We start from the raw sequence: 57,671 nt of genomic DNA, 5'->3' as shown, positions 1-57,671 counted from the left end.
GGCGGAAGCCGACGACCGGACTGTCGATCAGGCCGCCGCCGCGGCGCTGCGCATCGAGGTCAGCGAATTGCGCTCGATCCTTGAGACTGCCACCGACGGCGTCGTGGTCGTCGGCCAGGACGGCGACATCCGCTCGATGAACGGATCGGCAAGCGCCCTCTTCAACTATGACGAGGACGAGACGCGCGGCCGGCCCTTCGCCATGCTGTTTGCCCATGAAAGCCAGAAGGCGGTGCTCGACTATCTCGGCGGCCTGGCCAACCATGCCGTCGCAAGCGTGCTCAACGACGGCCGCGAGGTCATCGGCCGCGAGGCATCCGGCGGCTTCATCCCGCTGTTCATGACGATGGGACGTCTTTCCTCCTCGTCCGGCTACTGCGCCGTCATCCGCGACATTACCCAGTGGAAGCGCACCGAAGAGGAACTGCGCAGCGCCAAGCGGGCCGCCGAGACAGCCAATGCCCACAAGAGCGATTTCCTCGCCCGCGTCAGCCACGAGATCCGCACGCCGCTCAATGCCATCATCGGCTTTTCCGACATGATGGCGACGGAGCGCTTCGGCCCCATCGGCCATCCGCGCTATATCGAATATGCCAACGACATCGGCCGCTCCGGCCGCCATGTCCTCGACATCGTCAACGACCTGCTCGACATTTCCAAGATCGAGGCTGGCGAGATGGAGATGGAATTCACGGCGGTAGGCCTCAACGAGACGATCTCGGAGGCCGTATCGCTGGTGCAGCCGCAGGCCAATGTCCAGCGCGTCATCATCCGCACCTCGCTTTCGGCGAACGTGCCGCAGATCGTCGCGGACCTGCGCTCGATCAAGCAGATCGCGCTCAACATCCTGTCGAATGCCATCCGCTTCACGCCGTCCGGCGGGCAGATCGTCGTGTCCACCGCCTATGAGGCGAATGGCAGCGTGGTGCTGCGCATCCGCGACACCGGCCTCGGCATGACGCGCAGCGAACTGGAACAGGCGATGAAGCCTTTCCGGCAGGTGACGACCGGCGCGCGCAAGCGCGGCGACGGCACCGGCCTCGGCCTGCCGCTGACCAAGGCGATGGTCGATGCCAACCGGGCGAACTTCACGATCACCTCCACGCCGAACGAAGGCACGCTGGTCGAAGTGATCTTTCCCTCGCCGCGCGTGTTGGCAGATTGATCGTATTGGTCTAGATCGGGCGAAACGCTTTTCGGCGATGCCGGCTTCGGTCGCAGTCGCCGCGTCGTCGAGGTAACGCCTTGCAGCTCCACTCTGAAAGCGCACCGGCGCGCACCCAGCGCCGCCGGTCCGGTGCCGCCCGCCACCCGCTCCTTTCCGCCTCCGCCGTTCTGGCAGCGGCCATCGTTCTGATGCCGGCCATCGCCATCGTCGTCATCGCCGCCACCGGCGGGACGGACAACTGGCCGCACCTGATGAGCAATGTCATTCCGCGCGCGACGCTGCGCACGCTGATCCTGCTGGCCGGCGTCGGCACGATCACGACGATCGTCGGCGTCGTGACGGCCTGGCTGGTGGCAGGCTGCGATTTTCCCGGACGCCGGGTGCTGTCCGGTCTGCTCGTCCTGCCGCTGGCCATCCCCGCCTATCTCGGCGCCTATGCCTTTGCGGAGTTCTTTTCCTTCACCGGACCGGTCCAGACCGGCTATCGCCTGCTGTTCGGCTTCCAGACGAGCCGCGACTACTGGTTTCCGGAAGTACGCACCACCGGCGGAGCCATGCTGGTGCTGTCCAGCGTGCTCTATCCCTATATCTACCTGTCCGCCCGCTCGATGTTCCTGATGCAGGGGCGCGCCGCAGCGGATGTGGCCCGTACGCTCGGCGCCGGGCCGCTGAAGGTTTTCGCACGCATCCAGATCCCGATGGCCCGGCCGGCGATCATGGTGGGGCTGACGCTTGTCGCCATGGAAACGCTGAACGATATCGGCGCGGTCGAGTATCTCGGCGTGCAGACCCTCACCTTCTCGATCTTCGACACCTGGCTCAACCGCGGCAGCCTGGCGGGCGCGGCGCAGATCGCCTGCGTCATGCTCGTCTTCGTCATCTGCCTGATGATGGTGGAGCGCGCCGCCCGCCACCGGCAGCGCTTCACCAGCCAGAAGACGACAGCGGCGGTTCACGATTCCGTGCGTCTCCAGCTCACGGGCTGGAAGAAATGGGCGGCAAGCATCGCGTGCCTGCTTCCCCCGGCGCTCGGCTTTGCCATTCCCGTCTTCGTGCTTGGCGGCTATGCCGTGCGCCGGCTGGAGCAATTCGCCTCGACACGGCTCCTTTCCGCGCTCTGGAACAGCGTGCTCGTTTCCGGCGCGACAGCGCTGCTCGCCGTCCTGCTCGCCTTCCTGCTCGCCTATGCCGCACGCACGACGCGCTCACGGCTCAATGCCGCCGCCGAGCGCTTCGCCTCCTTCGGCTATGGCGTGCCGGGCACGGTGCTGGCCATGGGCGTGCTGATCCCGCTCGCCAATTTCGACAATGCGCTCGATGCGTTCCTGCGCGCGCAATTCGGCATCTCCACCGGACTTCTTCTGTCGGGCACCGGCTTTGCCATCATCTATGCCTGCACGGTGCGGTTCCTGATGATGGCGGAAGGCACGATCGATGCGGGCTTCAACAAGCTCTCGCCGCATCTCGACATGGCGGCACGCACATTGGGGCGCACGAACAGCCAGACGCTGTGGAGCGTGCTGCTGCCCATGATGCGGCCGGCGACGCTGACGGCCGCGCTGCTCGTCTTCATCGAGACGATGAAGGAACTGTCGGCGACGATCATGCTGCGCCCGTTCAACTTCAACACGCTGGCAACGCTTGTCTACGAGGATGCCTCACGGGCGAAGGTGGAGGATGCCGGCGTGCCGGCGATCATCATCGTCGCGGTCGGGCTCATTCCCGTCTTCCTCGTCTCGCGCTCGCTCGACAGGAAGAACAGCTAAAAAAATTGGGCGGCAAAAGCCGCCCTGATAGTTGAATGCTGTCCAACGAAAGCGAAGGTGACCGGCTTCATGCCATCGGGTCGGGTGGGACCGGAACACCCATCATCGGGCGCGCTCAAGTTGGCACGACCTTGCGTCATTGCGGATTAACAAATCCTTACCTGACCGGTTCCGGCACAAACCTTTTGTTCATAACTTCGTAGAAGTGGTTAACGCGGGCAGCCCGAAATCGTTAATGCCGACGGCATTCACGATTTCAGCGCCTCCAGATTTGCAAAGAGTTCCAGCGCCTCCGGATTGGCCAGCGCTTCCTTGTTCTTGACGGGGCGGCCATGCACGACCTCGCGCACGGCCAGCTCGACGATCTTGCCGGATTTGGTGCGCGGAATATCGGCGACCGCGATGATCTTGGCAGGCACATGGCGCGGCGAGGCCCCGGTGCGGATCTTCGTCCTGATCGTCTTTTCCAGCGCCTCGTCCAGCACCACCCCGGGCGCAAGGCGCACGAAGAGCACGACGCGCACGTCGTCGTCCCAGTCCTGGCCGATGCACAGCGCCTCGGCGACCTCCTCGAGCTGCTCGACCTGATTGTAGATTTCCGCCGTGCCGATGCGCACCCCGCCCGGGTTCAGCGTCGCATCCGAGCGGCCATGAATGATGATGCCGTCATGGCTGGTCCATTCGGCAAAATCGCCGTGGCACCAGATATTGTCGAAACGCTCGAAATAGGCCGCGCGGTATTTTGCGCCGTCGGGATCGTTCCAGAACATCACCGGCATGGAGGGGAAGGCTTTTGTGCAGACCAGCTCGCCCTTCTCGCCGCGCACCGGATGGCCGTCCTCGTTCCAGACGTCCATGGCAAGGCCAAGGCCCGGCCCCTGGATCTCGCCGCGCCAGACCGGCTTCAGCGGAACGCCCAGCACGAAGCAGGACACGATGTCCGTGCCGCCGGAGATCGAGGCCAGCTGCACGTCTGGCTTGATGCCCTCATAGACGAAGGAGAACCCCTCCGGCGAGAGCGGCGAGCCGGTGGAGGTCAGGAGGCGCAGGCTGGAAAGGTCGTGCGTCGTGCGCGGCGTGAAGCCGCCCTTGCGCACGGCGTCGATATATTTGGCCGATGTGCCGAAGACGGCGAACTTTTCCGCCTCGGCATAGTCGAACAGCACATTGCCGTCCGGGTGGAAGGGCGAACCGTCGAACAGGCAGAGCGTCGCGCCGACCGCAAGACCCGAGACCAGCCAGTTCCACATCATCCAGCCGCAGGTGGTGAAATAGAACAATCGCTCGCCGTCGACGAGGCCGCAATGCAGGCTGTGCTCCTTGAGGTGCTGGAGCAGCGTGCCGCCGGCCGAATGCACAATGCATTTCGGCACGCCCGTCGTGCCGGAGGAGAAGAGAATGTAGAGCGGATGGCTGAACGGCAGCTGCGCAAAGGTGAGCGGCCTGGCCTCGTAGGGCGCCGTCAACGCAGCGAGCGTCCGCCCGTCCGGCAGGGTCGCGGCAAGCGCCGCCGCATCCCCGGCATAGTGCACCACGAGGACGGGAGCATCGAGCTTGGCCGCGACGGCCTTCACCTTCCCGGACACGTCCTGCAGCTTGCCGGCGTACCAGTAGGCATCGCAGGCGATGAAGAGTTTCGGCTCGATCTGGCCGAACCGATCGAGCACGCCCTGCTCGCCGAAATCGGGCGAACAGGAGGACCAGATGGCGCCGAGCGACGCGGCGGCAAGCATGCAGACGATGGTTTCCGGCATGTTCGGCATCATCGCCGCGACCCGGTCCCCCTCACCAATTCCCATCGCGGCAAAGGCCTGCTGGAGCCTCGAGACGCGGGCACGCAGTTCATCCCAGGACCAGCGGTACGACACCTTGTCCTCGCCGCGGAAGATGATCGCATCGTCCGGCCCGGTCTTCCTCAAAAGGTTTTCGGCAAAGTTCAGCCGCCCTTCGGGAAAGAAGCGGGCCTCCAGCATGCGCTCGCCGTTTTCGAGCGCCGTTGTCCCCTTCCCGCCGATGACGCCACACCCATCCCAGATCGCCGTCCAGAAAGCCGCCCGGTCCTCAACGGACCACGCGTGCAACTCCTCGTAGGATTTCAGGTCTCGCCCGGCGCTGCGGCCAGCCGCCTTCATGAACACAGCCATCGGGCTCCTTGCCAGGATGTCTGCCGAGGGTTCCCACAGGGGCATTTCTGACGTCATGCTAGCCTCCACTTCATGGCATTCATATAGCATGTTGCGACGCGGCATAAAGCGGCGGACGCCGGATCGCGCCGTTGCCGGACGCGATTCCGCCATGACGGCATTTGATTTCTGTCGCACGAGCGCCTATCCCCGTTTTTCCTGAGATATGAACACCGGCGGCAGAGGAGCCGTGCCCCGCATGACCCTTTCCCGCTTTCTCCGATCGAAGCTGCTGGTGCGGGGAATCCTCTGCGCCCTCATCGTCGTCGCGGCGATACGCATCACGTTTCCCTTCCTGGTGCAGACGGAGACCGTGGCGCGGGGCATCGAGCGGACACTGGAGAACTGGACGGGCGCCACGGTGCATGTCGGAAGGGATGCCGAATTCGTTTTCTGGCCCTATCCGCGCGTGACGCTGGGCGATGTCCGCATTGTCGGCGGCAAGGACGGCGTGAACACCGAACTTGCCTCCATCGACGCCATAGCGGCGACCTTCGATCTGCTCGGCGCGGTGCGTGGCGAGCCGGGCTTCAGCGATTTCGAACTTGTCCGCCCGATCATCCATGTCGGCTGGAACGCCGAAGGCGTGTTCAACTGGCGCCACAGTGGCTGGATGATGCAGGCAATCGACGCAACCGCCTCCGCGCCCGCAGGCCAGGCGACGGGCATGACCGACGAGCGTATCGGCACGATTTCCATCCGCGACGGCATCCTCGATATTGCGCACGCGGACGGCGGTCCCCACCGCATCGCCGACATCAATGGCAGCCTGACCTGGCCGACCTTGCGGCAACGGCTCGAACTCTCCCTCTCCGGCGTCCTCAACGGCGAGATGACGCACTGGTCCTTCAGCAGCGGCCAGCCGCTTGCCTTGCTCGCCGGGCGCGACGCCACGGTGCGCACCAGCCTTTCGGCCAAGCCGACCACGGTCAATTTCGAGGGCACCGCGAACCTTTCCAGCAGGGCCTTCGTTACCGGCGCCCTGGAGCTTGCCACCCCGTCGCTCAGCCGCCTGCTCGCCTGGCAGGGCAAGGATATCCCGGCGGTCGGCAATATCGGGCAGGTGAACATCGAGGCGAACGTGGCGACAGCCGGCTATGCCGCCAAGCTCGAAAACGTCAAGCTCACGCTCGACAATGCGCAGGCAACCGGCGTGCTCGACATCGCCATGCCGCCGGAAGGCGTGCCGCTGGTCGGCGGCACACTGGCCTTTGACCGGATCGATCTGCGCGCCTTCCTGACGGCCTTTTCGCCACTGCCCGATACCGATCCGGATACGCCGACAATCGACACGGCCTTCATCCACCAGTTCGGCATGGACCTGCGCCTTTCCGCCAAGACGGCTGATTTTTCGCCCTTCTCGCTGCGGGACCTTGCCGCCGGAATGCGCATCGAGAACGGCCGCGCCTCCTTCGACATCGGCGACAGCACGTTGCTCGACGGTCGCCTGACCGGACGCATCGCGCTTGCAGAGAACGGCTTCCGCGGCGGCGGCCAATTGCAGATGTCGGCAAGCAATGTGGACATCGGCGGCATCGTCAGCGCGCTCGCCCTGCCCGGCCCGCTGCCATCAGGCATCGGCTCGGTCGATTTCGAGCTGTCGACGGACCAGCCGCTCTGGGCGACGACGATCTCCGACATGTCCGGCCGGTTCCGGCTGCGCATGGGCACCGGCACGCTCACCCATTTCAACCTGAAGGCGTTCGAGGAGCGTGCGGTGCGCAATGCCTTTTTCAACGTCTCCGAAACCGCCGACGGCTCCTTCAATTTTACGCGCGCCGACGTGGAAGCCCGGCTGGACCGCGGTCTTGCCGAACTCACCAAGGCGGAAATCGAAAGCAATGAAAAGCTGCTGTCGCTGTCGGGCATGATCCCCTATCGCACCGGCAGCGTGGCGCTGGCCGGCACGCTCGCTGACCGCACGCAGCCGGGGACGGCGATGGCCGTCACGCCGCCCATCAGCTTCTTTGTCGGCGGCTCCTGGCCAGAACCCGTGATCTCGCCGATTTCCATCCTGACGGGGCAGAAACCCCGCCAGTGATCTTGCCGGGCCTCAGCGACCGGCGAAAGCCGCCTGCTCGTCGCGCAGGCGCTGCACTTCGCGCCGTTTCGTCATGAGCGACGCGATGACGACACCGATGGCGACGAGGCCGATCAGCAGCGAGCAGGCCGCGTTGATTTCCGGCGTCACGCCGAGGCGCACCTGGCTGTAGATCTTCATCGGCAGGGTCGTGGCGCCCGGCCCCGACGTGAAGCTTGCGATGACGAGGTCGTCGAGCGAGAGCGTCAGCGCCAGCATCCAGCCGGAGAGCACCGCAGGCAGTATGATCGGAAGCGTCACCTCGAAGAAGGTCCTGACCGGTGTCGCCCCGAGATCGAGCGCCGCCTCCTCGATCGAGCGATCGAAGGAAAGCAGCCGCGACTGCACCACCACGGTCACGAAGCACATCGAGAAGGTGATGTGCGCCAGCGTCACCGTAACGAAGCCGCGATCGAAGCCGATGGCGACGAAGAGCAGGAGCAGCGACAGGCCGGTGATGACCTCCGGCATGACGAGCGGCGCATAGACCATGCCGGAAAACAGCAGCCGCCCACGGAACCGTGTGTAGCGCGTGAGCGCCAGCGCCGCCATGGTTCCGAGCGCGGTCGCGACAGTTGCCGAAAGCAGCGCGACACGGATCGTCACCCATGCAGCGTCCATGAGCCCCTGATTGTTGAAGAGCGAGACGTACCAGCGCGTCGAAAAGCCGGCCCACACCGTCACGAGCTTGGACTCGTTGAACGAGAAGACGACCAGCAGAACGATCGGCAGATAAAGGAAGGCGAAGCCGAGAACGATGGAGACGATGTTGAAACGGGACCAGGTGTTCATGGTCTACCTCCCCTGCTCTTCGGCCTTGGCCTGCGCATTCTGGAAGAACACGATGGGCACGACCAGGATGAGGAGCAGGATGGTGGCGACGGCAGCCGAAACGGGCCAGTCCCGATTCGCGTTGAATTCGTTCCAGAGCGTCTTGCCGATCATCAGCGTCTGCGACCCGCCGAGAAGGTCCGGGATCACGAACTCGCCCACGGCAGGAATGAAGACGAGCATGCAGCCGGCAACGACACCGGGAATGGAGAGCGGGAACGTTATCTTCCAGAAGGCTGTAATCTGCGGGCAACCGAGATCCTGCGCCGCCTCGATCAGCGTATTGTCCATCTTTTCCAGCGCCGAGTAGAGCGGCAGCACCATGAAGGGAAGATAGGAATAGACGATGCCGATATAGATCGCCCAGTTGGTGTTCATGATGATCAGCGGCTGGTCGATGATGCCGATGCCCATCAGGAACTGATTGAGCAGGCCTTCAGGCTTGAGGATGGCGATCCACGCATAGACGCGGATCAGAAAGCTCGTCCAGAACGGCAGGATGACCAGCATCAGGAGCGTCGGCCGCAGCGAGCGCGGCGCCTGCGCCATGCCATAGGCGATGGGATAGCCGATGAGCAGCGTGATCAGCGTCGAGACGCCGGCGATCCACAGGCTCGACAGGTACGCGTTGATATAGAGGGCGTCCTCGGTGAGCCAGACGAAATTGTCGAAGCTGAACTCACCGATCTTTTGCCATATGCCGGAAAGGCCGTCCGTCAGCGCGAAGACCGGCACATAGGGCGGCTGGGCGATGGCGGTGGTCGAAAGCGAGATACGGAAGACGATGAAAAAGGGAATGAGGAAGAAGAACAGCAGCCACGCATAGGGAATGATGATGACAAGGCGGCTGAAGAGGGCGGAGCCGAGCTTGTTCATCGGTCAATCCTTCAACACGACGCCGGCCGTTTCCCCAAAGGAGATCCAGACCTTTTCGTCATAGGAAATCGGATTGTCCACCTCGCGCTGGGCATTCAGCATGGAGGCCTTCACGACCTTGCCGCTGTCAAGCTTGACATGGAAGACGGTCATGTCGCCGAGATAGCCGATATCCCAGATTTCGCCCGTGGCCGCGTTGACGGTGGCATCCGCCGGCGCCGCGCGCGTCACCTTCATCTTCTCCGGGCGGATGGCGAAGCCCGCGGAACTGCCCGGTGCGGGATCGTTGCCGGTCGCCGTGCGAACCGTGAAGCCATCGTTCGTGACAAGTTCGATCCTGCCGTTGCCGCTGGCCGATACCTTGCCGTCGAGGATATTCACGTCGCCGATGAAGTCGGCGACGAAGCGCGAATTCGGCGCTTCGTAGATTTCGGCGGGCGTCGCAACCTGGATGACCTTGCCGTGGCTCATCACCGCGATGCGGTCGGCCATGGTCATCGCCTCCTCCTGGTCGTGGGTCACCACGACGAAAGTGAGGCCGAGCTCCTGCTGCAGGTCCATCAGCTCGAACTGGGTTTCCTCGCGCAGCTTCTTGTCGAGCGCGCCGAGCGGTTCATCGAGCAGCAGCACCTTGGGGCGCTTGGCGAGCGAACGGGCCAGCGCCACGCGCTGCCGCTGGCCGCCGGAGAGCTGGTGCGGCTTGCGCTTTGCAAATTTTTCGAGCTTCACCAGCTTCAGCATCTGGGTGACGCGCTCGGCTATCTCGTTCTTCGGCATGCCGTCCTGGCGCAGGCCAAAGCCGATATTGCTCTCCACCGTCATGTGGGGGAACAGCGCGTAGGACTGGAACATCATGTTGACAGGCCGCCTGTAGGGCGGGATGGCGGCGATGTCCTGACCATCGAGGATGATTTCTCCGGAGGTCGGGCGCTCGAAACCCGCCAGCATGCGCAGGAGCGTGGACTTTCCGCAGCCGGATGCGCCCAGAAGCGCGAAGAATTCGCGGTGATAGATGTTGAGGGTAAGATCATCGACGGCGGTGAAATCGCCGAACCTCTTCGTGACATTGCGGAACGTGATGAATGGCTTTGCGTCCGGATCCGTCCATGGCGCGAAGGAGCGACGGATATTGCCGAGAGATTTCATTGCGTTTCCCCAACTCTCTTTTTCTGGCAGTTCTAATGAAATTGCCCGGAAACAGGTTCCGGGCAATTCGCGTCGAACCGGTTACTGGCCGGTCACGACCCTGGTCCAGGTTCGCGTGAAGATGCGCTGCGTCTTGGAATCCAGCGTCGTGTTGGTGAAGAGCTTCTTCAGGGTCGCGTCGTCCGGATAGATCGTCGGGTCCTTCATGATGTCTTCCGGCAGAAGGGCCTGCGAGGCCTTGTTGCCGTTGGCGTAGTGGACATACTCCGTCGACTTGGCGATGACTTCCGGCCGCATGATATAGTTGAGGAAGGCGTGCGCCTCATCGACATGCGGCGCGTCTGCGGGAATGGCCATCTGGTCGAACCACATCTGCGTGCCTTCCTTGGGAATGGCGTAGCCGACTTCCACGCCGTTGCCGGCCTCTTCCGCGCGATCACGCGCCTGGAAGATATCGCCGGACCACCCGACGGCCGCGCAGATGTCACCATTGGCAAGGCCGTTGATGAATTCGGACGAATGGAACTTGCGCACGAAGGGCCGTACTTTCAGCAGGGCCTCTTCCGCCTTGGCGACATCCGCCGGATCGTGGCTGTCGGGATTGAGGCCGAGATAGGCGAGCACGACGGGGATCATGTCGGTCGGCGAATCGAGGAAGTTGATGCCGCAATCCTTGAGCTTGGCGGCATATTCCGGATCGAAGACCACCTTCCAGCCATCGATCTCGTCGGTGCCGAGAGCTTCCTTGAGCTTGGCCTTGTTGTAGCCGATGCCGATCGTGCCCCACATGTAGTTGATCGAGTATTCATTGCCCGGATCGAACGGCTGCATGCGTTCGCTCACCATGTCCCACATGTTCGAAAGATTGGGCAGCTTGGACTTGTCGAGCTTCTGGTAGACGCCCGCCGCGATCTGGCGCTGGAGGAAGGTGTTGGTCGGAACCACGACGTCGTAGCCCGTGCCGCCTGCAAGAAGCTTCGTCTCCAGAATCTCGTTGGAATCGTAGACGTCGTAGACGACCTTGATGCCCGTTTCCTTCGTGAAATCGTCAATGATCGACGCGTCGATATAATCTGACCAGTTATAAACGTGAACGACTTTTTCCTGTGCGAGGGCGCTGCCCGCGCCAAACAGCGCAACAGCGGCGACGGTCGCCAGAAGAGTATGTCTTGTCATTGATTTTTCTCCCAGTTTCTTTCACGGACCTATGAGTTCGTATGAAGAACTGTCACCGATTATGGATGTTTTTCAAGAGGCGACAAGCTGCATTCTACGCAAACAACGGACGATTTTTTATATCACATTATCCTTATTCCTATCATATTTGAAGCTTTAACGCTGATGGAAAGCAAGCGGAAATTTACTGGAAGTCGAAAAGGCTCAACCCCGCGACCATTTCATCAAGACCGAGCGGTCGCGTGACGGGCGGCTCGGCCCGCGCCAGGCAACCCTGCCGCTCGCAAAGCCGGCAGGCCTTGCCGACGGCAATTGCCCCTGCATGGCGCACCGCCTCTCCATAGACCGTATCCTCCGCATGGGCGGCATCGCAGCCGATAAGAAGCGCCGTACGGCGCACTCGCTCCGCAAAGACGGCCTGCGGGCCTTCCAGCGTACGGGAGATCGTCAGGAAGGCGGCGCCGTCCGGCATTTCCACGCGGTCGACCAGGATCTGCCCCGGCTGGGAAAAGGCGGAATGCACGTCGAGCTTGGGACAGCCGCCGCCGAAACGGGCCTGCGGAAAACCCTGCGCGCCGGCGCGACGGAAGCGATTGCCGGCATTGTCCATCTCGAGAATGAAGAAGGGCAGGCCCGTCCTGCCCGGCCGCTGCAACATGGTAAGCCGGTTCGCCGCCTGCTCGTAGGAAACGCCGAAGCGCGAGCGCAGCACGTCGACATCGTAGCGCGCGCGCTGCGCGGCGGAATGAAACGCCTCGTAGGGCATCATCAGCGCATGGGCGGCGTAACGCGCCAGCTCAAAACGGGCGATGCGCTTTGCCTCCGCGCTCGAGAAGGCAAGCAGGTCCAGTTCCGCGAAGATTTCATCCTGAAGCGCGAGCTGCACCGTTTCCATGGCGATCTCGCGCAACTGGTCGAACGGCGACAGGCGTTCGGACAGGAAGAGACGCATGGAATGCCGGTCGAAACGGCGCCTGAGGTTCGGCATCGTATGGACCGGCAGCAGGCGCACGACGACCCCGTGTTCCTTGCGCAGCCAGCCCTTGAGCGCTGCCGCAAGGTCGTCGCCGGGCGTCAGCGCCGCGTGAAACCGCTCGGCCGCCTCGTCGATGGCGCCGAAATAGTTGGGACGGTTTTCCAGCTTGTCGCGCACCTCGTCCATCGGCAGCAATGCGCCTGAAAGCATGGTCGCATGCCCTTCCCGGGCGAGCACTTCGGCCAGATCGGTGAGGCGTGCGGCCTGTTCGCGATAGGCACGGTAGAGCTTCAGGATGCCGCTCGCGACATTCGGCGCCGCATCGGCGATCTCCACCAGCTCGTGATCGCCCGGTAGCTCGCCGGAGAGCAGCGGATCGGCAAAGACCTCGCGCAGCTGGCGCGCGTTGCCGGCGCTTTCGCCCTGGAGCTCTTCGAGGTCCACCTTGTAGACGGAGGCGAGCCGCAGCAGCAGCTGCACCGTCAGCGGCCTCTGGTTGCGCTCGATGAGATTCAGATAGGAGGGCGAGATCGACAGGCCTTCGGCCATCGCCGTCTGGGTGAGGCCGAGCGTGTTGCGGATGCGCCGGACTTTCGGGCCGGCAAAAATCTTATTCTCCGCCATATGTCAAATCCTTTACACGATCGCGCCACCAACATCTTTTACAAGATTTACTTTTTTACAGCGCTACTTTGTCAAAGGCAACACATCATTACCCGAATGCGACGGCGTTTTTGCGGTTTTTCCTCGCCTATTGTGCACCGCGATGTAAATATAGTCACATGAAATCGGGCAACGCGCTGCCCCATAATCTGATCCCAAGACATACACCGGAGGACAATATGACTGATTTTTACAACATCGTTCCGAGCGCACCGAAGGGCCGCTTTGACGGGATCGAGCGTCCCTATACGGCCGAAACGGTCGAGCGGCTGCGCGGCTCGGTCCAGATCCGGCATACGCTTGCCGAAAACGGCGCGAACCGGTTGTGGAAGCTCATCCACGAGGAAGACTTCGTCAATGCACTCGGCGCGCTGTCCGGCAACCAGGCCATGCAGATGGTCCGCGCCGGTCTGAAGGCGATCTATCTCTCCGGCTGGCAGGTCGCCGCCGACGCCAACACGGCCTCGGCCATGTATCCCGACCAGTCGCTCTATCCGGCAAATGCCGCACCGGAGCTTGCCAAGCGCATCAACCGCACGCTCCAGCGCGCCGACCAGATCGAGACGGCGGAGGGCAACGGCCTGTCGGTCGACACCTGGTTCGCGCCGATCGTCGCCGATGCGGAAGCCGGCTTCGGCGGCCCGCTCAACGCATTCGAGATCATGAAAGCCTTCATCGAGGCGGGCGTCGCCGGCGTTCACTTCGAGGACCAGCTGGCCTCGGAAAAGAAGTGCGGCCATCTCGGCGGCAAGGTCCTGATCCCGACCGCCGCGCATATCCGCAACCTTGACGCCGCACGCCTTGCCGCCGACGTCATGGGTACATCGACGCTGATCGTCGCGCGCACCGACGCCGAGGCCGCCAAGCTTCTGACCTCCGACATCGACGAGCGCGACCAGCCCTTCGTCGACAGGGACAAGGGCCGCACGGTCGAAGGGTTCTACCAGGTCAAGAACGGCATCGAGCCGTGCATTGCCCGCGCCATCGCCTACGCGCCGCATTGCGACCTGATCTGGATGGAGACCGGCAAGCCGGATCTCGAGCAGGCCCGCAAGTTTGCCGAAGCGGTGCACAAGGCGCATCCGGGCAAGCTGCTCGCCTACAATTGCTCGCCCTCGTTCAACTGGAAGAAGAACCTGGACGACGCGACGATCGCCAAGTTCCAGCGCGAGCTGGGTGCGATGGGCTACAAGTTCCAGTTCATCACGCTCGCCGGCTTCCACCAGCTGAACTACGGCATGTTCGAGCTTGCCCGCGGCTACAAGGATCGCCAGATGGCAGCCTATTCCGAGCTGCAGGAAGCGGAATTCGCCGCGGAGATCAACGGCTACACCGCGACCAAGCACCAGCGCGAAGTCGGCACCGGCTATTTCGATGCCGTTTCCATGGCGATCACCGGCGGACAGTCCTCGACCACCGCCATGCATGAATCGACCGAGCACGAACAGTTCCGCCCGGCCGCCGAGTAACCCGACCCGTCAACCATTCATGAACCCCGATAGAGCCGCATTTCCTACCCGGAAAATGCTCGAATAAGAGGAGAAATGCCATGACAGTCCAGACCCGCGTCAAGGAACGAGCCGAAGAACAGGCTTCCGCCATGACCGCCGACCAGCAGGCCATGATCCGCATGGTCGCCAATGACCTGCACCGCCTCAACCAGTCCGTCATGAAGGCGGTCGAGGCCGGCGTGTCGGTCGAGCTCGTCCGCTCCGCCCGCCACCACGGCGGAGAGGGAAACTGGGGTGACCTCCTGATCCCCGTCATCGTGACGCAGGGTCGCGGCTGACACGGCATATCCAGTCAAAAAGGAAATCCCCGGCGTTCCCTGCGCCGGGGATTTTTGTCTTGCGCGCCGCCGGCCTATGTCAGCGCTCTCGGCACGTCTCCCGCCTGGTAGAAGGAAACGATCTGGCCGTCGGGATCACGAAAGTCGGCAAACCAGCCGCCGGGCGCCTCCGACACCGGCGTGACGATCTCCACGCCTGCCGCCGCCAGCCGCTCGATCAGCGTGTCGATGCCGCCGTCGGCAAGGCCGAAGACCACGTTCGGCGTGTTGCCGGGTTTTGGATCTCCCTCGAAGACCATCAGGTCGACTTCCCGACCGATCTTCGTCATCAGAAAGGCGCTTCCGTCCTCCTCATCGTATCGCTCGAACGCGATACCGAGATGTTCATGGTAGAACGCTCTCGTGCGCTCGATATCGGCGACATTGAAAATGATCGTCACGCCGTTGAAATTCAGGCTCATGGAATTCTCCTTCTGTTGCGCATCCTAGTTGCCGCCGCCGGGCGAAACGTGATCGCGCCTCGAAAAGAAAATCGGAATCCCATCCGGATCGCGAATGGCGAAGACACGCGCCGCATGAGGGCGGAGGGCCGACTTCAGGCGGCGGCGTGCAAGACCGTCGGCGGCCAGCGGAGGGGCGCTGCCGAAAACCGTGGCGTCATCGCCAAAGGCATGAAAGGCTTTGCGCAATCCGCCGAGGCGCTGGCGGAAGGCCGTGTCGCTCAGTCCCAGCAGGTACGCAATCTCCACCCGGTTGAGATCAAGATTGACGAGAAGCGCCACGATGCGCTGTGCCGGCGGAAGTGACGACGTGAACGCCTGAGAAAAACGGGGCGGCGTTGCAGGCACGGCGACCGTCGCCTCCCAGGCGGTCTCGCGTGCCCGCCGCCGCGCCGCCGTCCGCGCGGTAAAGCGCGCATGGTTGCGGATCGCACCCTTTGCCCAGGCCACGAATCCCGGATCGCTGATCTTGCGTCCCCTGGCGACCGCCAGCAGGAGCACGTCCTGAACCAGATCGTCGGCTTCATGACCGGCGCGGCTGTGCCGACCCGCGCATTGTCGCAACGCCGCCAGGATCGTGTTGTGCGTCATCTCCACCACCGGATCGAAAAGACATATCGACAGCGCCGCGCCTGAAACACATCGAGGGGCGGATATCCGCCCCTCGATGATCTTATCACGGCGTGGCAGCCATAGTCCTATGCGGTAAAACCGGCGGGATTTCCAATACCGGCCTGCCCGCGCGGCCGATCAGGCCGCGCGATAGACCGCCGGCTCGTCGGCCTCCAGGCGGAACTGCTCGACCAGCATCATCAGCGTATCGGCATCGCCCGCCAGCTTGCGGCTGGCGGTCGTGGTGAGGTCGACCATCGAGGCGTTCTGCTGGGTCATCTGGTCCATCTGGTTGACGGAACCGTTGACCTCCTGCAGCGCCGCCGCCTGGTCGCGGCTCGCCGTCGCCATCATGTCCACATGCTGGCTGACGGTGACGATCTGCTGGCTGATCGAGGCGAGCACTGCGCCCGTCTCCTGCACCAGGTGCGAACCGGCGCTGACTTCGCTCGTCGATTTCTCGATGAGGCCCTTGATCTCCTTGGCCGCCTGGGCGGACCGCTGGGCAAGTTCGCGCACTTCCTGCGCCACGACGGCAAAGCCCTTGCCGGCCTCACCCGCGCGGGCGGCTTCGATACCGGCATTGAGGGCGAGCAGGTTGGTCTGGAAGGCGATATCGTCGATGACCTCGATGATCTGCTCGATCTGGCGCGAAGCCCCCTCGATGCGGCCCATCGCGGCGATCGCATTGCTGACCACCGAGGCGGAGCTGTCGGCGCTGCGCTTGGTCGTGCCGACGACAAGGTTCGCCTCATGCGCCCGCTCGGCGGAGGAGCGCACGGTCGCCGTGATCTGTTCGACGGCGGCGGCCGTTTCCTCCAGCGAGGAGGCCTGCGATTCGGTGCGCTTTGACAGCGCATCGGCCGAATGGAGCATGTCCGAGCCGCTGCGCTGGATCGACAGCGCGTTGGTACGGATCTGGCCGAGCGTATCCTGCAGGCGGACGAGCGAGACGTTGAAATCCTGGCGAAGCTGTTCGAGGCGGCCGGTGAAGGGCGTCTCGATCTGGCTCGACAGGTCGCCCTGCGCAAGGCGGCCGAGACCGGCGGCAAGCGCATCGACGGCAAAGTTGATCTCGCGGTCGAGGGACTGCTTTTCGGCGTCGTTGCGGGCACGATCGGCTTCCGCCGCGGCGCGCTGCTGCTCGCTTTCCTCCTCGATGCGGATCTTCGACAGGGCGTTCTCCTTGAAGACGCCCAGCGCGCGGGCCATGTCGCCGATCTCGTCGGCGCGGTTTTCGCCCGAAATGCCCGTATCGAGGAAGCCATCCGCCAGGCGGCGCATCGCGCCGGTGATCTGGCCGATCGGCCCCTTCAGCGTCAGCACCAGCGCGATGCCGGCAAGGACGGCGATCGCGGCACCGGCGACGGTCGCAAAGACCGAAACCTGGTTTGCCTTCTCGCGTTCGGTGCCTGCGCTGGTCTTCTGCTCTTCGGCGAACTGGCTGAGCAAATTCCAGATGGTGTCGATCGACTGGCCGGCGGCCTCGAAATCGGCAGCGCGCTCGGTGCTGATCTTCACAAGCGCGGCGCTATCGGCCTCGATCCGTTCAAGCAACGGCTTCAATGTTCCATCCACCTTCTCGAAGAAGGGAAGATCGCTTGCCGCACCGCGCAGACCGTTCATGTCGATGCGCAGGATCGTCAGGTTGCCGAGCAGCTTGACGCGGTTGTTCTCTGACGTCTGGCCGAGGAAACGCGCGGCGGCGACTTCGATCTCGTCGATCGAGGACACCAGCTTGCGCGTGGCTCCGAGGATCGCTTCCGACTTGATGATCGGCGTGTCGAGTTCGTTGAAGGTGCGGGTCGCTTCACGCATTTTCTCGGCAGCGGCGCCCTGAAGCTGGATGGTAACCTGACGGAAGCGGTTCACCCGGCGCCCGATATCCGGCACCGTGACGCTCGCCGGATCCTTCGAGGCCAGGAAGCCGCTCAGTTCCTCAATCGTGTTGCGGATGGTGATCAGGACCACCTTCTGGTTCTTCGGCAGGATCGTCGAAATCGAGCGTTCGGTCTTGGAAAGGAGCGGGTAGCGCTCCTTGACGATCTTGAGCTGGTCGTCCGGCGTTGCACCGCGGCTGAATTCGGACAGGAAATCGCCGAAGAACTTGCTGGCATTGGTCAGGCGTTCGGCTTCGCGCAGCATGCTCTTGGCGGAATTCTCGTTCTGCCGCACCGTGCGCTGGAGCTTCGTCGCCTCGTCGAGAATCTTCACCTGCTCGCTGGAGAGGGTGCTCAGATTCTTCGTCATCGTCTCATGCAGGCCGATCTCGCTCTGATAGAGCGACCAGAGACCATCCATACGGGCCTGAATGCCCTTGGTCTGTTCTTCGGCATCCATCAGCTTGGACTTGTCGGCATCGGGAGCCAGACCATCCATTGTGGCCTGAAGGACCCCGACCTGCGCGGTCAGGCGCTCCTGAACAGCATTGCGGCTTTCCTCGCTGGTATTCTGCAGAAAGCGGTTCATGCCTGCATAGACATCCTTGAAGCCGCTGAGCGACTGGAGAACGCTATTGGAAATTTCCATGCGGCCTTGCAGGAGGCCAGAGGCGTAGAGCCCCGTGAAGCCCACGGCGCAGATGCTGAGCACGAAGGGCAGAATGAAGACCAGAACCTTCGTCTGGATCTTGAAGCGGGCAAGAATCTTGTCAATGAACATGGCGGAACATCCGTTGTCGGCGTGCTCCCCCCTGCCCTTTTCGGGCCTCCCCAGGATTTGGACGCCGGATTACCGACTTTCATGCGGCTGCAATGCCGCTAATCCGGGGGAGCAATCATTGCCACCGCGTCAGCATCCTCATGGCGACGCGGCGTCCGGAACCCAATCCGGCGATCATCGACGGCAATCTTTAAGATTTTCTCACCGTTGAACCGATTTATGACAACCGGGCGACGCTAGAAAAGGAGGGCGGCAACCAGCGCGACAAGGCCCGCGGCAAGCGTGCAGTTGATGCCGACGGCAAGGAGGCGCCGGCGGCTCTCCTGGGCGGCTGCGATGGCGATGGCGCGAGCCGGGCGATTTCTGGAAGACATGCGGCATACTCCCTACGCGATACAGGTAACCGGACGACCCGGCGCGCCGGCCCCCATCATCTGTCTCTTTCTGCGGGAAGTGGACAGATATTGCCGACATTTCGGAAGCATCCGCCCCAAGGCCTTAAAGGATGGTAAAGACCGGGGCGATCTCAGGCGTCCTGACCTGCCGCGTGGCCTGAAGCCCAGGCCCACTGGAAATTGTAGCCGCCGAGCCAGCCGGTCACGTCCACCGCCTCGCCGATGAAATAGAGGCCCGGCACCGTCTTCGTCGCCATGCTGCGGGAATCGAGCCCGGCCGTATCGACGCCACCGAGGGTGACTTCCGCCGTCCGATAGCCCTCCGAGCCCGGTGGGCGCAGACGCCAGTCGCGCAGCCGCTGGACAAGCGCCTCGATGCGGCGGCCCGGCTGTTCGGCAAGCGGCCCGTCGATGCCGAGTTCGGTGACGAGAAGTTGCGCCAGCTTCTTCGGCATGTGCTCGGCCAGCACGGTCTGCATTGCCTGCCGGCCATTCTGGCGCCGCGCGGCGGCGATCACGGCTGCAAAATCGACATCCGGGCGGATGGACAGGGATATCTCCTCGCCCTCGCGCCAATAGGAAGAGATCTGCAGGATGGCGGGGCCGCTGAGGCCCCGATGGGTGAAAAGCGCCGCTTCGCGGAATTCCGTCTTGCCGTGCCGGACGACGACATCGGTCGACACGCCCGGCAATCCCTCATGGGCCGCCAGCGTCGCAGGATCGAGCATCAAGGGCACAAGCCCGGCGCGGGTCTCGACGACGGAAAGACCGAACTGCTCGGCAATGTGATAGGCAAGGCCGGTCGCGCCCATTTTCGGGATCGACTTGCCGCCGGTCGCGATGACAAGCGACGCGGCCTCGACGGTGCCGCTGTCCGTGACGATGCGGAAGCCATTGCCGTCATGAGCGACCGTATTCATCGACGTCGAAAGCCGCAACTCCGCGCCCACCGCCTTCATCTCGGCAAGCAGCATGGCGATGATGTCCTTCGCCGAATTGTCGCAGAAGAGCTGCCCCAGCGTCTTTTCATGCCAGGCGATGCGGTGCCGCTCGACCATGTCGAGGAAATCGCGCGGCGTATAGCGGGCGAGCGCCGACTTGCAGAAATGCGGATTGGTCGAGAGGAAATTCTTCGGCCCGGCATGGATGTTGGTGAAGTTGCAGCGGCCGCCGCCGGAAATGCGGATCTTTTCGCCGGGCGCGCGGGCATGGTCGATGACGAGCACGCGACGCCCGCGCCTGCCGGCCTCGATGGCGCACATCATGCCTGCCGCGCCTGCCCCGATGATGACGACGTCCCGCCGCTCTGCCACGTATCCTGCCCCTGTTCGATGCCTTCCTTTCGGCCATCCCGGCCGAATGTCAACCGACGCCTTGCGCACAAATTCCTGAAAAATCGCGATTTCCACCCCCGGGGGGGAGCTAGTAAAGGGCTTAACTCAGGCTATGATGGCTCCATCGTCAACAAAAACGGTGCCTCATGCCGCCCAAGAAGAGAGTCGCTACCCCCACCATCGAGAAAGCCGCACGCTCCGCCAAAATCCCTCCCGCTATCAGCGTGCCGCGCGGGGTAAAGACCTGGAAGGACGCCGCAGACTGGTTGAGAGCCCGCGGCATTGAGGATATCGAATGCATCACGCCCGACCTTGCCGGCGTGCCGCGCGGCAAGATGATGCCGTCCTCGAAGTTCACCTCGAACACGTCGCTGGCGCTGCCCTCCGCGCTCTACCGCCATACGATCTCCGGCGACTATCCGGAAGAAACCGGCAATTTCCGCTATGAGCCGCGCGACAGCGACCTGAAGCTCGTGCCAGACCTTTCCACGCTTTGCGTCGTGCCGTGGGAGAGCGATCCGACCGCGCAGGTCATCTGCGATATCGTCGGCTCGACGGGCGAGAACGTGGCCTATACGCCGCGCAACGTGCTGAAGAACGTCGTCAAAATGTACACCGATCGCGGCTGGAAGCCGGTCGTCGCGCCCGAGATCGAATTCTATCTCGTCGCCATGAACGACGACCCGGACTATCCGCTACATCCGCCGAAGGGCCGTTCCGGCCGTTCCATCCAGGGTGGCCAGGGCTACTCCATCGCCGGGATCAACGAATTCGACGAACTGATCGACGACATCTATCATTTCTCCGAAAAGCAGGGTCTCGAGATCGATACCCTGATCCACGAGGAAGGACCGGCGCAGCTCGAGATCAACCTTCGCCACGGCGATCCGATCGAGCTGGCCGACCAGGTGTTCCTGTTCAAGCGCACGATCCGCGAGGCGGCGCTGAAGCACGGCATCTACGCCACCTTCATGGCCAAGCCCATGCAGGGTCAGGCGGGCTCGGCGATGCACATCCACCAGTCGGTGGTCGATATCGCGACCGGCAAGAACGTGTTCTCCAATCCGGACGGCTCGGCCTCCAGGGAGTTCTTCCACTTCATCGGCGGCATGCAGGCCTATGTGCCGAAGACGCTGGTGATGATGGCGCCCTATGTGAATTCCTATCGCCGCCTGACACCCGACATGTCCGCCCCGGTGAACAATGCCTGGGGCTACGACAATCGGACGACCGCCTTCCGCGTGCCGGTATCGGATTCCGCCTCACGGCGCATCGAGAACCGCCTGCCGGGATCGGACGCCAATCCGTATCTTGCGCTTGCTGCCTCGCTCGGCTGCGGCCTGCTCGGCATCATCAACCAGGTCGAGCCGAGTGCACCGACGGAGGATACCGCCAACGAGGGCACGATCGACCTGCCGCGCGGCCTGCTGGAGGCCGTGTCGCTGCTCGAATCGGATCCGGCGCTTGCGGATGTGCTCAGCGCGGAGTTCATCGGCCTCTATGCCGGCGTGAAGCGCGGCGAGTTCGAGACCTTCATGCAGGTGATCAGTCCCTGGGAGCGCGAGTTCCTGCTGCTCAACGTCTGAGCGGCCCGGCGGTCCGGGTCGCCGTAGAGATCAGACAATGAGAGCGGCCGGCGCCCCGGCGCGCCGCCGCACCCTCTTGAACACGAGTGTGTGCAATGCCCTGGCAAAGCCCGATTTCCCCCGGCATCTCCTGGTATGAGGCAAGCGCCGGAGAACGCCCCGAATATGCCCCCTTCGACGGCTCCGTCGATACGGATGTCGCCATTGTCGGCGGCGGCTTCACCGGCCTGCAGGCCGCCTACAACCTCGCGAAGAAGGGCGTGCGCGTCACGCTCATCGAGGCGCATCGCTTCGGCGACGGCGCGTCCGGGCGCAATGGCGGCCAGCTCGGCACCGGCCAGCGCGCCGAGGCGGAGGAACTGGAGGCCGAACTCGGCTACGAGCGCGCACGCGCCCTGTTCGACCTTGCGGAAAACGCCAAGCGCCACATCCACGATTTCGCCAGTGCCCGGAACCTCGACATCGACTATGTTCCCGGCCAGCTCAACGTGAGCCACAAGGCGAGCTACGAAAAGGGTTTTCGCGATCATGTCGAGATCGCCGCAACCCGCTACGGCTATCCGCACATGCACTACATGGGCCGGGCGGAGACGGAAGAGCGGGTCGGCTCCAAGCGCTTTCATTTCGGCATCCGCGACACCGGCACCGGGCACATCCACCCGATGAAGCTGATCATCGGCATCGCCCGCGCGGCACAGGCGGCAGGCGCGAGCCTGCACGAAAGGACCCCTGCCCTGAAGATCGAGCGGACGGGCGGCAAGGCGGTGATCACGACCGCGAAAGGCACCATTCGCGCCGACAGGGCCCTGATCGCCTGCAACGCCCATATCGGCAACCTGGAACCGAAGACGGCGGCCCATGTCATGCCGATCCGCTCCTTCATCGGCGCGACGGTGCCACTCGACAGTTTCCCGTCGATCATTCCCGGCGGCGAGGCGATCGCCGACACGCGATTCGTCGTGCGCTATTTCCGCAAGACGCGCGACGGCCGGCTGCTGTTCGGCGGGCGCGAGGCCTATTCCGAAAATCTCGATGACATGACCCCGCCCATCCGCCGGCAGATCGAAGAGGTCTATCCGGAATTGAAGGGCATCGAGCTTACGCATGCCTGGGGCGGCTCGGTCGGCATCACCATGCCGCGCAAGCCCTATGTGCGCGAGGTCATGCCCGGCATCACGACGATCGGCGGCTATTCCGGCCACGGCGTCATGCTGTCGAACTATTGCGGCAAGCTCTATGCCGAGGACGTGACGGGCGGCAGCGCCGAACTCGACCAGTTGAAGGCCTTCAAAATTCCCGCTTTCCCTGGTGGAGCACGCTTCCGTTCGCCGCTTCTGTTGCTCGCCATGACGTGGTACGCGCTGCGCGACAAGCTCTGAGCAGTCGCAAACGTCGATTTTGTTGTGTTGCACACTGGCATTTTTAAATCGATTAGATTATAACACCCGGCAACAGAACTAGATCGAGATATATCCGATGAGCAGCCAGATCATTCCCGTTGACCCCTTCGACTATGTCGTTTTCGGCGGAACCGGCGATCTTGCGGAACGCAAGCTCCTTCCCGCCCTCTATCACCGACAGCTCGCCGGACAACTCTCCGACCCGACGCGCATCATCGGTGCGTCGCGAACGGCCTATACGGATGCGGAATACCGCAAGTTCGCCGTCGATGCGCTGAAGGAGCACCTGAAGGCGGACGAATTCGACGAGGCGGAGGTCAAGGCCTTCTGTGACCGGCTGTTCTACGTCGCCGTCGACGCCAAGTCCGATCAGGGCTGGGACAAGCTGAAAGACCTTCTCGATGAGGGCAAGGAGCGCGTGCGCGCCTTCTATCTCGCCGTGGCTCCCGGCATTTTCGGCGACATTTCGGAAAAGATCCGCGACCACAAGCTCATCACCAAGCACACCCGCATCGTCGTCGAAAAGCCGATCGGCCGGGACCTTGCCTCTGCCGACGAGCTCAACAACACGATCGGCAAGGTCTTCCGCGAAGAACAGATCTTCCGCATCGACCACTATCTCGGCAAGGAGACGGTGCAGAACCTGATGGCGCTGCGCTTTGCCAATGCGCTCTACGAGCCGCTGTGGAACTCCGCCCATATCGACCATGTGCAGATCACGGTGGCCGAATCCGTCGGTCTGGAAAGCCGTGCCGGCTACTACGACAAGGCCGGCGCGCTGCGCGACATGGTGCAGAACCACATTCTCCAGCTGCTCTGCCTTGTCGCCATGGAAGTTCCGACATCCATGGATGCCGAAGCGGTGCGTGACGAAAAGCTCAAGGTGCTGCGCGCGCTGAAGCCGATCGACCAGTACAATGTCGAGCGCCTCACGGTGCGCGGCCAGTACCGCGCCGGCGCCTCGGCGGGCGGCCCGGTCAAGGGCTATCTCGAAGAGCTGGAAGGCGGCGTCTCCAACACCGAGACCTTCGTCGCCATCAAGGCCGAGATCGGCAACTGGCGCTGGGCGGGCGTGCCCTTCTACATCCGTACGGGCAAGCGTCTTGCCACGCGCATGTCGGAAATCGTCATCACCTTCAAGCCGATCGCGCATTCGATCTTCGATGCTTCGGCCGGCCGCATCGAGCAGAACCAGCTCATCATCCGCCTGCAGCCCGACGAAGGCGTCAAGCAGTCGCTGATGATCAAGGATCCCGGCCCGGGCGGCATGCGCCTGCGCAACGTCTCGCTCGACATGAGCTTTGCCGAGGCCTTCGACGCGCGCAATGCCGACGCCTACGAGCGCCTGCTGCTCGACGTCATCCGCGCCAACCAGACGCTCTTCATGCGCCGCGACGAAGTCGAGGCCGCATGGCGCTGGATCGACCCGATCCTGAAGGCCTGGGAAGCGACCGGCCAGCAGGCGCAGGGTTATACCGCCGGCACCTGGGGGCCGAGCCAGGCCATCGCTCTCATCGAGCGCGACGGCCGCACATGGCATGAAACGTAAGGAAGGCCGATGAGCGCGAGACTGCATGAATTCACGGACGGCGCGGCGCTGGCCGAAGGGCTGGCGGACCGGGTTGCCGTCCAGCTTGCGGAAGCCGTTGCCGCCCGCGGCAAGGCCACGATCGCGGTGTCGGGCGGCTCCACGCCGAAGGCATTCTTCAAGGCGCTGTGCACCCGCGACATCGACTGGGCCAAGGTGACGATCACGCTCGTTGACGAACGGTTCGTGCCGGCGGACAATCCGCGCTCGAACCACCTTCTCGTCGCCGACAACCTGCTTCAGGGCAATGCGAAGGCCGCGAACTTCCTGCCGCTCTACCGGAATGCCGGCAGCGCGGAAGAAGCCGCGACCATCGTGTCCAGGGATGCGGGCGCGCTCGGCCACCCGTTTGACGTCGTCATCCTCGGCATGGGAACGGATGGCCATACGGCCTCGTTCTTCCCCGGCGGTAGCAAGTTGGCCGAGGCCATTTCGGCGCAAACGCCGCGCGGCCTCATCACCATGGAAGCGGAAGGCGCAGGCGAAACCCGCCTCACCTTCACCTTCGCCAGCCTTCAGGATGCGCGTCTTCTGGTGCTGCATATCGAGGGCCAGGGCAAGAAGGACGTTCTTGCTGCGGCCACGAACGACGGCCCGGAGGAAGACATGCCGATCCGCGCCATCCTGCGCCGTGCGGCTACGCCGCTCGATATCTACTGGGCGCCCTAGAGCGCCCAGCCGGCTGAAGCCGAACATGACTGGCGTCGCAAGGGCGCCGTTTCCCCGCGGATGGCGCAGCTCTTTCGCTCGCCTTGCCGTGAAAGAACGCAATCGAGAGAGTCAGGATAGTCCCATGTCCGCCGACAAACGCATCGAAGCCATCACAGCCCGCATCGTCGAACGCTCGAAGCCATCGCGCGAAGCCTATCTCGGCCGGGTGCGCGCCGCCGCCGCCAAGGGCGTGCACCGCGCCGTGCTCTCCTGCGGCAACCTTGCGCATGGATTTGCAGTCTGTTCCCCCGCCGAAAAGGACGCACTCGCCGGCGACCGCGTTCCGAACCTCGGCATCATTACCTCCTACAACGATATGCTCTCGGCCCATCAACCCTTCGAGACCTATCCGGCGCTCATCCGCAAGGCGGCGCACGAGGCGGGTGGTGTGGCGCAGGTTGCCGGCGGCGTGCCGGCCATGTGCGACGGCGTCACCCAGGGGCAGCCGGGCATGGAGCTTTCGCTGTTCTCGCGCGACCTGATCGCGATGGCGGCGGGCATCGGCCTGTCGCACAACATGTTCGATTCGGTCGTCTATCTCGGCGTCTGCGACAAGATCGTGCCGGGCCTCACCATCGCCGCGCTCACCTTCGGCCACCTGCCCGCCGTCTTCATTCCGGCCGGGCCCATGACCTCCGGCCTGCCGAACGACGAGAAGGCCCGCGTGCGCCAGCTCTTCGCCGAGGGCAAGGCGGGCCGCGCCGAACTGCTCGAAGCCGAATCCAAGTCCTATCACGGCCCCGGCACCTGCACCTTCTACGGCACCGCCAATTCCAACCAGATGCTTATGGAAATCATGGGCTTCCACATGCCCGGCGCCTCCTTCATCAATCCGGGCACGCCGCTGCGCGACGCGCTGACGCGGGAAGCAACCAAGCGGGCTCTTGCCATCACCGCGCAGGGCAACGAGTTCACCCCGGCCGGCGAGATGATCGACGAACGCTCGATCGTCAACGGCGTCGTGGGCCTGCATGCCACCGGCGGCTCGACCAACCACACGCTGCACCTTCTCGCCATGGCGCGCGCTGCCGGTATCGTGCTGACCTGGAAGGATATTTCCGATCTGTCCGACGTGGTGCCGCTGCTTGCCCGCGTCTACCCGAACGGGCTGGCCGACGTGAACCATTTCCACGCGGCAGGCGGCATGGGATTCCTCATTCAGGAACTGCTGAAGACGGGCATGCTGCATGACGATGTGCGCACCGTCTACGGTCAGGGCCTCAGTGCCTATACGATCGATCCGAGGCTCGGCGAGAACGGTACCGTGCACCGCGAGCCCGCGCCGAAGGTCAGCCACGACCCGAAGGTGCTCGCCAGTATCGAAACCCCCTTCCAGCCGACCGGCGGCCTCAAGATGCTGACGGGCAATATCGGCAGCGCCGTCATCAAGACCTCCGCCGTGAAGGCGGAGCGCCATGTCATCGAGGCACCGGCAAAGGTCTTCCACGACCAGCAGGAACTCAACATCGCCTTCAAGAACGGGGAACTGACGGGGGACTTCATCGCCGTCGTGCGTTTCCAGGGTCCGAAGGCCAACGGCATGCCGGAACTGCACAAGCTCACCACAGTGCTCGGCATCCTGCAGGATCGCGGCCAGCGCGTGGCGCTGCTCACGGACGGGCGCATGTCCGGCGCTTCCGGCAAGGTGCCCGCCGCCATCCACGTAACACCGGAAGCGGTCGACAACGGGCCGATCGGCCGCATCCGCAATGGCGACATCATCCGACTGGACGCCACCCACGGCACGGTGGAGGTTCTGGTGGACGCCGCCGAATTTGCCGCCCGCCCGCAGGCCGCGGTCGATCTCTCCGGCAACGAATTCGGCATGGGCCGCGAACTCTTCGCCCCCTTCCGCGCGATTGCGGGACCGGCGGATCACGGGGCCAGCGTGCTGTTCGCTTGAGAGCGGAGGGGCGTTTCGCCCCTCTTTTCGTCTCAGCTATAGATATCCAGCGTCCGGTTCTGGTGGTTGCGGTGCGTCGAGTAGACGAAGATGCGCTGCAGGTCCTTGTCGGAGAGCAGGCGCAGGAAGCGGGCCTCCACCACATCATTCGTATAGACGCGCTGCGTCAGGCAGCCGATCATCGGGATGCGGGCGCTGACAATGTCGAGATAGAAGTTTCTCGGCAGCTCGAACTTCGTCGTCATGGAGATGACCGCGCCGCTCCGTGACAATTTGACGATCACGCCGCGACGGGAGACGAGGTTGACGATGCCGCCGCTCTCGGTGAATTCGAGGCGGGCCTCGTTGCAGGTATCCTCCATCGGGAAGCTTTTCTCCCGATCGTACATGAAGGACTCTTCCTTGCTCAGGTAGCTGTTTCGCCCTCTATCCTGAATACTCATCCGCCTGCTATCCTCGGCACCGCCATTTTCCGCGAAAAGCCTAGGCAGGAACGCTTAACATCGGGTTGAGCGGCAGGGCTAATTCCTGCCGCCCGGGGCCGGTTTACCCGGCCCGATAGCTCTTGCCAGCGGTATCGAAGAGATGCAGCTTCGCCTTGTCCGCCGTGAAGCGGACCTTGTCGCCGCGCTTGACATCGAGGATGCCCGGAATCTTGGCGATGATCGGCTCGCCCTCCACCAGACCGTCTATATAGAGGAGCGTCACCTCGCCGAGCGCCTCGACGATCGACACTGTCCCCTCGAAGAGGAAGTCCTCGCCCGATATGATCTGCAGGTCTTCCGGCCGCACGCCGAAGCTCGCGACCTTGCCGATTTCCGAGGCAGCCGTCGGGATATCGACGCTGCAGGCGCGCCCGCCGGTCAGTTCCAGCGAGGTCGCTTCACCGGCGGCGGTGATCTTTGCCGGAATGATGTTCATGGCCGGCGAGCCGATGAAGCGGGCGACGAAGAGGTTTGCCGGACGCTCGTAGAGTTCCAGCGGCGGGCCGACCTGCTCGATATGGCCGGCAGAGAGCACGACGATACGGTCGGCGAGCGTCATCGCCTCCACCTGGTCATGCGTCACATAGATCATCGTCGTATCGGCCATCTGCTCGTTGAGTTTGGCGATCTCGATGCGGGTCGCCACCCGCAGCGCCGCGTCGAGGTTGGACAACGGCTCGTCGAAGAGGAAAACCTTCGGGTCGCGGCAGATGGCGCGGCCGATGGCGACGCGCTGACGCTGGCCACCCGACAGCGCCTTGGGCAGGCGGTCGAGATAGCTGGTGAGTTGGAGGATGTCGGCGGCAGCGCGCACGCGCCGGTCGATCTCCTCCTTGCTCTCTCCGGCAATCCGCATGCCGAAAGCCATGTTGTCATAGACGGTCATGTGAGGGTAGAGCGCATAGGACTGGAACACCATGGCGATGCCGCGCTTCGAGGGCGGCACGTCGTTGACGCGCTCGCCATCGATCAGCATATCGCCGCCGGTGATTGCCTCAAGGCCCGCGATCATCCGCAGGAGGGTCGACTTACCGCAGCCGGAGGGGCCGACGAAGACGATGAACTCGCCCTGCTTGATATCGAGATCGATGCCGTGGATCACATCCACCGCACCATAGGATTTTCGGATATCCTTGAGCACCAGCCCTGTCATGTTCCTGTCTCCCCTTAGTCCTTGTTGACGCAATTCCGAGTGTAAGCCGCTTCACGCGTTGACGGGAACTGCTGCGTTACGCGAAGCGGGCGAAAAATCCGCTCCAGGCCGGAAGTTCGATGTTTTCCTCATGCATCAGGCTTTCGAAACCGTGGCCCTCCAGCACTTCCAGCGTACCCGCCGGAAGGTCGGCAAGGCGCGCGACCGGGCTCATGTTGAAGGCGCAGAAGATCTTCTCGTTGCCGTGCGTGCGCACGAAGGAAAGAATCGCGCCCTCGGCCGAATGGAATTCGATCTCGCCCTTGGCGAGCGCCGCATGCCCCTTGCGGAAGGCGAGAAAGCGCCGGTAATGCGCAAGTACCGAAGTCGTGTCGCCATCCTGCACGTCGACGGCGCGTTCCAGATGGGCGGCGGGCACCGGCAGCCACGGCTTGCCGGCGCTGAAGCCACCCGATGGCTCGCGGCTATCCCAGACCATCGGCGTGCGGCAGCCGTCGCGGCCCTTGAAATCCGGCCAGAACTGGATGCCGTAGGGGTCCTGAAGGTCCTCATAGGCAAGTTCGGCTTCCGGCAGGGCAAGCTCCTCACCCTGATAGAGGCAGACCGAGCCGCGCAGCGACATCAGCAGGCTCGCGAGCAGCCTGGCATGGGCGTCGTGGTCGGTGACGGCATTGCCCCAGCGGCTGACATGGCGCATCACGTCGTGGTTTGAGAAGGCCCAGCAGACCCAGCCCTCGGGCGCAGCCTTTTCCAGCGCATGCTGGGTCTCGGCGACGAAGGCCGGTGTCAGTGGCTCGGGCGCAAGGAACTCGAAGGCATAGCACATATGCATCTTGTCGCCGCCGGACGTGTATTCGCCGGCGATCTCGAGGCCCCGCTGGCTGTCGCCCACCTCGCCCACGGCGGCGATGGCCGGAAACTCTTCCATGACGGCGCGAAAACGCTTCAGGAACTCCAGATTCTCCGGCTGGTTCTTGTCGTAGAGATGTTCCTGGTAATTGTAGGGGTTCACGGCCGGCGCGGTCTGCGCATTGCGGCGCTCGGGCGCGAGCGACGGGTTGTCGCGCAATTCCTTGTCGTGGAAGTAGAAGTTGATCGTGTCGAGGCGGAAGCCGTCGACGCCGCGCTCGAGCCAGAAGCGGGCAACCGAGAGCAGCGCGTCCTGAACCTCCGGATTGTGCAGATTGAGGTCCGGCTGCGAGGTCAGGAAGTTGTGCATGTAATATTGCAGGCGTGTCGGATCCCATTGCCAGGCCGAACCGCCGAAGATCGACAGCCAGTTGTTGGGCGGCGTGCCGTCGGGCCGGGAATCCGCCCAGACGTACCAGTCCGCCCGCGGGTTCGTTCGCCGGGAGCGGCTTTCGACGAACCAGGGGTGCTTGTCGGATGTGTGCGACAGGACGAGATCGATCATGACGCGGATATCGAGGCGGTGGGCTTCGGCGATCAGCGCGTCGAAATCGGCCAGCGCGCCGAAGATCGGATCGACATCCTGATAGTCCGACACGTCATAGCCGAAGTCCTTCATCGGCGAGGTGAAGAAGGGCGAGATCCAGATCGCATCCACCCCGAGGGAGGCGACATGGGAAAGGCGCTCGGTGATGCCCTTCAGGTCGCCAATCCCGTCGCCATTGGTGTCCTGGTAGGAGCGCGGATAGATCTGGTAGATCACCGCGCCGCGCCACCAGTCCTTGTCCGGCTGGATGAGAGTTGAATCCGACGTCGTCATTCTCGTTTGTCCTGTCTTCAGTTTTCTTCTTGCGCAATTGCGGAGGCAAACCCGCTTCGCACTTTGCTGCAATTGCCTTGTCAGCCGCCCTTGACCGACCCCGCCAGCAGGCCGCGCACGAGGTAGCGCTGCAGGCTGAAGAAGACGATGAGGGGGACGATGATGGTGATGAAGGCGGAAGCCGTGAGGATTTCCCAGTTGCCGCCGCGCGAGCCGAGCAGGTTCACGAGACGTCCGGTCAGCACCAGTTCGTCATTGCCCGTGCCGAGGAAGACCATGGCGACGAGCAGGTCGTTCCATGTCCACAGGAACTGGAAGATGGCGAAGGAGGCGAGCGCCGGAAAGGAAAGCGGCAGGATGATCTTCACGAAGATATCGAAATCGCTGGCCCCGTCGACCCGGGCGGATTCCATGATCTCGCGCGGCAGGCCGGCCATGTAGTTGCGCAGGAGATAGACTGCGAGCGGCAGGCCGAAGCCCATATGGGCGAGCCATATGCCGACATAGGTCTTGGCCGGCACGCCGAAGAAGGCGCCGACGCCATTGTAGAGCCGAAGCAGCGGGATCAGCGACATCTGCAACGGCACTACGAGCAGGCCGACGATGACGGCGATCAGGATCGCCCGGCCGGGAAACGGCATCCAGGCGAGCGCATAGGCGCAGAAGGCGGCAACGAGGATCGGGATGATGGTGGAGGGGATCGCCACCGTCAGCGAGTTGATGAAGGAGGAACCGATACCGGCGGCGCTCAGCACTTCGCGGTAATTGTCGAGCGTGAAGCGCGGCGGCACGGAAGCGGTGTAGAAGATGCGCTGGCCGCGCGTTCCTTCCATCTTCGTCGGCGAGACGATCTCGTAACTACCGTCCGCGTTGACGGTCAGCGTCTGGCCGTCACCGATATCGGCCGGGGTGCCCGCCTCGAAGGCCGCCGGCTGCATGGGGCGGACGCCGAAGGCGGAGACCTTGGCGTCGCCGCCCTCCAGGAGGTCACCGGCGATGACGAACGCGCCATCGCGCTCGACCTGCGCATCCGGGGCGGCGGCGCGGCCGGTCAGGTTCTGCGAGGAGGTGGAGAGCGCGGTCCACCAGCCGGAGACGGCGAGCTGGTCCTTGTCGCGCAGCGAGGAGATCAGCAGACCGGCGGTCGGCAGCGTCCAGAGCGCGACGATCAGCAGGACGGAGAGATGGACGACGATGGTGAGCGGCGAACGGGATGTGGCAATCATCTCAGCGACCTTCCATTTCCTTGGTGGCGTTGCGGATGTTCCAGATCATGATCGGAATGACGAGGATCATGATGACGACGGCAATGGACGCGCCGCGCCCGAAATCGCCGCCGCCGCGGAACATCCAGTCGAACATCAGGTTCGCCAGAACCTGCGTCTGCCACTGGCCGTTGGTCATGGCGAGCACGATGTCGAAGACCTTGAGGACAAGGATGGTGATCGTCGTCCAGACGACGGCGATCGTGCCCCAGATCTGCGGCACCATGATCTTGAAGAAGATCTGGAAGCCGTTCGCGCCGTCGATGACGGCCGCCTCGATGGTCTCTTCCGGAATGCCGCGCAGCGCCGCCGACAGGATCACCATGGCAAACCCGGTCTGGATCCAGATCAGGATGACCATCAGAAAGAAGTTGTTCCAGAAGGGGATGGTCATCCAGGCTTCCGGCGCACCGCCGAAGGCGACGACAATGGCGTTGAGGATGCCGATCTGCTCGGAGCCCTCAGAGCGATAGTCATAGACGAACTTCCAGATGACGGCGGCGCCGACGAAGGAGATCGCCATCGGCATGAAGATCAGGGTCTTTGCGATATTGCCCCACCAGATGCGGTCGGTGAGCGCGGCAATGACAAGGCCGAAGAAGGTGGAGAGCGCCGGCACCACCAGCAGCCAGAGGAAATTGTTGAAGATCGACTGGCGGAACTCGCCGTCGCCCAGCATCCAGACATAGTTGCTGACGCCGACGAACTGCTGGCCGGACCGGTCGTGGAAGGAGAGCCGCACCGATTCGATGACCGGATAGACGAGATAGATCGCCAGCGCGAAAAGCGCGGGGGCCATGAAGAGCCACGGCCGTATGGCATTGGTGAGCCGGAGGTTGTGGGATGCCTGCGCTCCGCTCAGCCCCTTGGAGGGGAACATCTTGTCGAGCAGCCAGTTCGTTCCAAAGAAATAGACGACGCAGGCGAAAACGCCCCCCACCATCGTGAAGATGGCGAATAACAATTGCTGCATGGCAGTTCCTCCCCAGGAATGCTCGCCTCACGGACCGCGAGCGGCGCATCGATCGTTCACGCGGCATTGCGACCGCATGGTCCGGCTGCACTTTGGCATGTTCCGGGAAAACCGGCCGGCGGATGCCGGCCGGTTCGCCAGATCTTACTTGATTGCATCCCAGGACTTCTGGACACCGTCTGCGACATCGGCAGCGGACTTGCCGCCAACGAAATCGACCATGCCGGTCCAGAAAGCGCCCGCGCCGATCTTGCCGGGCATCAGGTCGGATCCGTCGAAGCGGAAGGTCGTCGAATTGAGCAGGATCTCGCCCTGCTTCTTCATCGGCGCATTGGCATAGGCATCCTTGTTGGCGCTCTTGTAGGGCGTCAGGAAGCTGGCCTGCGCCATCCAGACCTCATGGGCGATCGGCGTCTTGAGGAACTCGATGAAGGCGCGCGCGGCCGGCGTGTCCTTGGTGATCATGGCGAGCGTGCCGGCGCCGAGCACCGGATTGCCGAGTTCCGGCTTGCTGGCATAGGGCGGCATGTAGAAGAAATCCGCATCCTCGCCGACAACCGTGCCTTCCGGGAAGAAGGACGGGATGAACGATGCCTGGTGGTGCAGGTAGCACTTCGGCGGCGAGGCGAAGAGACCCTTCGGACTGTCGCGGAAGTCGGTGGACGCCACCGCGGCCGCGCCGCCATCGACGAACTTGTCGTTCTTGGCGAACCAGCCGAATTCATCGAGCGCGCCGACCACCGCAGGATCGGTGAAGGGAATCTCGTTCGTCACCCACTTGTCGTAGGTTTCGGGCGAGGCGGTGCGCAGCATCAGGTCTTCGACCCAGTCGGTCGCCGGCCAGCCGGTAGCGCCGCCAGACCCCAGCCCGATGCACCAGGGCGTGCCGCCATCGGCGACGATCTGCTCGGTCAGCGCCTTCAGGTCTTCCATGGTCTTGGGCACTTCGTAGCCGGCATCCTCGAAGTTTTCCGGCACGTACCAGACGAGCGACTTCACGTCGATCTTGTAGGGGAAGCCAAAAAGCGCGGCATTGCCGTCCTTGTCCTTGTAGGTCGAAAGATCGACCCAGGACTGGCCGGCGGCGTAGTTGTCGAGCAGCCACTTCTGGGTCTCGTCGCCGAGCGGCGTCAGGTACCCCTTGGAAGCAAGGTCCGCGATGAGGCCGGGCTGCGGGAGGATGGCGACATCCGGCGGACTGCCGGCCTGCGTGTCGATGACGATCTGCTGTTCATAGTTTTCCGACGACGAATATTTGAGTTCGACGCCCGTCGCTTCGGTGAAATAGGCGTAGACGGCCTTGAACAGCGTCTCGTCCTCACCCCGCCAGGGGCCGAAAATGGTCAGCGTTTGGCCCTTCAGGTCGTGCCCCTTCTTGAAGTCCTCGTAACTCTGCCAGTTGAACTTCGCGTCTTCCCCGGGCTTGAACTTCAAGTCGGCGGCAGCGGCACCGCCCGCCATCACAAGTGCCAGCGCGGCGGTCATCAAAAATGTCTTTTTCACCTGATTTGCCTCCCATAGCAAACCCGCCCTCTCCCGGGGCAGGCATCTTCTAAAACGCAAAAATTCAAAGCGCTTTGGATTTCCTTTCATCCCACTTCCCCCGCGCATTCGTCAAGTACCCCCTAACTATTTGCGCGCAAAAACGCCGGACCTGACGCAGTGCAGCGTAGTTTTGCGGCGCAAAACGGCCAAAACCGCTTTTCCTGCTTGATGTGCTGATGTTAGATGCCAAAACGCTTTGGGAGCCATTCCAGCCGCGAGCGAACCGGCAATCCAAAGCGCTTCGAATACCTTCAAGAAAGCTAAGCATGTGAATCTCAAGCAGTTATCGAAATTGCTCGGCCTCTCCCAGACAACCGTGAGCAGGGCGCTGAACGGCTATCCGGAGGTCAACGCGGAAACCCGCCAGCGCGTGCTCGATGCTGTCAAGGAGACCGGGTACCGGCCGAACCGGGCGGCGCAACGCCTCGCGACCGGACGGGCAGGCTCGATCGGCCTCGTCATGCCAACGGCCGACGGCATCGAGTCCGACGTGCATTTCGGAGAGTTCCTTGCCGGTCTCGGCGACGAGGCGGTCAAGCACGATTTCCATTTCGTCATCAATCCGAGCCACCCCGAAGACGAGACCGCGACCTGCCGGCGGCTGGTGGCGAGCGGCAATGTCGATGCGATGTTCCTTGCCTATATGCGCGAGAACGATCCGCGCATCGCCATGCTGAAATCGTTGAAGACGCCCTTCGTCGTGCATGGCCGCTCGATCGGCATTGCGACCGATTATCCCTTTCTCGACATCGACAATACCGGCGCCTTCTACGATGCGGCCCGCCTGCTGACACAGCTCGGCCACCGCCATTTTGCGCTGATCAACGGGCCGGAACATCTCGCCTTCGCGATCCGCCGCGAGAAGGGCACCATGCGGGCACTTTCCGAACAGGGGCTCGTGCTGCGTCCCGAATGCGTGCACCATTCGCAGATGACGGACGAATACGGGTTCCGCGCCATGGAGCGCTTCCTGCAACTCGATACGCCGCCGACCGCCGTGCTCTGTTCCAGTACGGTTCTGGCGCTCGGCGCCGTACGGGCGATCAATCAGGCCGGGCTTAAGCTCGGCACCGATATTTCACTGATCGCCCATGACGACGTGTTGCCGATGCTGAAGCCGGAGAATTTCATGGTGCCGCTGACCACGACCCGCTCGTCGCTGCGCGCCGCCGGCCAGCGCATCGCCCGGCGGCTCATCGCCGGCATCCTCGACCTGGAGACCCTGCCGCAGCAGGAACTCTGGAAGACCGACCTCATCGTGCGCGCCTCCACGGGGCCGGCACCGATGGGGAAATGAAAAGGCGCCCCGCGGGGCGCCTTGACCAACTGTTCCTGGAGCAGTTCCGGTGAAACCCGGATCACCGAAATTGCTCCGGGGCCTTATTTTTACCGCACTATCAGACGCCGAAGCGATACCGCTTCGGCTGGAAATGCTTTTAGAACTTCGGCGGCGTCCTGCCGGCCTTGCGGTAGGCGGCGATCACCGTGTTGGCCATCAGCATGGCAATGGTCATGGGACCGACGCCGCCCGGAACCGGCGTGATGGCGCCTGCCACCTTCGCGCATTCCTCAAAGGCCACATCGCCGACCATGCGCGACTTGCCCTCGCCCTTCTCCGGCGCGGCAATGCGGTTGATGCCGACATCGATGACCGTTGCCCCGGGCTTCACCCAGTCGGCCTTCACCATTTCCGGCCGGCCAACGGCCGCGACCAGAATGTCCGCATTGCGGCACACGGCGGCCAGATCCCTGGTGCGCGAATGGGCAGTCGTCACGGTCGCATTGGCGGCAAGCAGCAGCGCCGACATCGGCTTGCCGAAGAGGTTGGAGCGGCCGATCACGACGGCATTGAGGCCCGAAAGATCGTTGCTATGCGTGCGGCGCACGAAGACCATGGCGCCGGCCGGCGTGCAGGAGACAAGGCCGCCATCGAGATCGCCGGTCGCCACCTTGCCGGCATTGACGACGTGCAGGCCGTCGACATCCTTTTCCGGCCTGATCGACTGGATGATCGGCTCAGCATCAAGGTGCCTTGGCAGCGGCAACTGCACGAGAATGCCATGGATGCTTTCGTCGGCATTCAGCGTTGCGACGAGGCGGGCAAGCTCTTCCTGTGTCGTTTCCTCCGGCAGCGTGTGCTGGATGGAGGTGAAGCCGCATTCCTTGGCCATGCGGCTCTTGGAGGAAACGTAGGCATGGCTTGCCGGATCCTCGCCGACGATGACGACGGCAAGGCCAGGCTTCACGCCCGCATCCTGTTCAAGGGCGGCAGACGCGGACTTCACCGCGTCAATCACGGAAGCGGCAACCTGCTTCCCATCGATAATGGTGGTCACATTTCTCTCCATGAATGAGTTGCACCCACTCTAGTGGGACGGCCGTTCGGCCCGACGGCCTCTTAACGCCGTATGCTGTCGAAAACACATAATTTCAAGCCGCAGAATCGGGAAGAATCCGATCGAACACGCTTTCCGTCACGCATGAAAGTCCAGCCGCTGTATCATAACGGAGCCGATCGCGCGCCCGCCGGGCCGCAAATTTATTGGCCGGGAATTGGTAAAAGAACGGGAGCTGGCGAAAAATCCCTTCCTGTTCAATGACTTAACCAGGTGGTTAGCCAAGGATGAAGGCCGGCACCCGCCTTTTCAAGGCTTCCTTAAACGGCCTTTCAGGCGGACCTGCTACAGGAGGAGGATGCAAGCCTTGCGGGAACGGCACGACGCCGGATCCTCGCGGGCAATGCCGGATACGCCGACCGGAAAGCCACAGGCGTCCGGAGGGCCAGTCGCAGGGGAAGGGACCGCATCATGGCCATCGCGTCGGGCAACATTGTTGCCTCGCAACGGGACATTCTCGGACTGCCGGTCTGCGATCTCGGCTGGGCGCAAACCTTCGCCTTTGCCGAAGAGGTGGCGGCCATGCCCTTCGGTCAAAGCGTCATCTCCTTCCTCAATGTGGAAAATGGCAACCGGATGATGCGGGACCGGGAATACCGGGCCGTGCTGGAACGCCAGATCGTCCTGCCGGACGGGCAAGGCATCGATATCGCCGCCCGGCTGCTCCACGGCCGGCGTTTCCCGGCGAACCTCAGCGGTATCGCCTTCGTCCCTGCCCTCCTGACCTACCTTGCCAGACCGATGCGCGTGGCGTTGATCGGCGGCGGGCCGGCGACGCTGATGCAGGCGGCCGAAGAGTTGCGCCGGCACACGCCCTGGCACGAGATCCTGCCGATTGCCGACGGAACCTTCGACCCTGCCCAATCCGACACCGTGATGGATCGCGTGCGCGCAGCGAATGTGGACATTCTCGTCGTTGCGCTGGGGAGCCCGGCGCAAGAGAAATGGATCGACCGTCATGTCGGCCCCGGCCATGCGCGGCTCGTGATCAGCGTCGGCGGCCTCTTCGAGGCCCTTGCCGACAAGACGTACCGGACGCCGCTCGACAGCCGCAAGGGATACCTCGCACAGCTCTGCCGGTTCGTGTGCGAGCGCGATTTCGCCAATCCGCTCTTCCTCTTCCATCTCCTGCGCTACAGGCTGTCGGGCATGGGCGCGACGCGCGGCGTGACCGGAACGGCAAAGGCCGGCACGCTCTAGCGGCCGGCTTTCGCGAAAACAGCGTCGTTTCGGGGTGTCAGTGCCCGCTGCTGCCCTGTGCCTCGCCAGAGGGAACCTCACCCTTCAGCAGCGTCACGCCCTGCTTGAGCGGCGGATTGTCCACCGAAGCCGTCGTGAGATAGTCGATCTGTTCGACATAGACCTCGGCGATGACCTCCGCGCCGAAGCGGCGGTTCAGCCCCTCCTTCACGACGCCCCGGAAGGCCTCCAGATCGAAGCTTCCAGCTGCGTTGACGTCTATCAGCTTGTTGCCGACGAGCAGCGTGTATAGTTCATCGGTGATCATCTGCGGCAGGGGCACGACCTGCTTGGCCGCCAGTTCCTTGTTCGCCTTGTAGGCGAGCCTGGTCAGAAGGTAGCCGTTGACGCCGTCCGCTCCGATCACCGGCACGGTGGTCGTGTAGCCGGTGACGAATTCCATGGCTGCCTCGCGCTCTGCTGCGGCGGCATCGACCTTGGGGCTCGACGCCATCTTCAGCGAGAAATAGACCGAGGCGAGCGTGATCGCCAGAATCCAGACGCCGGTGCCGATGAGCTTGATCATGTACCGTAACTCACGCGGAACTGTTCCTGCGAATAGGTCCCGTCAGCTTCGAGGTCCTGCACCGCATTCTTCAGGATGCTGACGACCTCGCGCACGGCTTCCAGATGAGCCGAGACGCGCTGCGCATTGATGGCAAGCTTGTCGCGCACGCGGCCGAGCTGCGTCGAGAAGGTCGACGGAACTTCTTCCGGCCGCACGTCGCGCGTCAGCATCGCCAGTTCGTACAGGCAGCGGCTCTTGTGGGCGTTCGACGTCGGCAGATCGAAATCGGGATCGCTGCCGATATTGTCGTTCTCGTTGTCGATGATCGTCTCGAGCCTGCCGAGGACGGTGCGGATCCGCAGTTCGTTGTTAGCCTGTTCCATTTCGTTGGTCTCCGCTTATGCTTTCTTGTCGTCTTCTTTGATGCCCGGCGTCAGGTCGGCAAAGGCCTGTCGCTGCAGGGCATGAACCATGCCGGAGGCGACACGGTCCGTGTCGTTCTCCTTCGAGCCCGCGCCAATGCCGCTGCTCTTGGCAAGGCTTTCGGCAATGCCGATGCCGCCGCCCTTGGCGAGCGCGTCACCCAGCTGGTCGGCCATCATGCCCCGCCATATCTCGCCGGCCGTGCCCTTGCCGTAGAGCTCTTCGCTCTCGGCAGGCATCATCGACTTCACGAAGTTCTGCAGCACCATCGATTCGAATTTGCGCAGATGCTCCGGGATGGCTTTCGCGCCGACGGCCTTGACGCCATCGGAAACGTTCGTTGCGGCCGTGTCGCGATTGAGAATACCGACCGCGGCCTGAAAACCGGCGCCCGCTTCGGCAAGGCTGTTGGCCTGGAATGCCGCGCGGTTCGATTTCAGCTTGGCTTGCGCTTCCTGGACCTGTGTCGGGTCGGCAGCGCGCACGACATCGAGCACCAGATCGCTGGGGGGAGAAATTGCCACGTCTCAGAGCCTTTCAGGTGATCCTCAAGAGCAAGACCCGTCTTCATGGCGGTCCGCCGGCCTCATGACCATTCCGGACACCCGGTCCCCGCCCGCGCCAGCTCAAGGGCTGCTTCGGCAAAACCGTGTCATCGTCCTGATGCGACTATCGCTGCCCAACCTTACGGGAGGCTGGTGGTGAATGACGAAGCCGTGACGGGAACGATCCCGAAATCCATTTTCGCGCAAGCTTGATAAGGTGGCGGTAAATCGTCCAACTAACCAATAGGTTGAGAAAATCGACCTAACCGTCGCTCGTCTTGTAGGCGATATGCTGGTCGATCAGGTCGTAGATGGAATCGTCCGCGGCCTCGCGGTCCTCGGCGTTGCGGGCTTCCTTCATCCGGTCTTCCATGCGGTCGCCCTTGGTGCGCTCGCGCACCACGCGCATCTCGTGCATCTGCTGCACGTTGGCCAGCATTTGCTCCTGCTGCTGGAGCTTGGCGTACTGGTTGGAATAGTGGTGCGAGAAGCTGCGATGCACGGGATCGAGCGAGTTGATCGCCTCTACGACGACGTCCATCGTCTCGCTCGCCTCCTGCCGCTGGCGCGTCGTGCTGGCAAGGTCGATCTCCGCGATCTTTTCGAGATGGCGCTGGACATTGACCAGACGTTTCAGCTTGTCCGACCGGCTCTGCACCATCCTATTGCCCCTGGAAGACCGGCAGGAAACCCGCCACAAAAATTTCGAGCAGCGAGGAAATCCCGAAATACATCAGGACCAGCCCCCCCATGATGATGAACGGCAGCGAGACGAAGTAGATCGGAATCTGCGGGGCAAGCTTGTTGACGAGGCCGACGGAGACGTTGAAGACCAGACCGTAGAGAATGAAGGGGCTGGCAAGCCTCAGCATGATCATGAAGGTCTGGCTCAGCGTGTCGGTGAGCGAGATCAGCGCGCTCTGCGGATTGAAGCCCGCGCCGATCGGCAGGACATTGTAGGAATCCACCAGCGCCCGCAGCACGACGTGGTGGAAATCCAGTATGAAGAGCACCAGCAGGCCGGCAAAGGACAGCAGGTTCGTCAACTGGTTTTCGGCCGTGTCTTCCACGACATCAGGCGTCGGCGGTGCGTTGAAGCCCATCATCATGGTCAGCACCGTGCCGGCAAATTGCAGGCCGAGCACATAGTAGCGCGCGATCAGGCCTATAACCGCGCCGGTCAATGTCTCGAAGACGATCATCGTGAGATAGCCGTCGAGCGAGCCGGTGGAGCGCGGGTAGATCGTGTCCCACAGAATAGGCAGGATCGCCATGGAGATCGCCACTGCGAGCAGCAGGCGGATCTGCATGGAGAGGCGCGCCGAAGAAAAGCCCGGCAGCAGCATGAAGCACCCGCCGACACGGCAAAAGGCTGCGAACAGCGCCAGCACCATGCCCTGCGGGTCCGCTATCATGAAATGGAGCCGAGAATCTTGATCTCGATGCCCTTGGCGAGCTCGACATGCGAGAGTACCGGCAATGTGGCAAACAGGCGCTCGATGATCATGCGCACATAAGAGCGGGATTCGGGCGACGTGACCAGTACAAAGGGCGTGCCACGGTCGAGAAACTCGCGGATAACCCGGGTCGCCTGCTCGGAAAACTCCTCAAGCTGGCGCGGATCGATGTCGAACTCGACGATTTCGCCCTTGCTGTCGCGCTTCAGCGCCTGGTGGAACACCATGTCCCACTTGTTGCCGAGGCGAAGCACCGGAAGCACGCCATTGTCGGTGAGATCGCCGCAGATCTGCTGCGCCATGCGGATGCGGACATGCTCGACGATCTGCTCGGTCTTGCGCACATGCGGGGCAAGTTCGGCGACCGCTTCGAGGATCAGGTGCAGGTTGCGGATGGAGACGCGCTCGGCGAGCAGCAGCTTCAGCACGGCCTGCAGGCCGGAATAGGACATGTGCGACGAGCAAATCTCGTCGGCCAGCTTGCGGTATTCCGGGTCGAGACGCTCGATCAGCACCTTCACGTCCTTGTAGGACAGGAGCTGCGGCAGGTTGTTGCGGATCACTTCGGAAAGATGCGTCAGCACCACGGAGACGTTGTCGATCGGGTGGAAGCCCTCGCGGCGCAGGTCGTCGGCAAAGGTTTCGAGGATCGAGACGGCCGGCATGCCGAAAGCGGGTTCGCGGATATCGTCGCCCGGCACGCTCGGCTTGCGGCCGCCACCGGTGACCACGAGCACTTCGCCGACCCGCACGATGTTGGAGGCGATCGTCGTGCCGTGGATGCGGATCTGGTAGGACTTGTCCGGGATGGCGATGTCGTCGGAGACCTTGATTTCCGGCACCACGAAACCGTATTGGCCGGCAAACTTCTTGCGCATCTTTCCGACGCGGAAGGCGAGTTCCTGATGCGCACCGAGCAGGCGCGTGGAGACCTGCTTGCCGAGCAGCAGCTCGATTTCGGCGGTCTTCAGCACCGACTTGACCGAATCCTTCTCCTGGTCGCGCGAGGCCTGGACCTGCTCGGCCTCATGTTCCCGCTTGCGCCGGTTCTCTTCCTCTATGCGGCGCGGGATGATCCAGCTGCCGAAGGCCATGATGCTGCCGAGCGCCATGAAGGGCAGGAAAGGCAGGCCGGGCATGAGAGCCATCAGGATCATCAGGCCGGAGGCGACAAGAAGCGCGCGCGGATAGCCGCTGAGCTGGTTGATGACCGCCTGATCGGTCGAGCCCGCCGTGCCGCCACGCGAGACGATGAGGCCGGCGGCAAGCGAGACGATGAGAGCGGGGATCTGCGAGACGAGACCGTCGCCGACCGACAGCTTGACGAAAACGTCGGCCGCTTCGGAAAGCTCCATGCCATGGCGGAAATAGCCGATGATGATGCCGCCGAAGACGTTGATGGCGGTGATCAGCAGGCCGGCAATGGCATCGCCGCGCACGAATTTCGATGCACCGTCCATCGAGCCGAAGAAGGAGCTTTCCTCTTCCAGCTCGCGGCGGCGGAGCTGTGCCTGTTTTTCGTCGATAAGGCCGGCGGAAAGGTCAGCGTCGATCGACATCTGCTTGCCGGGAATGGCGTCGAGGGTGAAGCGCGCGCCGACTTCGGCGATACGCGTCGCACCCTTGGTGATGACGATGAAGTTCACCACGATCAGGATCATGAAGACGATGAGACCGATGACGAAGTCGCCGGACATGACGAGGCTGGCAAAGCCCGCGATCACGCCGCCCGCTGCATCGTGCCCCTCGTTGCCGTTGGAGAGGATGACGCGCGTCGTCGCGATGTTGAGCGCGAGGCGGATCATCGTGGCAATCAGCAGCACGGTCGGGAAGGACGAGAAGTCGAGCGGGCGCTGGATCCACAGCGCAACCATGAGGATGAGCACCGAGAAGGCGATGGAGAACGCCAGCCCGATGTCGATCATGAAGGGCGGGATCGGCAGGAAGAGGATCGACAGGATCGTCAGGATGCCTATCGCGAACGCGATATCGCGACCACGTGGGCTCACCTTCGGAAGGTTGATTGCCGGTACTTGCGCCATCTGAATGCTTCCCGTCTCGTCATGAGAGGCGGCGGCGCGTCACACGCGTCGCCCATTTCACCCGATGACCTACAGGGCGAAGCTTGCGCGAGGGTGGCAGAAGGCGGCTAGAAGCCGCTCTCTATTCGCGAAAAGACGAGATTGGTGAAGATGGAGATCTGCGAGCCGATGAAGGGTGCCGAAATGGCGATCGTCACGAAGATCGCAAGGATTTTCGGCACGAAGGTGAGGGTCATTTCCTGCACCTGGGTCAGCGCCTGTATGAAGGCGATGGCGACGCCCACGAGCATGGCGGCAAGCACCGCCGGACCGGAGGCCGCGATGACCGTCCAGATGGCTGCCTGCGCTATGTCGAGGGCGTCTGCCTCATTCACGGAATAAGTTCACTTCACGATTACGCCGGGTCCGATGACAAGCTTCTCACCCGAATCAAGCGTCGCAACAATACCGTCATTGTATAGCGCCACTTCCTTGACGACGCCAGAAACCTTGCCGTCCTGGCTGGTGACGGTACGGCCGATGACGGCATTGGCCTCCTGTAGCGACGTGCGCTGAAGCAGGCTTTCCAGGTTCTTGTTCGTCTTGATGGTCTGCTCGACCTGCGAGAAGGTCGCAAGCTGCGCCATCTGCTGGCTCGCGTCCATCGGTGCGGTCGGATCCTGGTTCTTCATCTGCGCGACGAGCAGCTTGAGGAAGCTCTCGTAGTTCAGCGTGGCGTCTTTCGTATCCTTGTTCGACTCGGCGCCCGTAACAGTGGGCGTGTAGCCGGCAGAGGTCGGGGAACCGACAGCGTCTACCATGGTGCAATCTCCCTGCGGATCTGTTCGATCGTGGCCGGCGCCATTTCCTGACTGTTGAGGATGCGATCCTCGATCGGGTACAGGCCGCGGATGGCCTTCAGCGCCTCGAAGGCACGGCCTTGCGTGACGAGCGCGTCGACACGCTTGAGTTCGGCCAGCACTTCCTCGTTCTTGAAGCAGGAAAGCAGCATGATGACGGACTTGCGGAACATCGCGATCGACTGTTCGGCGCCTTCCGGATTGATCAGCGACATCTGCGCGATGAAATAGAGCTGGCGAAGCGGCGTGGTCGCCTGCTCCGGTTGCAGGACGTGATTTTCCAGAAGGAAGGTCACGTCGTTGAGGAACTCGATCGCGACCTTGCGATCGACCCTCAGAACCGCGCCGTTGACAAAAATGCGTTCACCGGACTTCAGCGATATACGCAGCGTACTTTTCATTGGATGCCATCCTTGATGATGGTGGTGATGTCGATGATGCCCTGGAAGTTCCTGGATTCGCGTTTGCGGATCTTTTCGATTTCCTTGAGAATCCAGATGGCGATCGAGATGAGATTGGCCCGAAGTTCGTCCTGGAGCTGGTTTTCCGGATTTCCGAGATCTTCGATAAAGCGTATCCAAACCCGACGCGTAAAATAGACGGCTTCCACCGCCTCCTTGCCGTAGCGGTCCTCCACTGCCATTGCCGCTTTCAGAAGCGCAATCGACCGTTCAAGGACCTGCCGTTCCCGATCCTTCGAGACGGCAACGCCCTCCTCCATGATCTCGGCATATGAAAACTGGTACATTCAGACATCCTTCATGTGTGTCCGTACCCTCTGGTTCATCAGAGGTAGTTCAGCAGACTGAGATTTTGGATCCTCGAGGTCAGCGTGTAGGCGAGCGAGAGCTGCGATTCGAGCGTGGTCACGCGCGTCGCCGCCTCGTAGGTATCGATTCCTTCCATGTCCTGGATGCTGGCGCTCAGGATGGTGATCTGAGCATTGAGCGAGACATTGGCCTGTGTGACACGCGCCTCGGAGATACCGAGCTTGGAGCGTTCGCCATCGACGCCGGAAATCGCGCGGCCCATATAGTCGATCGCCGCATCGCTGACCGTCTTGCGCGTCTGCTCCGTAAGGCCAAGCGCAAGGAGTTCCTGACCGAGCACCAGGCCGAGCGCCATGCGACGCATACCCTCCGCATTGGTGTTGGTCGAGCTCTGGACGGTTTCCGCGGCGCTGACGCGGCTCTGCATGTTCTCGTCCGATGCATTCGACCAGTTCGTCTCCCAATAGGAGTCGTCCATGAAGCTGGTTTCAAGATCGGCTATGAAGCTCTCCATGGCGGCCGGCGTGATCTCCTCTGTCGAGGAGTACCCGTTCGCCATCATGAAGTTCGCGAATTCGGTGTCGAAAGCGACCTTCGCGGGCGAGGCAGGCGACGTCTGGAAATAGTCTTTGAAGGGCATCACGTCGGAATTGATGCCTGCAAACAGATATTCGCCGCTGAAGGACGTATTGGCTGCAGCGGTGAACGTCGACAGGGCCTTGCCGATGCTCTCCTGCGCCAGCGCCAGCTGGTCGGCCGACGTGATGCCGGACAGCGCGATCAGCACCTCCATGGCGTCGTTCGCCGCACCCGACATCTGGCCGAGGGCCAATTGCGATGCCGAGAGGCGCTGCGTGGTCAGGGCATTCGTGCTTTTCAGCGATTCCATGCGCTGCAGGTCGCGGTGCAAATTCAGCGTCCGCGCGGTCTTGGCGCCCAGCACGGCACCGACATCCGAATGGCGGCCGGTGACCGTCTCTTCCTGAAGCTGCAACATCTCCTTCTGCGCCTTGGCCACGGTGAGCCGCATCGAATTCTGAAGGGACATGTTGGAAACGAAAGAAGTCTTCATAACTTAACCCGCTGCCTGGAGAAGAGCGGTAATCATCTCATCGACCGCCGCCATGAGTTTCGCTGACGCCTTGTAGGACTGCTCGAGATCGAGAAGCAGTGCGAGCTCCTCGTCCAGGCTGACGGCCGTGACGTTCTGGAGCGCTTCCTGCGTGCGTCCGAGCAGGGCGTTCTTGTCGTCGCCCGCAGTCGAGGCGGCGCTTCGGATCGCTTCCAGCCAGCCGACCGAGCCGGTCGCAAAGGCGAGGATCGTACCCGTCGTATCAATGGCCGCAGCAGAATCGAAGTCCGCCGGCGTCTCGAATGCCGCTGCATAGAGGTTCAGGCGCTCGGAGAAGCTGGCATTGTCACCGATATTGAAGGAGGTGGTGATGCCGTCACGCAGCAGCATCGCATTGCCGCCCTGGCTGGTGATCACGTCCGTGTTCACCTTGATGACGGTCGAAAGACCCGGAACGACGCCAGTGACGCTAAGGTCGTCCCCGACGGCAACGCCGTTGCGCACGAAGAGGCCGTCCACTCCGTTCTCGGAGAACATGTTGATGAGGGTACGAGCCGTTTCGTCGAGCTGTGCCTGGGAGGCCGGCGCGGCGTGGTCGCGAAGCTGGAGGAGTGCCGCGATCGAGCCTTGAGCGGAGGTGTTGCCGCCCGTACCGGCCTGGACCGGCACGCCGTCAATCAGGATCTGATTGCCGTCGACGGTCGCCGTATAGGTCGTCGTCGGGACGAAGGACACGCTGCGCGCGACCGTCTCGAACAGCACCGTGCCGTCGCTGGTATAGAGCGCGAGGTCGTTGTTCGTGCGGTTGACGGTGGTCACGCCGACAATCGCCGAAATCTCGGTCAGAAGCTTGTCGCGCTGGTCGAGGGCATCGTTGTCCGGCGCACCGGCAGCCGTGCTCTGCCTGACCTTGTCGTTATAGGTCTGGAATTCCTTGAGCAGGCGATTGATCTCGACGACCGCGGTGTCGATGTCCGCATCCGCCTCGGCGCGCATTTTCTGCAGCGCGGTCGAGGTGCTGTTCAGCGAGTTCACAACGTCGATGGCGTCGGACACGACGGTCTCGGCCAGCGATACCTCGTTCGGCTTGTCGGCGAAGGCCTGAAGGTTGTCGCGAAACTTCGCGAGATAGGTGGACGGGGCGAGTTCGTAGTCCTCGCCGCCGAGCATCATCTTCATCTGCGTGAGGCCGGCAAGCAACGTGTCCTGACCGGCAGCCTTGGAAATGCTGAGCAGGTTCTGCTTCAGCAGGGCTTCGTTCTGGGCACGCTGCGTTTCGACGACCGTTGCGCCCGAGGACGCCGTGGCGAGAATTGCGGCACGGCGGGCGTAGGCCGGGTTGCTTGCATTGGCAATGTTCTTCGACGCGACGGCCGATTGCAGGCCTACGTTGGAGAAACTGGACTGAGCAGTCTTCATTGCTGCTGTAAGCGACATCGGTTTTACCTAACTCTCGAATGCATATGCGGCCTGGGCCGCCTTATCTCTTGAGGTTGACGAGAACTTCCATGAGCTCCGAGCCGGTCTGGAAGACCTTCGAGTTCGCCGTGTAATTGCGCTGCGACTCGATCATGCTCGTCAGCTCTTCGGCGATATCGACGTTGGAATCCTCAAGCGCACCCGAGATGACGCTGCCAAAGCCGCCATTGCCGGCATAACCCATGACGACGACACCGGACTCCGGGCTCTGCGCATAGACGTTGCCGGCAAGCGGCTTGAGATTGTCCGGGCTCTGAACGTTCGCCATGGCGATACGGTACTTCGGCGCGATGTCGCCGTTCTCGTACTTCAGGTAGACGATACCGTCGTCGCTGATCTCATAGCCGGCCACGCCACTCGGGCCGATACCATCGATGTCGCCCTTGGCTGCAAAGGAGGCCGCCAGCTGCGTCGAGCCGCCGGTCGCACCGCCGATGGAAATGTCCAGCGGATTGAGAACGCCCCCGCCAACCATAAGCTCGTCCGTGGTGATCTCCGTGGGAGAAACCAGCTTGCCTTCCGAATCGAATGTCAGGGTGACCGGTGCAAGAAGCTGCGTTACCGTCCCGGAATCAGGGTCGGTATAGTTGACTTCCAATTCCCATTCACTGCTCGGCGGCGGGCCTGCGATGGTGCCGACCTTTGTGTAGTTGAAGTCGAGCTTGCGGGTATTGCCCAAGCTGTCATAAGCGACGAGCGACGTGGACTTCTTAAAGCCATCATCTTCGTTCGACGGCAGGTTCGTATGAAGGTAACCCTTTTCGGACGCCTTCACGTTCAACTCGCCGGACGCAAGATTGATTTCTTCGAGGCCCGCAAAGCCGTTGATGACGATCGTCGGATCCTCGGTGGAGGAATAGGGATAGCCCATCAGCGTGAAACCGGCGGAGTTGCGCAGCGTGCCGTCATTCATCGGCGTGAAGGCGCCGGCGCGGGTCATGTATTCCTGACCGTCCGTACCCTGCACGATGAAGAAGCCCTTGCCGTTGATGCCAAGATCCGTCGCGGAATTCGTATAGGTGAAGGTGCCCTGCGCGGAAATGGAGTAGCGCACGTCCGTGTTCACGCCGCCCGAATTGTAGGCGCCGCCGGTCGTGGGCAGGATCAGCGAAGAGAACTGGGTCGAGGCCTTCTTGTAGCCCGTCGTGTTCGCGTTGGCGATGTTGTCGGCCACCGTGCTCAGGCGGTTCGCCTGGGCATTCATGCCGGAAACACCCGTTCTCATCGTACCGTAAAGGCTCATGTGATTTCCCCGTTCGTCTCGTCACTACGACCCTATGGGACGGGCCTTGCGTGAAGCTGGCTGCCGGGGACCCCTCCCCGTATGCCAGCAATCAAATTCAGCTCTGCCAGTCGATGCAGTAGCCAAGGAAGCGCTTGGAATCGATCGGGTCGAAACCGAGCTTCTTGCGCAGCTTCTTGCGCAGCTTGCTGATGTGGCTTTCAACGACGTTTTCCTCGACGTCTTCATCGAAGATGCCGTAGATCGCATTGAAGATCTGGGTCTTGGAAAGCCGGCGGCCGCGGTTGGCGACCAGGTATTCGAGGATCCGGCGCTCGCGGCGCGGCAGCGGGAAGACTTCGTCGTTTATTTCCGGGTCACGGCCGTCCGAGAAGACGCGGATCGGACCGATTTCGGTGTGATTGGCAAGCGCCTTGAGGCGGCGCCGGATGGCCGCCGCACGGGCCAGGATTTCACGAGGATGCACGGGCTTGCGCACGACGTCGTCGACGCCGCTGTCAAAGAGCGCAAGGGTGTTTTCCAGCGAAGGTGTATCGCTGACCGCGATCACCGGGGCCTGCGAGCGATCCCGGATCGCACGGGGCAGCTCCATGTGGAGCTGGCTCTGGCCGATCAGGAATGCCTCGACCGCATCGATATCCGAATCGGCAGCGGTATTGACCCACTCGCCGAATTCCCGAGGATCGAAAGCCGTCGAGGGCACGCCCTCGCGACCAAAAAGAGAAGTATAGCCGTCCTTAACGAGCTCGCGCTCATCAACCACTACGATCATTCGTCCGCCTCCGAATCACTGTGGTGTTTCATTCAGGCAGTCGTACGAATCGGGCGAATCACCGGCAACTAGAGGATTTAATTGGCTGGTTTTAATAATTGATTAAGAACCGCGTGCCGATTTGATCTAGATATAGTACGGGCGCCCGGATATCACCACAATTTTCCAGTGAAAAGGTTAACAAAGGTTAACAGCGCACCTTGGCGCTCTAAAATAGGGCGCATTCCTGCCACATTGCGGCACAGCCCCTTCAAGCGGGCAATTTCAACGACTGGTTGAATTACTGGCAGAAACTTTTTGCGTTCGGCGTCCAGCTGCCATAACCCGTCGCCACCAGGTTTGCGATGACCCGGCAAACGTAGCGCTTCTGCGCCGGATCGTTGTTCGGGCCGGCGTGATAGCGCGCGACGGCCATCGTCCAGGTTTCATGCCGGGCATGCAGGCGTGCCAGAAACGCAGCCGCATATTCGACGTTCTTGCGCGGGTCGAACATTTCGGCCGGCGAGGCGAACTCGCCGCCGTGGAAGTGGTGGTTGATCTGCATGCATCCAAGGTCGATCAGCTTGGCGCCGCGCGCGCGCGCCGCTTCGAACGTCTGGAGCGCATCCTGCCGGCTCGCGCCGAAATAGGCCTTGCCCTCGATGTTCAGGGCATAGGGCTGGAGCGATCCCTTCCGGCCGGTCTCGGTGAGCCCGACCGAGTAGAGGATGCCGGCGGGGACATCGTATTTGGCGGCAGCGGCGAGGATTTCCCGCTCGCAGCTGCCGACGGCTGCTGCCGCATCAGAGATAGACGCCGCCAGAGCGCAGAGGCTGACTGCCAGCAGGACCAGAAGAGGTTTCCGTGTTGCCTTCATGGGATCTTCCCTCACGTCCGAACGTATCCTGCTCACCGCCCCGCTCACGACCATTTCCGCCTTCGCGGGCCTGCGCCTGGCTGGAGGACTGCTGCTGCGATTGCGGCCCCTGTCCGTCGCCCTGCTGGGTGCCCGCGCCACGATCCGCCGAGGAAAGCTGCACGGTGACCTGATCGACCGCGAAGCCCTGGCCACGCAACGCGCGAACGATGGCGTCCTGGTCATCGGTGAGCTGGCGATAGGCCTCGCCCGTTTCCACCTGCAGCGAGACGACGAGTTCGTCGCCATGGAGGCGCAGCGTCGCCGTCACAAGGCCAAGCTCGATCGGGTTCATCTGGATCTTCAGCGTATTGACGACCTTGCCGGTCATCGCAGCTTCTGCGTGGGTCAACCCGCCGGTGGCGCTGAGCGAAGCCGTCCACGCCGGGTCCTGCGTGATCGCGCCCGTCACGGCGGCCGCATTGCCGGTCTGCGCCAGGCCGATATAGCGGCGCGCATCGACCACGGTTACCGTCTCGCCCTTCGGCCCGGTGGGATTGGCGTCGCGGAAGGTCGCGCGATCGCCGGCGCCGTTGAGGTTCATGTCGAGGTCGCGGCCCTTGCCATCCGCCCGGATCATGCGGAAGAGCTGGTCCGTATCCGATTGCACCGCGTCGGCGCCATCGTCCGAGTGGGCCGCATCCGCCCGACCGCCAGCAGCCTTCTCCGCAGCCGGATCTGTTTTCGACGAAGCCTTGCCACCCTGCACCTTCGCGTCCTGCGCGGCACCGGAGGCCGCAAGGCTGCCGGCGGCATTGCTGACGATCACATGGGGCGACGCACCGGCTGCGCCCAGCAATTCAAGGAGGTTACCGACATCCGTGTTGTCCGCCGTCGCCTCCCCTGTGCCCTCCGCATCGTTCGCTTCCGACGCCCCGGCCCTGGTTCCCTCACGGCCCTCCACCAGCATCTTGCGGCCCGGGCGGGCGGCGTCTGCGACGGATGCCGTCTTCTCGCCGAAGGTGGGTTGCGCGTCGCGATGGACGCCTTTCTCCACCGCACCGCTCATCCGCTCGCGGCTGGCGCGTTCCGAAACAGCCTTGTTGCCTGCCTCGCCGTCACCGGCAAGGTTCGCAATCGTCGCCGCAAAATCGCCCGCCGCGCGGCCGTCCGGCTTGCCTCGGGCCGAAAGCGACTGGTCCTGACCGGCGTCAGACGCCTCGCCCCTACCGGAGATCGAGACGTGTCCGCCCTTGCGTTCCCCGTCTTCGTCCCTGCTGCGCAGGCTGGCGATCGTGAGCGCAAAATCGCCTTTTTCCGAAGCGCCGGCGGCACCTTGCCCAGCCTTGCCCTTGGATGGTGCCTGCCCCGGCAGGGCGCCCGAAACTCCGCTAGCGATAGTGCTCAACTGCCTTCTCCCTTCAAGAGCGCATCGATCTCGTCGAGCTTGGACCGGCCACCCGACACGAAGCTGTCGAATGCCGGGTCGATGCCCGCCTTTTCCTGCTGCCCTTGTTCTTCGTTCTTTTCTTTTTCCGCCTTGGCAGCCGCGACCGGCGTCTCGCCGCCGCCTGCCCGCGGGTCCATCGACTGCGCCGCCGTATCGGCGTCCAGGTCCTCGTAGGATGCGGCCTCCGCATCCATCGGCGTTTCCGTTTGCGTCACCGTCGGCCGTGTTCCGGAAGCCTGCGGCGTGCGCAGCACCTCCTCGGCCACCGCGCGGGCGGCTGCCTTCAGCGCCCGGTCCTTGACGGAGAGCTTGTCGTCCGGAATGGCGACGATCGAGTCCATCGCCGCAGCGACGTCACCGGACGGCACCAGGGCGAGACCCGAATAGAGGTCCGCCAGCACCTTCGGCAGGCTTTCATCGTCTTCCGAGAGAAACTGGGCCCGCTCCGCCGCAAGCGCGCCAAGCTTGTTCTTGCCCGAGATCGCCGCGAGCCTCGACATGCGCAGATAGACCTCACGCTGGCGAGGCACATCCATGAAGGAAAGGACTTCGAGAATGTCCTCTTCCTTCAGCGCATCGAAATGATCGACGGCAAGCTTCACGAAAAGGTCGGCGAACTGGCTTGCATAGGGCGAGCGCAGATAGCGGCGCGCATAGCGGTTCGCATAGAGCATGCTCTTGTCGATCCAGCCGGCTTCGCTGGCAATGAAGATGGAGCGGCGCAGCGCCGCTTCCTCGACGATCGTGCCCGGCGCGGCAAGACGCGCCCAGTCGAAATAGCCGAGCGCCAGCTTCGGGTCCTTGCGGATGACCGAATTGGCAGAAACGAGCGCCAGATAGGGCCCGACGCGTGAACGCTTGTATTCCGGGAAGATTTCCGCGAGCGACTTCACGCTCTGGCTGCCCCGGCCTCCAAGATAGTTGCGCAAGGTATCGGTGAGACGGGAATCGAAGTGGCCGGCGATATCATTCTTGAGCAGGAGTTCCAGCGTCTCGGGATTGCCGCCGCTCATTGCATAGACAAGGGCTGCATCCACATTGCGCGGGTCGTCGAAGATGGAGGGATCGGCCGAGCGCAACCGCTCATCGATGGTGGTGAGCAGGAAGCGCTGCATCTCCATCGCGGAGTGATCGCCGAGCACCACCGTATCCTGCACGAATTGCAGCGAGCGGATCATCTTGTAGGGCGCAAGGTCGTCCGGCGTTTGGGCGCGCGCGGATACGGTTGCCGCAAGCGTCGCGCAGAAAACCGTCCCCGTCAGAAAAAGGCGCCGGAAAGACCGCATCGCTTCAGCCGCCTCCGACCTGAATGAGGATTTCGATGCGCCGGTTTGCATCGGCCATCGGATCGCTCTCGATCTTCAGCCGACGATCGGCAAAGCCGGTCACCTGGCTGACGCGCTTTTCCTCAAGGCCGCCGCGCACCAGCATGTAGTAGGCGCTCTGCGCACGGTCCATGGACAGACGCCAGTTGTCGTTCTTGCCGCCAGCGAAGGGGCGGGCATCCGTATGGCCGCGGATGGCGATCGCACCCGGCCGCTCGCCGAGGATCTTGCCGATCTTTTCCATGGCAAGAACCATTTCCTGCCGCGGCACGGCCGAACCGATGTTGAACATCGGCGTGTCGAGCTGGTCGGTGAGGCTCACGAGCAGACCGCCCTCGGCGGGCGTGACGGTCAGGCCCTCGGCCAGCTTGCCGATCGCGCCGATCTCCTGCGTGATCTGCTTCTTCAGTTCCGCGGCCTGCTCTTCGTCCTTGGCCCTGGCGGCATCGGCGGCAATTTTTTCCGCCTCGGCCTTGTCTTCTTCCGCCTTCTTGGCCGCAGTTTCCGCGTCGGCCTTTTCGAGCGCTTCCTCAACCGTTCTGTCGGTATCGACGGCGGCCATCTGCTGGCCGGACTGGTCCGCCTTCACCTGCGCCTCGCTGCCGGCATCGGTCGCTTCGGAAATTTCTACCTGCTGCGTCCAGAAATCGGGATCGAACGGGTCGCGGTAGGCCTCGCCGCCATTGGCGCCGGTTGCGGGACCGGAATTGGCCGCGCCGCCTTCGCCCTTGGCACTGACATTTGCCTGCTGCCCGACTTCCTGCGCGATCTCGGAAAGAACCGAATAGGGATTGTTGAAGAAATCGGCCTCGGAATATTTCGTTTCCTCACCGGCCGTCGTCTTGTGGTCCTGGCCCTTCTCAGCGCCGTTGCCACTCGCCTGCTGCTGACCTTCTTCCTTCGACTTGTCCTGCGTCGCCTCGCCTTCCTGGCTGTTGGCGGGCTTCTTTACGGACTTCTCCGCCGGCTTGTCGTCGGTCAGCTTGATCGGATTGAAATAGGAAGCGACGGACGCCTTGGTCTCCTCGTTCGCGGCATTGACGAGCCACATCACGAGGAAGAACGCCATCATGGCCGTCATGAAGTCTGCATAGGCGATCTTCCACGCGGCTGCATGGTGGCTGCCTTCGTGATCGCCATGGCGCTTGACGATGATGATCTCGTTCCTGCCGTGGTGGTGATTTTCGCCTTCGCTCATGCAAGCACCTTGCGTACCGTGTCAGCCCAGGCCGCCATCCGCGTTACCAGGACGGCGTCACCGAATTCCACCGTCAGATCGACATCCTGCATTTCGACATGCCGGAAGATCGGCGCGGCTTCCTCGAAATGCGACTTCAACTGCTCGAAGAGGTTCAACGGCCCCTTCACCGTGATCGTGAGGCCCTCGCCGTCGTGCAAGCCTTCAGCGATCAGGCGCGCGAGATCGGAGACCGCTCCCTTCGTCAGCACATGGCTCATGACGGGAGCCAGAACCTGCGCCGCCTGCGCGGCAACCTCGTTGGCAACCTCACCCGTCAGGGCGTTAAACCGTTCGGCAAGCGCCGTGGCGTAGTCCTGCTCGTAGCGCACCTTCAGCGCGTCGAGTTCGGCCTTGTGTGCCGCCTTCAGGGCGGCGATGGCGTCATCGTGCCTGGCGAGCAGCTCAACTTCGGCTTCTGCGCGGCCATCCGCGAAGGACGCGGCCCGCTCTGCCTCCACATCCACCTCCGGCAAGGTCGACGGCAGCGCGAAGGGCTCCCCGGCAGCAACGGCTGCTTCGTCCTGCATGAAGCTCGGCGGCTGGAAGGCAGGCGTCTGGGCGCGTGGAGGCGCACCGAAATCCTTGAGGTAGCGGGCGAGATGGGCGCTCATACCGCCGCCTCCGGCCGGTCTGCCTGCCGGACGAAAGCCAAGGAGGCCCGGCGGGATACCCGCGGGCCACATCGACCTTCGCTCGTAAATACACTCTTACCTGACAACACCGTTGACCTGTCTCCCCGGACATCCGCCTTCCGGAGGCGAAAGGCGGACAATCTTCCTGATCGTGCACCGAACCTAGGGAACCAAACTTGTGCGAGGATGAAGATGAAGGGTGTTGGGCCGCACCAGGGCAATTGCGCGGCCCAACCGCCCGCCCCGGCCGATGACCAATGGCCGGGCGGATTCGAAACCTGCCTGCCCTTACTGACGGAAGAGCTGGAGGATGTTCTCTGCGCTCGAGTTGGCGATCGACAGAGACTGGATACCGAGTTGCTGCTGGGTCTGAAGCGCCTTGAGCCGCGTCGATTCCTCGTTCATGTCCGCATCGACCAGGCGGCCGATGCCCTTGTCGATCACGTCGCCGAGGCTGGCGACGAAGCTCTCCTGCATCTCGATGCGCTTGGTGATGGCGCCGAGCGTGGAGGCGGCGTTCGTCAGATCCTTGATGATGAAATCCGTGACGCTGATCATTGCGTCGAGTGCTTCATTGTCGGTGGAGCCGTCGATCTGGATTTCCTCGCCCGTATCCGGGCTCGCCGTATCGATCACCTTGCTCATGTCGATGAGATAGTAGTCGCCGGTCAGCGCGGCCGGGTCGTCCGAAAGCGCGGAGGCATCGATGGCCTTGGTGAGATATCCGGCGGCGGGATTCTCGACATCGATCAAAAGGGAATTCTGGGTATCGAAATCGAGCGTGGCGACACTCACATTGCCGCTGGCGGTGCGCACGAAGGAGGCGACGACGGATTTCACCCCGAGCGGGTCGGTGCCGGAATTGTAGAGCCAGTTTTCGCCGGAGAAGGATGCCGACTGAGCCGTCGAAACGAGCTGGTTCTTCAGTTCCTTGATCTCGTCGTTGATCTTGTTCTTGTCGACACCCGGTTCGCGGGCTGCCACCAGCTTGGCCTTGATCTCGCTCATCACCTCGATGACGTTTTCCAGCGCGGTATAGGCAGTGTCGACCTTGGCCGCGCCGAGGCCAAGAGCATCGGCGACGGTGGAGATCGCACGATTGTCGGAGCGCATCGTGGTCGCGATCGACCAGTAGGCGGCATTGTCGGCGGCGCTTTCGACGCGCAGGCCGGAAGAGACACGCGCCTGCGTGGTCTGCATGTTGTTGTCGATGGAGCGAAGGGTCTGCAGCGCCGCCATGGCGGCGGAGTTGGTCAAGATACTGGTCATCGGCATTCGTCCTGGAAAAGGAGATTATCGGGGACATGCCGGAGTGTGGTGGGGACCGGTAACGACGGAGGGCTTCATGCATCCGGCGCCACTCGTTTGCCCTGAGCGCGGATCCATCGTTCTTAACGACTGGTTAACGAGAAATGGTTAACAAATGGTTAATGCCGTTAAGGCTTCATAAAGGAAACCGAAGAGAGCGTAAATTTTTCATGGCCATATTTCATGGTCAGCGGGCCGTCCGGGACCGGCATTGCGGCGCGTCATGGCCATTCGGGCGTTTCGTTTCCGGGCAGCCTCAAAGGGCAGGCAGCCCTCCCGGAAACGGCGAAACGCCGGGGCGGCGACGCCGGCAGGAGTGCAACCCGTGCGCGGCCTGTTAACTCAATATTAAAAGCTGCCGGTTTAGAAATGGCATAGGTCGAAAAGGGGAGTAGCACGGGTATGAAAAGCCCTGTGCGCGCTTCCCGGCAACAGCATAGCCGATGCAAGGCGATTGCGACTCAAATGGCGTAGGGATCGAAGCTGTCCAAGGCTTCGGCGCATGATGCCCTTCCGATGCGCTGGCTCGTTCGAGCCATGTTTCAAGTAACATTGTTTTCGTTCAACCGGACGTGCGGATCCGAGCGCCAGGTATGGTGCCCGACCGAACGGTGATACGGCTGGCGCATGGCGCGCTTGGGGCCCGGGGAGAAGATCGACACTCTTCTCGCTCGGCCGGTAGCACGAGAACGACGTTGACCATTAGCTAGAACAAGGGCGCGTCCATGACTATTGATATTTCCTCGATGACCGTCAGCCAGATCCGGAAGCTCACCGTTGCCGAAATCGGCACGTTGGGTACAGCGGATGTCTCGGCATTTTCCGCCGAAAAGGTCGCGGCACTCAATGCCAAGCAGCTGAACGCCTTCACGACGACCAGCTTCGTATCCTTCAAGTCCGATCAGATCAGCGCGATTACCGCGACGGCACTGCGTGGTCTGGATCCAACCCAGATCGCAGCTCTTGAATCCGGCCACATCCAGGGCCTCACCAACAAGCAGGCCGCCGTCCTCACCGGCGCCCAGGTTGCCACATTCACGACCGGCGAAGTCGAGGCCCTCTCTGCCTCGCAGATCTCGGCGCTCGGCTACGACGTCTTCACCACGTTCGACTCCGCCGAGATTGCCCTCTTCACCACGGCTGAAGTTGCCGCCATCAGCCCGAAGGCCATCTCCGGCCTCGCAACCGGCACCATCGCAGGCCTCTCGACCGCCAAGGTCGCTGTCTTGACGAGCGGACAGGTCGCAGCGCTCTCGGCTGCACAGCTGAACGCTTTCTCCTCCACCCAGCTGGCCAGCCTTGACGCCAATACGTTCAAGGCGCTGACCGCCAAGCAGCTCTCGGGCCTCGACACCAAGCAGATCGCAGCCCTGGGCACCAGCCAGCTCGCCGCCATCGAAGCCAAGAACATCGCATCCCTGACCAGCAAGCAGGCCGCCGCCCTGAGCACGGCACAGGTCGAAGCCCTGAACAGCGCCCAGATCGCAGCGCTCAACAAGGCCGTCTTCACGACCTTCAACTCTGCCGAACTGGCCCTCTTCACCACTGCTGAAGTGGCTGCCATCAGCGACAAGGTCATCTCCAGCCTGACCACCGCTGCTG

The 57,671-nt window shown here is 62.8% G+C and carries 50 protein-coding genes and 1 pseudogene (1 of these 51 running past the window's edge); 13 read left to right on the top strand and 38 right to left on the bottom strand.

Going from position 1 to position 57,671, the window contains the following annotated elements:
- Window positions 1–1,165, top strand: the final stretch of a protein-coding gene (locus WA950_RS07885; protein WP_424551149.1) for an ATP-binding protein. The gene continues 2,336 nt to the left of window position 1, outside the view; the window shows 1,165 of its 3,501 coding nt (coding positions 2,337–3,501); the start codon falls outside the window, past its left edge; its stop codon occupies window positions 1,163–1,165.
- 191 nt (window positions 1,166–1,356) lie between these two features.
- Window positions 1,357–2,934 (top strand): ABC transporter permease, encoded by a 1,578-nt coding sequence (locus tag WA950_RS07880; protein WP_424551175.1) that lies wholly within the window; start codon window positions 1,357–1,359, stop codon window positions 2,932–2,934.
- A gap of 248 nt (window positions 2,935–3,182) precedes the next feature.
- On the opposite strand, the gene WA950_RS07875 is transcribed toward WA950_RS07880, so the two are convergent.
- Window positions 3,183–5,135 carry an acetoacetate--CoA ligase gene (locus WA950_RS07875; protein ID WP_424551148.1) on the bottom strand — a complete coding sequence of 651 codons (1,953 nt, stop codon included), beginning with the start codon at window positions 5,133–5,135 and terminating at the stop codon, window positions 3,183–3,185.
- A gap of 181 nt (window positions 5,136–5,316) precedes the next feature.
- Here WA950_RS07875 and WA950_RS07870 point away from each other — a divergent pair, with 181 nt between their 5' ends.
- The gene (locus tag WA950_RS07870; RefSeq protein ID WP_424551147.1) at window positions 5,317–7,158 is read left to right on the top strand and encodes an AsmA family protein; all 1,842 of its coding nucleotides are present in this window, start codon (window positions 5,317–5,319) and stop codon (window positions 7,156–7,158) included.
- Between the two features lie 12 nt (window positions 7,159–7,170).
- Here the strand turns inward: WA950_RS07870 and WA950_RS07865 are convergent, their stop codons facing one another.
- From WA950_RS07865 to WA950_RS07845, 5 genes are all read right to left on the bottom strand, one after another.
- Window positions 7,171–7,989 (bottom strand): ABC transporter permease subunit, encoded by an 819-nt coding sequence (locus WA950_RS07865; protein ID WP_424551146.1) that lies wholly within the window; start codon window positions 7,987–7,989, stop codon window positions 7,171–7,173.
- A gap of 3 nt (window positions 7,990–7,992) precedes the next feature.
- Window positions 7,993–8,904: an ABC transporter permease subunit gene (locus WA950_RS07860; RefSeq protein ID WP_424551145.1), complete on the bottom strand. Its 912-nt coding sequence runs from the start codon at window positions 8,902–8,904 to the stop codon at window positions 7,993–7,995.
- Between the two features lie 3 nt (window positions 8,905–8,907).
- Window positions 8,908–10,050: an ABC transporter ATP-binding protein gene (locus WA950_RS07855; protein WP_424551144.1), complete on the bottom strand. Its 1,143-nt coding sequence runs from the start codon at window positions 10,048–10,050 to the stop codon at window positions 8,908–8,910.
- 81 nt (window positions 10,051–10,131) lie between these two features.
- Window positions 10,132–11,241, bottom strand: coding sequence for a polyamine ABC transporter substrate-binding protein (locus WA950_RS07850; RefSeq protein WP_424551174.1), 1,110 nt, complete (start codon window positions 11,239–11,241; stop codon window positions 10,132–10,134).
- 169 nt (window positions 11,242–11,410) lie between these two features.
- Window positions 11,411–12,826: a helix-turn-helix domain-containing protein gene (locus tag WA950_RS07845; protein WP_424551143.1), complete on the bottom strand. Its 1,416-nt coding sequence runs from the start codon at window positions 12,824–12,826 to the stop codon at window positions 11,411–11,413.
- A 218-nt stretch (window positions 12,827–13,044) separates the two neighbouring features.
- On the opposite strand from WA950_RS07845, the gene aceA reads away from it, so the two are divergent.
- Window positions 13,045–14,334 carry an isocitrate lyase gene (aceA, locus tag WA950_RS07840; protein WP_424551142.1) on the top strand — a complete coding sequence of 430 codons (1,290 nt, stop codon included), beginning with the start codon at window positions 13,045–13,047 and terminating at the stop codon, window positions 14,332–14,334.
- Between the two features lie 80 nt (window positions 14,335–14,414).
- A complete protein-coding gene (locus WA950_RS07835; RefSeq protein WP_226920376.1) occupies window positions 14,415–14,654 on the top strand; it encodes a hypothetical protein in 240 nt (79 codons plus the stop codon).
- Window positions 14,655–14,728: 74 nt separating this feature from the next.
- Here the strand turns inward: WA950_RS07835 and WA950_RS07830 are convergent, their stop codons facing one another.
- From WA950_RS07830 to WA950_RS07810, 5 genes are all read right to left on the bottom strand, one after another.
- Window positions 14,729–15,115: a VOC family protein gene (locus tag WA950_RS07830; RefSeq protein WP_424551141.1), complete on the bottom strand. Its 387-nt coding sequence runs from the start codon at window positions 15,113–15,115 to the stop codon at window positions 14,729–14,731.
- Window positions 15,116–15,139: 24 nt separating this feature from the next.
- The gene (locus tag WA950_RS07825) at window positions 15,140–15,745 is read right to left on the bottom strand and encodes an RNA polymerase sigma factor (RefSeq protein ID WP_424551140.1); all 606 of its coding nucleotides are present in this window, start codon (window positions 15,743–15,745) and stop codon (window positions 15,140–15,142) included.
- A 159-nt stretch (window positions 15,746–15,904) separates the two neighbouring features.
- Window positions 15,905–18,427, bottom strand: a complete 2,523-nt coding sequence (locus WA950_RS07820) for a methyl-accepting chemotaxis protein (protein ID WP_424551139.1) — start codon at window positions 18,425–18,427, stop codon at window positions 15,905–15,907.
- 236 nt (window positions 18,428–18,663) lie between these two features.
- Window positions 18,664–18,801 carry a hypothetical protein gene (locus WA950_RS07815; protein ID WP_424551138.1) on the bottom strand — a complete coding sequence of 46 codons (138 nt, stop codon included), beginning with the start codon at window positions 18,799–18,801 and terminating at the stop codon, window positions 18,664–18,666.
- A 152-nt stretch (window positions 18,802–18,953) separates the two neighbouring features.
- Window positions 18,954–20,135, bottom strand: coding sequence for an NAD(P)/FAD-dependent oxidoreductase (locus WA950_RS07810; protein WP_424551137.1), 1,182 nt, complete (start codon window positions 20,133–20,135; stop codon window positions 18,954–18,956).
- 167 nt (window positions 20,136–20,302) lie between these two features.
- Here WA950_RS07810 and WA950_RS07805 point away from each other — a divergent pair, with 167 nt between their 5' ends.
- The 5 genes from WA950_RS07805 to edd all read left to right on the top strand — a co-directional run bounded on the left by WA950_RS07805 (window position 20,303) and on the right by edd (window position 27,344).
- Window positions 20,303–21,742 carry a glutamine synthetase family protein gene (locus WA950_RS07805; protein WP_424551136.1) on the top strand — a complete coding sequence of 480 codons (1,440 nt, stop codon included), beginning with the start codon at window positions 20,303–20,305 and terminating at the stop codon, window positions 21,740–21,742.
- Window positions 21,743–21,837: 95 nt separating this feature from the next.
- A complete protein-coding gene (locus WA950_RS07800) occupies window positions 21,838–23,121 on the top strand; it encodes an NAD(P)/FAD-dependent oxidoreductase (RefSeq protein WP_424551135.1) in 1,284 nt (427 codons plus the stop codon).
- A 97-nt stretch (window positions 23,122–23,218) separates the two neighbouring features.
- Window positions 23,219–24,691 (top strand): glucose-6-phosphate dehydrogenase, encoded by a 1,473-nt coding sequence (gene zwf / locus WA950_RS07795; RefSeq protein ID WP_424551134.1) that lies wholly within the window; start codon window positions 23,219–23,221, stop codon window positions 24,689–24,691.
- A gap of 9 nt (window positions 24,692–24,700) precedes the next feature.
- On the top strand, window positions 24,701–25,399 hold the full coding sequence (gene pgl, locus WA950_RS07790; protein ID WP_424551133.1) for a 6-phosphogluconolactonase: 699 nt from the start codon (window positions 24,701–24,703) through the stop codon (window positions 25,397–25,399).
- A 124-nt stretch (window positions 25,400–25,523) separates the two neighbouring features.
- Window positions 25,524–27,344, top strand: coding sequence for a phosphogluconate dehydratase (gene edd / locus WA950_RS07785; protein WP_424551132.1), 1,821 nt, complete (start codon window positions 25,524–25,526; stop codon window positions 27,342–27,344).
- A 32-nt stretch (window positions 27,345–27,376) separates the two neighbouring features.
- Here the strand turns inward: edd and WA950_RS07780 are convergent, their stop codons facing one another.
- From WA950_RS07780 to WA950_RS07755, 6 genes are all read right to left on the bottom strand, one after another.
- Window positions 27,377–27,787, bottom strand: a complete 411-nt coding sequence (locus WA950_RS07780; RefSeq protein ID WP_424551131.1) for a hypothetical protein — start codon at window positions 27,785–27,787, stop codon at window positions 27,377–27,379.
- Window positions 27,788–27,890: 103 nt separating this feature from the next.
- Entirely contained in the window at window positions 27,891–28,982 is a 1,092-nt protein-coding gene (locus WA950_RS07775) for an ABC transporter ATP-binding protein (protein WP_424551130.1), read from the bottom strand.
- Between the two features lie 76 nt (window positions 28,983–29,058).
- A complete protein-coding gene (locus WA950_RS07770) occupies window positions 29,059–30,711 on the bottom strand; it encodes an alpha-glucosidase (RefSeq protein WP_424551129.1) in 1,653 nt (550 codons plus the stop codon).
- Window positions 30,712–30,791: 80 nt separating this feature from the next.
- On the bottom strand, window positions 30,792–31,937 hold the full coding sequence (locus WA950_RS07765; protein WP_424551128.1) for a carbohydrate ABC transporter permease: 1,146 nt from the start codon (window positions 31,935–31,937) through the stop codon (window positions 30,792–30,794).
- Between the two features lies 1 nt (window position 31,938).
- Window positions 31,939–32,949 (bottom strand): carbohydrate ABC transporter permease, encoded by a 1,011-nt coding sequence (locus tag WA950_RS07760; RefSeq protein ID WP_424551127.1) that lies wholly within the window; start codon window positions 32,947–32,949, stop codon window positions 31,939–31,941.
- 144 nt (window positions 32,950–33,093) lie between these two features.
- Entirely contained in the window at window positions 33,094–34,434 is a 1,341-nt protein-coding gene (locus WA950_RS07755; protein ID WP_424551173.1) for an ABC transporter substrate-binding protein, read from the bottom strand.
- Window positions 34,435–34,762: 328 nt separating this feature from the next.
- Here WA950_RS07755 and WA950_RS07750 point away from each other — a divergent pair, with 328 nt between their 5' ends.
- On the top strand, window positions 34,763–35,791 hold the full coding sequence (locus WA950_RS07750) for a substrate-binding domain-containing protein (protein ID WP_424551126.1): 1,029 nt from the start codon (window positions 34,763–34,765) through the stop codon (window positions 35,789–35,791).
- Between the two features lie 139 nt (window positions 35,792–35,930).
- Here WA950_RS07750 and folD read toward each other — a convergent pair whose 3' ends face one another.
- Window positions 35,931–36,830: a bifunctional methylenetetrahydrofolate dehydrogenase/methenyltetrahydrofolate cyclohydrolase FolD gene (folD, locus tag WA950_RS07745; protein ID WP_424551125.1), complete on the bottom strand. Its 900-nt coding sequence runs from the start codon at window positions 36,828–36,830 to the stop codon at window positions 35,931–35,933.
- Window positions 36,831–37,301: 471 nt separating this feature from the next.
- On the opposite strand from folD, the gene WA950_RS07740 reads away from it, so the two are divergent.
- On the top strand, window positions 37,302–38,090 hold the full coding sequence (locus WA950_RS07740; RefSeq protein ID WP_424551124.1) for a WecB/TagA/CpsF family glycosyltransferase: 789 nt from the start codon (window positions 37,302–37,304) through the stop codon (window positions 38,088–38,090).
- Between the two features lie 37 nt (window positions 38,091–38,127).
- Here the strand turns inward: WA950_RS07740 and WA950_RS07735 are convergent, their stop codons facing one another.
- The 20 genes from WA950_RS07735 to WA950_RS07640 all read right to left on the bottom strand — a co-directional run bounded on the left by WA950_RS07735 (window position 38,128) and on the right by WA950_RS07640 (window position 56,030).
- Window positions 38,128–38,655: a hypothetical protein gene (locus tag WA950_RS07735; protein ID WP_424551123.1), complete on the bottom strand. Its 528-nt coding sequence runs from the start codon at window positions 38,653–38,655 to the stop codon at window positions 38,128–38,130.
- Window positions 38,652–39,020, bottom strand: coding sequence for a hypothetical protein (locus WA950_RS07730; protein ID WP_424551122.1), 369 nt, complete (start codon window positions 39,018–39,020; stop codon window positions 38,652–38,654). Before WA950_RS07730 ends, WA950_RS07735 begins: the two co-directional genes overlap by 4 nt.
- Before the next feature lie 15 nt (window positions 39,021–39,035).
- Window positions 39,036–39,584: a rod-binding protein gene (locus tag WA950_RS07725; protein WP_424551121.1), complete on the bottom strand. Its 549-nt coding sequence runs from the start codon at window positions 39,582–39,584 to the stop codon at window positions 39,036–39,038.
- 283 nt (window positions 39,585–39,867) lie between these two features.
- Entirely contained in the window at window positions 39,868–40,263 is a 396-nt protein-coding gene (locus WA950_RS07720) for a hypothetical protein (protein ID WP_424551172.1), read from the bottom strand.
- Between the two features lie 4 nt (window positions 40,264–40,267).
- Complete coding sequence (fliR, locus tag WA950_RS07715; protein WP_424551120.1) at window positions 40,268–41,020, bottom strand: flagellar biosynthetic protein FliR; 753 nt, start codon at window positions 41,018–41,020, stop codon at window positions 40,268–40,270.
- On the bottom strand, window positions 41,017–43,104 hold the full coding sequence (flhA, locus tag WA950_RS07710; protein WP_424551119.1) for a flagellar biosynthesis protein FlhA: 2,088 nt from the start codon (window positions 43,102–43,104) through the stop codon (window positions 41,017–41,019). The genes fliR and flhA overlap by 4 nt, the downstream gene beginning before the upstream one ends.
- A gap of 107 nt (window positions 43,105–43,211) precedes the next feature.
- Window positions 43,212–43,478: a flagellar biosynthesis protein FliQ gene (gene fliQ / locus WA950_RS07705; RefSeq protein ID WP_424551118.1), complete on the bottom strand. Its 267-nt coding sequence runs from the start codon at window positions 43,476–43,478 to the stop codon at window positions 43,212–43,214.
- Between the two features lie 9 nt (window positions 43,479–43,487).
- Window positions 43,488–43,904 (bottom strand): flagellar hook assembly protein FlgD, encoded by a 417-nt coding sequence (gene flgD, locus WA950_RS07700; protein ID WP_424551117.1) that lies wholly within the window; start codon window positions 43,902–43,904, stop codon window positions 43,488–43,490.
- Window positions 43,898–44,344 carry a flagellar biosynthesis repressor FlbT gene (gene flbT, locus WA950_RS07695; RefSeq protein WP_424551116.1) on the bottom strand — a complete coding sequence of 149 codons (447 nt, stop codon included), beginning with the start codon at window positions 44,342–44,344 and terminating at the stop codon, window positions 43,898–43,900. The genes flgD and flbT overlap by 7 nt, the downstream gene beginning before the upstream one ends.
- Window positions 44,341–44,691, bottom strand: a complete 351-nt coding sequence (gene flaF, locus WA950_RS07690; protein WP_424551115.1) for a flagellar biosynthesis regulator FlaF — start codon at window positions 44,689–44,691, stop codon at window positions 44,341–44,343. The genes flbT and flaF overlap by 4 nt, the downstream gene beginning before the upstream one ends.
- A 38-nt stretch (window positions 44,692–44,729) precedes the next feature.
- Complete coding sequence (locus WA950_RS07685) at window positions 44,730–45,785, bottom strand: flagellar hook-associated family protein (RefSeq protein WP_424551114.1); 1,056 nt, start codon at window positions 45,783–45,785, stop codon at window positions 44,730–44,732.
- A gap of 3 nt (window positions 45,786–45,788) precedes the next feature.
- Window positions 45,789–47,222: a flagellar hook-associated protein FlgK gene (gene flgK / locus WA950_RS07680; protein ID WP_424551113.1), complete on the bottom strand. Its 1,434-nt coding sequence runs from the start codon at window positions 47,220–47,222 to the stop codon at window positions 45,789–45,791.
- A gap of 43 nt (window positions 47,223–47,265) precedes the next feature.
- Window positions 47,266–48,507: a flagellar hook protein FlgE gene (locus WA950_RS07675; protein ID WP_424551112.1), complete on the bottom strand. Its 1,242-nt coding sequence runs from the start codon at window positions 48,505–48,507 to the stop codon at window positions 47,266–47,268.
- 97 nt (window positions 48,508–48,604) lie between these two features.
- Window positions 48,605–49,279, bottom strand: coding sequence for a transcriptional activator Rem (rem, locus tag WA950_RS07670; protein WP_424551111.1), 675 nt, complete (start codon window positions 49,277–49,279; stop codon window positions 48,605–48,607).
- A 280-nt stretch (window positions 49,280–49,559) separates the two neighbouring features.
- A complete protein-coding gene (locus WA950_RS07665; protein ID WP_424551110.1) occupies window positions 49,560–50,135 on the bottom strand; it encodes a transglycosylase SLT domain-containing protein in 576 nt (191 codons plus the stop codon).
- The gene (locus WA950_RS07660; RefSeq protein ID WP_424551109.1) at window positions 50,062–51,522 is read right to left on the bottom strand and encodes a flagellar hook-length control protein FliK; all 1,461 of its coding nucleotides are present in this window, start codon (window positions 51,520–51,522) and stop codon (window positions 50,062–50,064) included. Before WA950_RS07660 ends, WA950_RS07665 begins: the two co-directional genes overlap by 74 nt.
- Entirely contained in the window at window positions 51,519–52,850 is a 1,332-nt protein-coding gene (gene motC, locus WA950_RS07655) for a chemotaxis protein MotC (protein WP_424551108.1), read from the bottom strand. Before motC ends, WA950_RS07660 begins: the two co-directional genes overlap by 4 nt.
- A 4-nt stretch (window positions 52,851–52,854) precedes the next feature.
- Window positions 52,855–54,087 (bottom strand): MotB family protein, encoded by a 1,233-nt coding sequence (locus tag WA950_RS07650; protein ID WP_424551107.1) that lies wholly within the window; start codon window positions 54,085–54,087, stop codon window positions 52,855–52,857.
- Window positions 54,084–54,740, bottom strand: coding sequence for a hypothetical protein (locus WA950_RS07645; protein ID WP_424551106.1), 657 nt, complete (start codon window positions 54,738–54,740; stop codon window positions 54,084–54,086). Before WA950_RS07645 ends, WA950_RS07650 begins: the two co-directional genes overlap by 4 nt.
- 309 nt (window positions 54,741–55,049) lie before the next feature.
- Window positions 55,050–56,030, bottom strand: coding sequence for a flagellin (locus WA950_RS07640; protein WP_424551105.1), 981 nt, complete (start codon window positions 56,028–56,030; stop codon window positions 55,050–55,052).
- Window positions 56,031–56,794: 764 nt separating this feature from the next.
- Here WA950_RS07640 and WA950_RS07635 point away from each other — a divergent pair.
- A pseudogene (locus tag WA950_RS07635) lies at window positions 56,795–57,671 on the top strand (ice nucleation-like protein); the annotation flags it as partial.

Source organism: Shinella sp. (genome assembly GCF_049651085.1).
Classification (GTDB): Bacteria; Pseudomonadota; Alphaproteobacteria; order Rhizobiales; family Rhizobiaceae; genus Shinella.
Note: the sequence above shows the minus strand (reverse complement) of the source record. Positions and strands in the feature narration are given on the sequence as shown.

What these genes read in the sequence shown, in the direction of transcription:
- WA950_RS07880 (WP_424551175.1), top strand. Translation starts at nt 1,357, where the DNA reads ATGCCGGCCATCGCCATCGTCGTCATCGCCGCCACCGGCGGGACGGAC.
- WA950_RS07865 (WP_424551146.1), bottom strand. Translation starts at nt 7,989, where the DNA reads ATGAACACCTGGTCCCGTTTCAACATCGTCTCCATCGTTCTCGGCTTC.
- zwf (WP_424551134.1), top strand. Translation starts at nt 23,219, where the DNA reads ATGAGCAGCCAGATCATTCCCGTTGACCCCTTCGACTATGTCGTTTTC.
- flgK (WP_424551113.1), bottom strand. Translation starts at nt 47,222, where the DNA reads ATGTCGCTTACAGCAGCAATGAAGACTGCTCAGTCCAGTTTCTCCAAC.
- WA950_RS07765 (WP_424551128.1), bottom strand. Translation starts at nt 31,937, where the DNA reads ATGATTGCCACATCCCGTTCGCCGCTCACCATCGTCGTCCATCTCTCC.
- pgl (WP_424551133.1), top strand. Translation starts at nt 24,701, where the DNA reads ATGAGCGCGAGACTGCATGAATTCACGGACGGCGCGGCGCTGGCCGAA.
- WA950_RS07815 (WP_424551138.1), bottom strand. Translation starts at nt 18,801, where the DNA reads ATGTCTTCCAGAAATCGCCCGGCTCGCGCCATCGCCATCGCAGCCGCC.
- WA950_RS07875 (WP_424551148.1), bottom strand. Translation starts at nt 5,135, where the DNA reads ATGACGTCAGAAATGCCCCTGTGGGAACCCTCGGCAGACATCCTGGCA.
- WA950_RS07775 (WP_424551130.1), bottom strand. Translation starts at nt 28,982, where the DNA reads ATGACAGGGCTGGTGCTCAAGGATATCCGAAAATCCTATGGTGCGGTG.
- WA950_RS07755 (WP_424551173.1), bottom strand. Translation starts at nt 34,434, where the DNA reads ATGACCGCCGCGCTGGCACTTGTGATGGCGGGCGGTGCCGCTGCCGCC.
- WA950_RS07780 (WP_424551131.1), bottom strand. Translation starts at nt 27,787, where the DNA reads ATGAGTATTCAGGATAGAGGGCGAAACAGCTACCTGAGCAAGGAAGAG.
- WA950_RS07820 (WP_424551139.1), bottom strand. Translation starts at nt 18,427, where the DNA reads ATGTTCATTGACAAGATTCTTGCCCGCTTCAAGATCCAGACGAAGGTT.
- WA950_RS07640 (WP_424551105.1), bottom strand. Translation starts at nt 56,030, where the DNA reads ATGACCAGTATCTTGACCAACTCCGCCGCCATGGCGGCGCTGCAGACC.
- WA950_RS07730 (WP_424551122.1), bottom strand. Translation starts at nt 39,020, where the DNA reads ATGGAACAGGCTAACAACGAACTGCGGATCCGCACCGTCCTCGGCAGG.
- WA950_RS07825 (WP_424551140.1), bottom strand. Translation starts at nt 15,745, where the DNA reads ATGACGCACAACACGATCCTGGCGGCGTTGCGACAATGCGCGGGTCGG.
- WA950_RS07675 (WP_424551112.1), bottom strand. Translation starts at nt 48,507, where the DNA reads ATGAGCCTTTACGGTACGATGAGAACGGGTGTTTCCGGCATGAATGCC.
- WA950_RS07870 (WP_424551147.1), top strand. Translation starts at nt 5,317, where the DNA reads ATGACCCTTTCCCGCTTTCTCCGATCGAAGCTGCTGGTGCGGGGAATC.
- WA950_RS07665 (WP_424551110.1), bottom strand. Translation starts at nt 50,135, where the DNA reads ATGAAGGCAACACGGAAACCTCTTCTGGTCCTGCTGGCAGTCAGCCTC.
- flbT (WP_424551116.1), bottom strand. Translation starts at nt 44,344, where the DNA reads ATGAAAAGTACGCTGCGTATATCGCTGAAGTCCGGTGAACGCATTTTT.
- WA950_RS07740 (WP_424551124.1), top strand. Translation starts at nt 37,302, where the DNA reads ATGGCCATCGCGTCGGGCAACATTGTTGCCTCGCAACGGGACATTCTC.
- WA950_RS07860 (WP_424551145.1), bottom strand. Translation starts at nt 8,904, where the DNA reads ATGAACAAGCTCGGCTCCGCCCTCTTCAGCCGCCTTGTCATCATCATT.
- WA950_RS07835 (WP_226920376.1), top strand. Translation starts at nt 14,415, where the DNA reads ATGACAGTCCAGACCCGCGTCAAGGAACGAGCCGAAGAACAGGCTTCC.
- WA950_RS07735 (WP_424551123.1), bottom strand. Translation starts at nt 38,655, where the DNA reads ATGATCAAGCTCATCGGCACCGGCGTCTGGATTCTGGCGATCACGCTC.
- WA950_RS07760 (WP_424551127.1), bottom strand. Translation starts at nt 32,949, where the DNA reads ATGCAGCAATTGTTATTCGCCATCTTCACGATGGTGGGGGGCGTTTTC.
- WA950_RS07855 (WP_424551144.1), bottom strand. Translation starts at nt 10,050, where the DNA reads ATGAAATCTCTCGGCAATATCCGTCGCTCCTTCGCGCCATGGACGGAT.
- WA950_RS07805 (WP_424551136.1), top strand. Translation starts at nt 20,303, where the DNA reads ATGCCGCCCAAGAAGAGAGTCGCTACCCCCACCATCGAGAAAGCCGCA.
- WA950_RS07800 (WP_424551135.1), top strand. Translation starts at nt 21,838, where the DNA reads ATGCCCTGGCAAAGCCCGATTTCCCCCGGCATCTCCTGGTATGAGGCA.
- flhA (WP_424551119.1), bottom strand. Translation starts at nt 43,104, where the DNA reads ATGGCGCAAGTACCGGCAATCAACCTTCCGAAGGTGAGCCCACGTGGT.
- edd (WP_424551132.1), top strand. Translation starts at nt 25,524, where the DNA reads ATGTCCGCCGACAAACGCATCGAAGCCATCACAGCCCGCATCGTCGAA.
- flgD (WP_424551117.1), bottom strand. Translation starts at nt 43,904, where the DNA reads ATGGTAGACGCTGTCGGTTCCCCGACCTCTGCCGGCTACACGCCCACT.
- WA950_RS07845 (WP_424551143.1), bottom strand. Translation starts at nt 12,826, where the DNA reads ATGGCGGAGAATAAGATTTTTGCCGGCCCGAAAGTCCGGCGCATCCGC.
- aceA (WP_424551142.1), top strand. Translation starts at nt 13,045, where the DNA reads ATGACTGATTTTTACAACATCGTTCCGAGCGCACCGAAGGGCCGCTTT.
- WA950_RS07770 (WP_424551129.1), bottom strand. Translation starts at nt 30,711, where the DNA reads ATGACGACGTCGGATTCAACTCTCATCCAGCCGGACAAGGACTGGTGG.
- WA950_RS07685 (WP_424551114.1), bottom strand. Translation starts at nt 45,785, where the DNA reads ATGAAGACTTCTTTCGTTTCCAACATGTCCCTTCAGAATTCGATGCGG.
- flaF (WP_424551115.1), bottom strand. Translation starts at nt 44,691, where the DNA reads ATGTACCAGTTTTCATATGCCGAGATCATGGAGGAGGGCGTTGCCGTC.
- WA950_RS07650 (WP_424551107.1), bottom strand. Translation starts at nt 54,087, where the DNA reads ATGAGCGAAGGCGAAAATCACCACCACGGCAGGAACGAGATCATCATC.
- rem (WP_424551111.1), bottom strand. Translation starts at nt 49,279, where the DNA reads ATGATCGTAGTGGTTGATGAGCGCGAGCTCGTTAAGGACGGCTATACT.
- fliR (WP_424551120.1), bottom strand. Translation starts at nt 41,020, where the DNA reads ATGATAGCGGACCCGCAGGGCATGGTGCTGGCGCTGTTCGCAGCCTTT.
- WA950_RS07645 (WP_424551106.1), bottom strand. Translation starts at nt 54,740, where the DNA reads ATGAGCGCCCATCTCGCCCGCTACCTCAAGGATTTCGGTGCGCCTCCA.
- WA950_RS07830 (WP_424551141.1), bottom strand. Translation starts at nt 15,115, where the DNA reads ATGAGCCTGAATTTCAACGGCGTGACGATCATTTTCAATGTCGCCGAT.
- motC (WP_424551108.1), bottom strand. Translation starts at nt 52,850, where the DNA reads ATGCGGTCTTTCCGGCGCCTTTTTCTGACGGGGACGGTTTTCTGCGCG.